35 protein-coding genes are annotated in these 41,769 nt (G+C 37.8%); 22 read left to right on the top strand and 13 right to left on the bottom strand.

The genetic code is table 11. From position 1 onward, the window contains the following. Nucleotides 1-780: 780 nt before the first annotated feature. Together lat and GJU39_RS18410 are read left to right on the top strand one after the other, a co-directional pair. Nucleotides 781-2,112: an L-lysine 6-transaminase gene (lat, locus tag GJU39_RS18415; RefSeq protein WP_154282470.1), complete on the top strand. Its 1,332-nt coding sequence runs from the start codon at nucleotides 781-783 to the stop codon at nucleotides 2,110-2,112. 2 nt (nucleotides 2,113-2,114) lie between these two features. Then, on the top strand, nucleotides 2,115-2,516 hold the full coding sequence (locus tag GJU39_RS18410) for a hypothetical protein (protein ID WP_154282469.1): 402 nt from the start codon (nucleotides 2,115-2,117) through the stop codon (nucleotides 2,514-2,516). A gap of 148 nt (nucleotides 2,517-2,664) precedes the next feature. On the opposite strand, the gene GJU39_RS18405 is transcribed toward GJU39_RS18410, so the two are convergent. The 4 genes from GJU39_RS18405 to GJU39_RS18390 form a co-directional block, all read right to left on the bottom strand. After that, entirely contained in the window at nucleotides 2,665-4,026 is a 1,362-nt protein-coding gene (locus tag GJU39_RS18405; protein WP_154282468.1) for an acyl-CoA dehydrogenase family protein, read from the bottom strand. Between the two features lie 602 nt (nucleotides 4,027-4,628). After that, entirely contained in the window at nucleotides 4,629-5,345 is a 717-nt protein-coding gene (gene bshB1 / locus GJU39_RS18400) for a bacillithiol biosynthesis deacetylase BshB1 (protein ID WP_154282467.1), read from the bottom strand. A 2-nt stretch (nucleotides 5,346-5,347) separates the two neighbouring features. Next, the gene (locus tag GJU39_RS18395) at nucleotides 5,348-5,863 is read right to left on the bottom strand and encodes a glutathione peroxidase (protein WP_154282466.1); all 516 of its coding nucleotides are present in this window, start codon (nucleotides 5,861-5,863) and stop codon (nucleotides 5,348-5,350) included. A gap of 4 nt (nucleotides 5,864-5,867) precedes the next feature. Next, nucleotides 5,868-6,482, bottom strand: a complete 615-nt coding sequence (locus tag GJU39_RS18390) for a DUF4294 domain-containing protein (RefSeq protein WP_154282465.1) — start codon at nucleotides 6,480-6,482, stop codon at nucleotides 5,868-5,870. A gap of 110 nt (nucleotides 6,483-6,592) precedes the next feature. Between GJU39_RS18390 and GJU39_RS18385 the strand changes: the two genes are divergently transcribed. The 4 genes from GJU39_RS18385 to GJU39_RS18370 all read left to right on the top strand — a co-directional run bounded on the left by GJU39_RS18385 (nucleotide 6,593) and on the right by GJU39_RS18370 (nucleotide 12,330). Next, entirely contained in the window at nucleotides 6,593-8,800 is a 2,208-nt protein-coding gene (locus GJU39_RS18385; protein ID WP_154282464.1) for a RelA/SpoT family protein, read from the top strand. Between the two features lie 215 nt (nucleotides 8,801-9,015). After that, a complete protein-coding gene (locus GJU39_RS18380; RefSeq protein WP_154282463.1) occupies nucleotides 9,016-9,510 on the top strand; it encodes a Fur family transcriptional regulator in 495 nt (164 codons plus the stop codon). Between the two features lie 37 nt (nucleotides 9,511-9,547). Then, nucleotides 9,548-10,828 (top strand): adenylosuccinate synthase, encoded by a 1,281-nt coding sequence (locus GJU39_RS18375; protein WP_154282462.1) that lies wholly within the window; start codon nucleotides 9,548-9,550, stop codon nucleotides 10,826-10,828. Between the two features lie 248 nt (nucleotides 10,829-11,076). Then, nucleotides 11,077-12,330: an anthranilate synthase component I family protein gene (locus GJU39_RS18370; RefSeq protein ID WP_154282461.1), complete on the top strand. Its 1,254-nt coding sequence runs from the start codon at nucleotides 11,077-11,079 to the stop codon at nucleotides 12,328-12,330. A gap of 394 nt (nucleotides 12,331-12,724) precedes the next feature. On the opposite strand, the gene GJU39_RS18365 is transcribed toward GJU39_RS18370, so the two are convergent. The 4 genes from GJU39_RS18365 to GJU39_RS18350 all read right to left on the bottom strand — a co-directional run bounded on the left by GJU39_RS18365 (nucleotide 12,725) and on the right by GJU39_RS18350 (nucleotide 15,635). Further along, nucleotides 12,725-13,531 carry a M48 family metallopeptidase gene (locus tag GJU39_RS18365; RefSeq protein ID WP_154282460.1) on the bottom strand — a complete coding sequence of 269 codons (807 nt, stop codon included), beginning with the start codon at nucleotides 13,529-13,531 and terminating at the stop codon, nucleotides 12,725-12,727. 87 nt (nucleotides 13,532-13,618) lie between these two features. After that, on the bottom strand, nucleotides 13,619-14,266 hold the full coding sequence (gene plsY / locus GJU39_RS18360; protein ID WP_154282459.1) for a glycerol-3-phosphate 1-O-acyltransferase PlsY: 648 nt from the start codon (nucleotides 14,264-14,266) through the stop codon (nucleotides 13,619-13,621). Nucleotides 14,267-14,316: 50 nt separating this feature from the next. Next, the gene (gene nadC, locus GJU39_RS18355) at nucleotides 14,317-15,159 is read right to left on the bottom strand and encodes a carboxylating nicotinate-nucleotide diphosphorylase (RefSeq protein ID WP_154282458.1); all 843 of its coding nucleotides are present in this window, start codon (nucleotides 15,157-15,159) and stop codon (nucleotides 14,317-14,319) included. Nucleotides 15,160-15,269: 110 nt separating this feature from the next. Next, a complete protein-coding gene (locus tag GJU39_RS18350) occupies nucleotides 15,270-15,635 on the bottom strand; it encodes a DUF4783 domain-containing protein (protein ID WP_245228009.1) in 366 nt (121 codons plus the stop codon). Between the two features lie 205 nt (nucleotides 15,636-15,840). On the opposite strand from GJU39_RS18350, the gene gpmI reads away from it, so the two are divergent. Further along, nucleotides 15,841-17,364 (top strand): 2,3-bisphosphoglycerate-independent phosphoglycerate mutase, encoded by a 1,524-nt coding sequence (gene gpmI / locus GJU39_RS18345; RefSeq protein ID WP_154282456.1) that lies wholly within the window; start codon nucleotides 15,841-15,843, stop codon nucleotides 17,362-17,364. After that, a complete protein-coding gene (locus tag GJU39_RS18340; RefSeq protein ID WP_154282455.1) occupies nucleotides 17,364-17,897 on the top strand; it encodes a hypothetical protein in 534 nt (177 codons plus the stop codon). The genes gpmI and GJU39_RS18340 overlap by 1 nt, the downstream gene beginning before the upstream one ends. Before the next feature lie 48 nt (nucleotides 17,898-17,945). Here the strand turns inward: GJU39_RS18340 and GJU39_RS18335 are convergent, their stop codons facing one another. Further along, nucleotides 17,946-18,560: a tetratricopeptide repeat protein gene (locus tag GJU39_RS18335; RefSeq protein WP_154282454.1), complete on the bottom strand. Its 615-nt coding sequence runs from the start codon at nucleotides 18,558-18,560 to the stop codon at nucleotides 17,946-17,948. A 308-nt stretch (nucleotides 18,561-18,868) separates the two neighbouring features. On the opposite strand from GJU39_RS18335, the gene lon reads away from it, so the two are divergent. Both lon and GJU39_RS18325 read left to right on the top strand, forming a co-directional pair. After that, nucleotides 18,869-21,340 (top strand): endopeptidase La, encoded by a 2,472-nt coding sequence (gene lon / locus GJU39_RS18330; protein WP_154282453.1) that lies wholly within the window; start codon nucleotides 18,869-18,871, stop codon nucleotides 21,338-21,340. 83 nt (nucleotides 21,341-21,423) lie between these two features. Further along, the gene (locus GJU39_RS18325) at nucleotides 21,424-22,371 is read left to right on the top strand and encodes a lipid A deacylase LpxR family protein (RefSeq protein WP_154282452.1); all 948 of its coding nucleotides are present in this window, start codon (nucleotides 21,424-21,426) and stop codon (nucleotides 22,369-22,371) included. An 11-nt stretch (nucleotides 22,372-22,382) separates the two neighbouring features. Here GJU39_RS18325 and arfB read toward each other — a convergent pair whose 3' ends face one another. Beyond that, nucleotides 22,383-22,793, bottom strand: coding sequence for an alternative ribosome rescue aminoacyl-tRNA hydrolase ArfB (gene arfB / locus GJU39_RS18320; protein WP_154282451.1), 411 nt, complete (start codon nucleotides 22,791-22,793; stop codon nucleotides 22,383-22,385). A 74-nt stretch (nucleotides 22,794-22,867) separates the two neighbouring features. Between arfB and cmk the strand changes: the two genes are divergently transcribed. The 8 genes from cmk (at nucleotide 22,868) to GJU39_RS18285 (ending at nucleotide 32,009) form a co-directional block, all read left to right on the top strand. After that, a complete protein-coding gene (gene cmk / locus GJU39_RS18315) occupies nucleotides 22,868-23,548 on the top strand; it encodes a (d)CMP kinase (RefSeq protein ID WP_154282450.1) in 681 nt (226 codons plus the stop codon). 60 nt (nucleotides 23,549-23,608) lie between these two features. Beyond that, nucleotides 23,609-24,160, top strand: a complete 552-nt coding sequence (locus GJU39_RS18310; protein ID WP_280790419.1) for a 3-keto-disaccharide hydrolase — start codon at nucleotides 23,609-23,611, stop codon at nucleotides 24,158-24,160. 14 nt (nucleotides 24,161-24,174) lie between these two features. Further along, the gene (locus tag GJU39_RS24125; RefSeq protein ID WP_342448228.1) at nucleotides 24,175-24,444 is read left to right on the top strand and encodes a LamG domain-containing protein; all 270 of its coding nucleotides are present in this window, start codon (nucleotides 24,175-24,177) and stop codon (nucleotides 24,442-24,444) included. 49 nt (nucleotides 24,445-24,493) lie between these two features. Beyond that, nucleotides 24,494-25,996: a TPM domain-containing protein gene (locus GJU39_RS18305; protein ID WP_154282449.1), complete on the top strand. Its 1,503-nt coding sequence runs from the start codon at nucleotides 24,494-24,496 to the stop codon at nucleotides 25,994-25,996. A gap of 124 nt (nucleotides 25,997-26,120) precedes the next feature. After that, a complete protein-coding gene (locus GJU39_RS18300; RefSeq protein ID WP_154282448.1) occupies nucleotides 26,121-27,104 on the top strand; it encodes an SH3 domain-containing protein in 984 nt (327 codons plus the stop codon). 329 nt (nucleotides 27,105-27,433) lie between these two features. Next, a complete protein-coding gene (gene rpsA / locus GJU39_RS18295; RefSeq protein WP_154282447.1) occupies nucleotides 27,434-29,368 on the top strand; it encodes a 30S ribosomal protein S1 in 1,935 nt (644 codons plus the stop codon). 685 nt (nucleotides 29,369-30,053) lie between these two features. Continuing rightward, nucleotides 30,054-31,727: a beta-N-acetylhexosaminidase gene (locus tag GJU39_RS18290; RefSeq protein ID WP_154282446.1), complete on the top strand. Its 1,674-nt coding sequence runs from the start codon at nucleotides 30,054-30,056 to the stop codon at nucleotides 31,725-31,727. A gap of 78 nt (nucleotides 31,728-31,805) precedes the next feature. Beyond that, complete coding sequence (locus GJU39_RS18285) at nucleotides 31,806-32,009, top strand: hypothetical protein (protein ID WP_154282445.1); 204 nt, start codon at nucleotides 31,806-31,808, stop codon at nucleotides 32,007-32,009. A 370-nt stretch (nucleotides 32,010-32,379) separates the two neighbouring features. Here GJU39_RS18285 and GJU39_RS18280 read toward each other — a convergent pair whose 3' ends face one another. The 3 genes from GJU39_RS18280 to GJU39_RS18270 form a co-directional block, all read right to left on the bottom strand. Then, complete coding sequence (locus GJU39_RS18280) at nucleotides 32,380-33,342, bottom strand: HTTM domain-containing protein (RefSeq protein ID WP_154282444.1); 963 nt, start codon at nucleotides 33,340-33,342, stop codon at nucleotides 32,380-32,382. Between the two features lie 10 nt (nucleotides 33,343-33,352). Then, on the bottom strand, nucleotides 33,353-33,835 hold the full coding sequence (locus GJU39_RS18275) for a hypothetical protein (protein WP_154282443.1): 483 nt from the start codon (nucleotides 33,833-33,835) through the stop codon (nucleotides 33,353-33,355). Nucleotides 33,836-33,918: 83 nt separating this feature from the next. Next, the gene (locus GJU39_RS18270) at nucleotides 33,919-34,350 is read right to left on the bottom strand and encodes a beta clamp domain-containing protein (protein ID WP_154282442.1); all 432 of its coding nucleotides are present in this window, start codon (nucleotides 34,348-34,350) and stop codon (nucleotides 33,919-33,921) included. Nucleotides 34,351-34,871: 521 nt separating this feature from the next. On the opposite strand from GJU39_RS18270, the gene pyrR reads away from it, so the two are divergent. The 4 genes from pyrR (at nucleotide 34,872) to GJU39_RS18250 (ending at nucleotide 41,550) form a co-directional block, all read left to right on the top strand. Further along, entirely contained in the window at nucleotides 34,872-35,417 is a 546-nt protein-coding gene (pyrR, locus tag GJU39_RS18265) for a bifunctional pyr operon transcriptional regulator/uracil phosphoribosyltransferase PyrR (RefSeq protein ID WP_154282441.1), read from the top strand. Nucleotides 35,418-35,425: 8 nt separating this feature from the next. Next, nucleotides 35,426-36,355: an aspartate carbamoyltransferase catalytic subunit gene (locus GJU39_RS18260; RefSeq protein ID WP_109932580.1), complete on the top strand. Its 930-nt coding sequence runs from the start codon at nucleotides 35,426-35,428 to the stop codon at nucleotides 36,353-36,355. Between the two features lie 469 nt (nucleotides 36,356-36,824). Beyond that, nucleotides 36,825-39,848: a tetratricopeptide repeat protein gene (locus GJU39_RS18255; RefSeq protein ID WP_154282440.1), complete on the top strand. Its 3,024-nt coding sequence runs from the start codon at nucleotides 36,825-36,827 to the stop codon at nucleotides 39,846-39,848. Between the two features lie 4 nt (nucleotides 39,849-39,852). Next, nucleotides 39,853-41,550: a TonB-dependent receptor gene (locus tag GJU39_RS18250; RefSeq protein ID WP_154282439.1), complete on the top strand. Its 1,698-nt coding sequence runs from the start codon at nucleotides 39,853-39,855 to the stop codon at nucleotides 41,548-41,550. Nucleotides 41,551-41,769: the final 219 nt, after the last annotated feature.

Genomic DNA, 41,769 nt, shown 5'->3' with positions numbered 1-41,769 from the left:
TGCTGGATCTTTTATGCTGAACAAAATTATATCCTGTCAGCAATTCTCAAAACCTATTTATACAAACTTACGATGACGAGGTGGCTATAGCGCTCGTATCAGCATATTGCTATCGAAGAATCGTCCTGCTGAACTTGATTCAGCATCTTACAGAATACTCTTCCCAATCCCAAGAAGTAAAACCATACTTTACTTGTTTATTAAAATAAATTGCTAATGAAAACTTAGTAATACTATTATCATTGATAATTGTACTAGTGATCTCATTTATAATCCTTGAACCTGTTGTATACTCACAAAACTGTTAAGTTCATTTTTATATTTAATTGTTGTGCTCATATCAATTATATTAAACGGAACGTCAGAGTCTAAATCTAATCTTGATCTTGATTGGATAATAGATAACTTAGTTACACTTATCATGATGAAATTCAATTTATGAATAACTTTTCTACAACATTAAGCGGATCTGTATTCTTTTAAGATACCATCAGATTTCCATTTAAGTCGCTATCATCCTAATTGAATACCCCTCAAGCATTTTTATTAGACTGGTTAGAATCTACCGTCATGATCTCCTACAATTTCACTCCGAAATGCCCTTTGGTTAGACTATTCCGATAAAAAGTTTTCCACATCTCCCTGGCCTGAAATTGATTTTTGTCTATAATCATACTTTAAACTGTTTAAACCTATTTTTTGGTGACGGGATATAAAAAGTGCTTAAATTTTGATTACAGGCACATTTTACTAAATTTGAATTATACCAAAACCCAATTTATGTATCAGTTAACAGTACCTGCCGATCAAGTAAAGGAATCTTTAAGTAAGCACATTTTGGCCGATGGTTTCGACCTTACCTACGACATGGAAAAGAGTCATGGTGCTTACATTTATGATAGTAAACACAACCGGACCCTGCTTGATTTTTTTACCTGCTTTGCCTCTGTACCTTTAGGATATAACCACCCTAAAATGGTAAATGACGAAAACTTTAAAAAGAATTTACTGCTTGCTGCAATGGCAAATCCATCAAATTCTGATGTATATACCCAACAATATGCCCAGTTTTTAGAAACCTTCTCTAAAGTTGGCATCCCTGATTACCTGCCTCATGCATTCTTTATTGCCGGTGGAGGCCTGGCCGTGGAAAATGCCATTAAAGTAGCCATGGACTGGAAAGTACAGAAAAACTTTGCCAAGGGATATACCGAAGAAAAAGGTTTCAAGGTATTGCATTTTGAAAAAGCCTTTCATGGCAGAACTGGTTACACCTTAAGCTTAACGAATACCCTCCCCGATAAAACAAAATGGTTCGCCAAATTCGACTGGCCAAGAGTATCAGTACCCGAAGTTAAATTTCCGCTTTCGGGTGCGCATTTAGCTCATGCCATTGAGACAGAAGAGCTCTCTATCGCTCAAATCAAAAAAACTTTTGCAGAAAATAAAGATGAGATCTGTGCCATTATTGTAGAGCCCATTCAATCTGAAGGTGGCGACAATCACTTGCGCGAAGAATTCCTCATTCAATTGAAAACCTTAGCCGATGAAAATGAAGCCTTCTTAATTTACGATGAAGTGCAAACCGGTGTTGGCCTTACAGGCAAATTCTGGTGTCACCAGAATTTTAGTGAAAAAGCCAGACCGGATATCCTTGCCTTTGGAAAGAAAATGCAGGTTTGCGGCATCCTGGTTGGCAATAAAGTAGACGAAGTAGAAAACAATGTGTTCAACATCCCAAGCAGGATCAATTCTACCTGGGGCGGTAATCTGGTGGATATGGTCCGTTCATCGCAAATTTTGCAGATTGTAGCAGATGATCAGCTTTGCGAAAATGCAGAAACCGTTGGTAATTATCTGAAAGGAAATTTAGCAAATCTTGCACAAAAATTTGATCAGATGAACAACGTTCGCGGACGTGGATTACTTTGCTCATTCGACTTTCCAAATAAAGACATGCGCAATACCTTTATTGCTAAAGGACTGGAACAGAACGTGATGTTTCTAGGCTGTGGCGATAGAACAATCCGTTTCCGCCCCGCGCTCTGCATTGAACAAAAACATATTGACGAAGGCTTGACGGTTATGGAAAAAATATTGCCTTTATTGTAGGCATGAGTAGAAAATCGCTGATTTATATCATCACCGCAATCGTTTTAATTCTGGTTTTCTTTATGGTTAAGGATACGCTTAATCAACCAGGGGTTGAAGATATGAAAGCCGGCTTCACAGAAGTGGCAAAATTTAGAAATGCGAATAATACGGGGCCCGTTCAGCGTATTTATGTGGTTACGGTTAAAGATTCCGTTTGGAAAGAGCTGGAAGATTATGGCAACCTGATGCCGCACACCAAATATGGAAGTACTAAGGTTTACTTCTTTATGGAAAATTCAAATGTGCCGAAAACCTTACACCCGGGCACAGTCAATTTCGATCCTGCATTTAATAAAACTTGCATTGCCTTGTATGAGAAAAGTGCCATGAGCCAGGTAGCATTTAATAAAAATCCTTTTTAGCAAATAAAGTAAATCAATGATCTGTGAAAACGGATCATTGATTTACACCCGCATTTCAAACCACAGACTTTCTATAAAACGCTACTTAAATCCAATGCGCTCTATTGAACAAATGACACCAATGAACCAATAATACTATTGAACCAAACTACACAAATGCCGAAAATCCTGTTATTGCCCGGCCAACAATCAACGTATTAATTTCCTTCGTACCTTCATAAGAATATATGGCTTCGGCATCGGCTACGAAACGGGCCACGTTATATTCAAGCAAAATCCCATTTCCACCCATTACCTCACGGGCTTTACTCACCACATCACGGGTACGCAAAGAGCAGAAAACCTTCGCCAAAGAAGCATGTTCGTCTTTTAATAATCCCTGATCTTGTAACTGAGAAAGCCTGAAACACAAGGTTTGCATCGCCGTAAGGTTAGAAAGCATTTCCACCAGGTGGTTCTGAATTAACTGAAAGGAAGCGATGGGTTTTCCAAACTGTTTCCTGGTTCGGGTGTATTCCAAAGCATTTTCATAAGCACCACGTGCACAACCAACCGCTTGCCAGGCCACTCCTGCCCTTGTCATTTGTAAAACCTTCGCCGTATCTTTAAATGAATTGGCATTTTGCAAACGATCTGCTTCTTCTACTTCGCAATTGGTCAGCGTGATGATTCCATTTTGAACAATACGCAAGGCCATTTTATCCTGCATTTTTTCTACGGCAAAACCCGGATTATCCTTTTTTACGATGAACCCTTTTACTTCGCCATCTCCTTCATCGCGTGCCCAGATAATTAAGATATCGGCGAAAGTGGCATTGCCGATCCATTTTTTCTGTCCGTTCAAGATCCATTTTTCTCCAACTTTTTTACAAGTTGTCGTCAGTCCGCCTGCCGCAGCAGATCCTACCTCAGGCTCTGTTAATCCAAAAGCGCCGATAATTTTAAATTGCTGCATCAAAGGAAGCCATTGTTGCTTTTGTGCTTCCGATCCGCACAGGTAAATAGAACCCATCGCCAGGCCACTTTGCACCCCAAAAAAAGTAGAAATGGAAGTATCTATTCTCGCCATTTCCATCGCTAAAATTCCTTCCATCAGGTTAGATTTCCCCGGACAGCCGTAACCTTGGTAGGTTAACCCACAGATATTTAATTCAGCCAGTTTTGGAATGATCTCGAATGGAAACTCGGCTTTGTTCCAATAGTGATTAACAATTGGCTTCACTTCTTTCTCTAAAAACGCACGTACCTTTAATTGTAACTGGCGATCTTCATCTTTTAAAGCTTCATCGCCCAGATGATAAAAATCTCCTTCAATTGGGGGCAATTCCCTTTTTTTGCCAGGTCCGCCCATCATTTTCATCATGCCCTGAATTTGTTTTTCATCCAGACTGGAAATCGTTTCCACCATTTTTGGCAGATCCACTTTTCGCGATAAGGCATCCAATTTATCGAAATCTATATGTTTGAAAAGCTTGTACGCATTTTTAAGTGAAGAGAATATATTCGCCATTATTATTCGTTTGGAGAGTAACAAACGAGTGGTGATTTTGTTGGAGGTGGTGGTTTAACCGCAAAGGGCGCTAAGTGTTACACAAAGAAAAGAAGAAGAAAAAGATCTGGATGCAAATATTTAACCGCGAAGAGCGCTAAGTGTAACGCAAAGAAAAGGAAGAAGATTTAGACCGATAGCGATATGCACAGCTTAACCGCAAAGGGCGCTAAGTGTAACACAAAGAAAAGGAAGAAGATTTAGACCGATAGCGATATGCACAGCTTAACCGCAAAGGGCGCTAAGTGTAACGCAAAGAAAAAAAAGAAAAAATGGCTATGGCGTAGAAAAGTTTTAACCGCAGAGCACGCTAAGGAATACGCAAAGAGACACAAACAATGGCCTATAATCTTTTATTTTTAGCTCTGCACCTGACTTTGCATTCTTTGCGAAACCTTCTTTTTCTTTGCGGTTAAACCACCTTGCCATTAACCTACTTTTCACCCAGCTTGGCGTCCTTTGCGAGCACTTCTTTTGCTTTGCGGTTAAACCTTACCATTAACTTACTTTTCACCCAGCTTGGCGTCCTTTGCGAGCACTTCTTTTTCTTTGCGGTTAAGCCCTCACTTCAAATTAAACAAATCATCCACACCCAACAATTTCCTCGAAGTAAAACCTTCACCGAAAGTAGCGCCGATGCTTTTTCCGAATTCCCTCGAACGACCAATTACCGTTTCGAAAAATTCTGGTGAGGAGATGTAAGTTTGCAAACCGTCTACATCAGGATTATAAAATTGCGTTTTAAAGGCTTTGATAGACTCAATTTTCTTATCCATATGATCAGAAATATCAACGATAATATCTGGTTTCAAATAACGATCCTGAATATATTGCAATAATAATCTTGGTCTGTGTGCAGCCTGATTTATTCCATCCATTTCAGTCTCTATTTTTGGCAAGCCAGACAGGAAAACCGAATCATACACTAAATCACCCGCCCGGCCATGGTCCGGGTGACGGTCTTCCAGCGCGTTACTCAAAATGATTTCCGGTTGATATTTCCGAATCGCTTTTATTACCTCCAGGCGATGAAACTCATCATTCTGAAAAAACCCATCCCTGAAACGAAGATTTTCACGGGCATGTAAACCTAAAATCCGGGCAGAATCTGCAGCTTCTTCATCTCTGGTTTCGGCGGTGCCGCGGGTACCCAATTCGCCCCGGGTTAAGTCTACAATGCCAACTTTCCTGCCTAATGCAATGTGCTTTAAAATTGTTCCTGAACAGCAAAGTTCTGCATCATCAGGATGTACAGCGATAACTAAAATATCTAATTTCATGATTATTTCTGGAAGTTTTCGTTCAGCAATTGCTGAACTTTCTTTTTAATCTTCGAACTCAAAGGTTTGGTAAAAGGCATATAGAAATCTACCAGTTCTCCCTTTCTGTTCAAAATGTATTTATGGAAGTTCCAACGCGGTTTAGAACTTAGTTTCGAATTTTGTTTCTTATCGCTCAGAAATTGATAAAGCGGATGGGCATGCTCGCCACGAACCAATATCTTATCGAAAATCGGGAATTTAACGCCATGATTAATTTCGCAGAACGAAGCAAGTTCATTTCCCACTAAAGGTTCTTGTTTACCAAAGTCGTTGGTAGGAAAGCCTAAAATTTCAAAATCGGGATGATTGATTTCATCTTTTAACTGCTGCAACTCCTTCAATTGTGGCGCAAAACCACATTCAGAGGCCGTATTAACAATTAAAACAACTTTATTTCGATATGCGGAGAGCAACTGGTCTTCACCATTGATTTTTTTAACCTTAAATGAATAGATGTTTGGAATGCTTTCCTGCATTATATTATTGATAAAATCCAGAAGTGCGAATGATAGATTCTATGTCGCGATCTTCATTAGGATTGTAAGTACTTTTTAAATTATGACCAACCACGCGGGCAACAATCTGATAAGAAAAAGCAGCGAAACCACCCTTGGTTTGCTTTACAATATCGTAAGTCGTTCTTCCAACCTCCCTGTCAATCAGCTTGGTTAAAATTTGTCCCTGGGTAATCGTTAATTCCTTTATTTCGCGGTTAAACATGTCTTTAATTTCCTTGTCACATTGCTTAACCAGTTTTTTCTGGTCTTTTTTATCAGGCGTACGGGCAATATCTTCTTCCAGCTGCTGGTATCTGCGCTTTGCATATAAGGCGTAAGGCATCACCTTCAATACATTGTAGCGCAGCCTGTTGTAAGCCATTTGCTCTGCCGGAGATTTCCATCTTCTATTTGCGAAAATACTTACATCCTGCAACTGCATCCAGGGAATCATCACACCGTTATCGTTAGTAGAAGCCACCCTAATCGTATCCGTTTTACCCATTTTAGGAAAAACTGGTGCTACAGGCTCCTGGGCTTTTAGCGTTACACCAAAAATCATGACAATAAACAGAATGATTAGCCCTTTAAAATTCATAAATTTATACTTTAACAAAGTTAGGTGTTATTTCATATATTAGTCGTTTACCAGAACTAATATAAGTTTTATTCATAAATAAGACGCAAATTTTTACGCAAAAAAAACAAATGAAAACAGAGTTAGTGATTGATTTAGAGGCGGAAAAGAAGGAGATTTTAAAAAGGTACAGGGCATTATTGCGGGCCAGCAAATCTACGCTACAGAAAGGGGATAAAAAAGAAATCAGAAAAGCTTTCGATATGGCGCTGGAAAGCCATAAAGACATGCGTCGTAAATCTGGCGAACCTTATATCTATCATCCTATCGCTGTTGCGCAAATTGCTGCCGAAGAAATTGGCCTTGGTACCACCTCTATTGTATGTGCTTTGCTGCACGATGTGGTGGAAGATACCGATATTACCCTGGAAGATATTGAGCGTGAATTTGGAAAGAAAACGGCTAAAATTATCGATGGACTGACCAAGATTTCAGGTGTTTTTGACACCAATAGTTCCTTGCAGGCAGAGAATTTCCGTAAAATGCTGCTTACCCTGGCGGATGATGTTAGGGTAATTTTAATCAAGCTTGCCGATCGTTTACATAACATGCGGACGATGGATTTTATGCCCCGCCACAAGCAGCTTAAAATCGCATCTGAAACAATATATTTATATGCACCGCTTGCCCACCGTTTAGGTTTATATGCCATAAAATCAGAATTGGAAGATCTTTCGATGAAATATCTTGATCCTGATACCTATAAATTTATCGCTAAAAAACTTAATGAGAAAAAGGCGGAACGTGCGTTATTTATCAAGAAATTCGTAGAACCAATTGATGAAATTGTACATGACCAAGGTTTGGTAGCTGATGTTTATGGCCGACCTAAGTCCATCCACTCCATCTGGAACAAGATGAAGAAGAAGAATATTCCTTTTGAGGAGGTTTATGATCTTTTTGCCATCAGAATTATATTAGACAGTGGCTACGAAAACGAAAAGGCGGATTGCTGGAAAGCCTACTCGATAGTTACCGATTTATACCGCCCAAATCCAGATCGTTTGCGCGACTGGGTGTCGTCACCGAAAGGAAATGGCTACGAAAGTTTACACACCACGGTAATGGGGCCTCGCGGACAATGGGTAGAGGTACAGATCCGTACACAGCGGATGAACGAGATTGCTGAAAAAGGTTTCGCCGCCCACTGGAAATACAAAGAATCCAGTAATGACAATGGCTTAGACCAATGGATTCAAAAGGTGAGGGAGATGTTGAGTAATCCTGAGGCAAATGCTTTAGACTTCCTTGACGATTTCAAAATGAACCTTTTCTCTGATGAAATTTTCATTTTTACGCCAAAAGGTGCCTTACTTCAACTTCCTTTGGGTGCAACAGCTTTAGATTTTGCTTTCGAAATCCATACCGGCGTGGGCGCAACCTGTATTGGTGCAAAGGTTAACCATAAACTGGTACCTATATCTTATAAGTTGCAAAATGGCGATCAGGTAGAAATCATTACCTCCAGTAAACAGACGCCTAAAGAAGATTGGCTAAATATTGTGGTGACGGCGAAAGCTAAATCCAAAATTAAATCATCACTCAAAGAGGAAAAACGGAAAATTGCTGATAACGGGAAGGAAATTCTGGAGCGGAAACTTAAATCACTTAAAATTACTTACAATACCGATAATCTGCAGAAATTAAGTTACTTCTTTAAACTGCCCTCTACGCAGGAGCTTTTTGTAAATGTTGCGCTTGGAAAAATCGAGCTTAGGGATATTAAAGAATACCTCAACAGTGAAAAAGAAGTGGAAAGCCGTGGTCCGGAGCGGCCGGAAAATTTATCGGTAGATGGGATTAAGAGTAAAATTAAGGGTGGCGAATCTGATATTTTACTCATCGGCGAAGACATGCAGCGCATCGATTATACGCTTGCAGCTTGTTGTAACCCTATTCCCGGCGATGATGTTTTCGGTTTTATTACCGTAAGCGATGGCATAAAAATCCACCGGACAAATTGCCCGAATGCAGCACAGCTGATGGCCAATTACGGTTATCGGGTAGTTAAAGCTAAATGGAATAAACAGCAGGAATTAACATTTTTAACGGGTTTACGAATTGTTGGGATTGACGATGTTGGTTTGATCAATAACATTACCCGTGTAATTTCTACAGATTTTAAAGTAAATATGCGTTCGATCACAGTTGATACCAATGAAGGAATATTTGATGGATCAATTATGATTTTTGTTAACGATACGGAACACCTGGAAAACTTAATTAAGAATTTACTCAAAGTTAGAGGGGTGACCGGGGTGACAAGGTTTGATGCCTAGAAAGTCAGAAGTCATTAGTCCGGAGTCAGAAGTTTAAGAGCAGACTAATAAGTTTATGGCATAATGTTCAATTTGCAAGTGACTAAGGACTTTCGACTAAGGACTTAAATCACCGGACTTCCGACTTCCCAGCTTCCGACTTATTATAACATTTAAACAATAGAACAACATAACAATCAAACAATTTACCTACCTTTGAACGGAGTTTAAATACTATGTCTGAACAAAAAACAAATGAGCTTGTTCGCAAGATTTTTGAAGCTTATTTAGAAAACAAAAATCTACGCAAAACACCAGAGCGTTTCGCCATATTGGAAGAAATCTATTCAAGAAACGATCACTTCGATGTTGAAACCCTTTATATCCACATGAAGAATCAAAAGTATCGGGTAAGTCGTGCTACGGTTTACAATACTTTAGAGTTACTGGTTTCATGCGATTTAGTTACCAAACACCAGTTTGGGAAAAACATGGCACAATTCGAAAAGTCTTATGGCTACCGCCAACATGATCACGTGATCTGTATAGAATGCGGTAAAGTAGTTGAGTTTTGCGATCCCCGGATTCACCAGATCCAAACCATGGTTGGCGATCTTTTGAAATTCGACGTGAAACATCATTCATTAAACCTTTATGGCTTTTGCTCAGATTGCAGCATGGCGAGAAAAGTAAATGAAACTGCCAAAGCGGCTAAACCTGCAGCAAATTAAATCAATCACAAAATAAAACCAGCTTAAATTTTTAATAATGACGCAAGTAGATGTACTTCTCGGCCTGCAATGGGGCGATGAAGGAAAGGGAAAAATCGTTGATGTACTCAGTCCAAAATATGATCTTATTGCCCGTTTTCAGGGTGGCCCGAATGCCGGACATACTTTAGAGTTCGATGGCAAAAAATTCGTTTTAAATACCATTCCATCCGGAATTTTCAACGAAAAAACCATGAACCTCATCGGTAATGGTGTCGTAATCGATCCTATCATTTTAAAAAGAGAGTTAGATAACCTGAAAAAAGCTGGTCATGACCCTGTTGCTGAAGGCAAATTGGTGATTGCCCGTAAAGCGCACTTAATTTTACCTACTCACCAGTTATTGGATGCTGCAAATGAGGCACGCATGGGTAAAAATAAAATTGGATCAACGCTGAAAGGCATTGGCCCGACTTATATGGATAAAACCGGCCGTAACGGTTTACGCGTTGGCGATACTACCCTCCCGGATTTTGCAGAGCGTTATGCTAAACTGGTAGAAAAACATACCGAAATCCTGTCTCATTACGAAGGTTTTGAATATGAACTGGCAGAAAAAGAAGCATCATTCTTCGAAGCCATTGAATTCTTAAAAAGCATTCCTCACGTAGATAGCGAGCATTTTGTTAACGGCTATTTAAAAGAAGGTAAAGCTGTTTTGGCTGAAGGTGCACAAGGCACTTTATTAGATGTTGATTTTGGCTCTTATCCTTTCGTAACGTCTAGCAATACTACAACCGCTGGTGCCTGTACGGGTTTAGGTATTGCGCCCAACAAAGTTGGCGCTGTTTATGGTATTTTCAAAGCGTACTGTACACGTGTTGGCGGAGGTCCTTTCCCTACAGAACTAGACAATGAAGTTGGTGAAAATTTACGCGCGTTAGGTCATGAATTTGGTGCAACTACAGGTCGTGCCCGTCGTTGCGGATGGATTGATCTTCCTGCATTAAAATATGCCATCATGTTAAACGGTGTAACCGAATTAATTATGATGAAAGCCGATGTATTGGATACTTTCGAAACTATTTACGCTTGTACGCACTATGAATACAATGGTGAAACCATCGATTACATGCCATACGATATCATTTCTATCGAACCAAAACCAGTATTAAAAGCAATTGATGGCTGGGCTACAGATGTAACTAAAATCACTGCTGTTGACGAGATTCCAGCGAAGTTGAACGACTATATTGCCTTCCTGGAAAAAGAATTAGAAGTACCTATTAAATTCCTTTCAGTAGGACCAGATAGAGCACAAACTTTAGCATTACGTTAATACATCAGAATAGATCTTGAAATAACTTCAGGTTGATGATAAAAACAAAAAGCAATCCAATCGGGTTGCTTTTTTTATTAGCAGAGTTATTGACAAAAGTTGACCAGTATTAAAATGATTTTTAATGAGATTGCTTTGTCGTTCTCCTCGAAATGGCAATTTGTGGAGATTAATGAATCTTAAATAAAATCCCTCAATATAAAATTATTTCACATAATTATCAGCGCTATTTTTACCTTTGCCGCAGCTTGGAAAACCAAAATAATATACCTGATTTCAAACAGAAAGCATTGCGCTGGGCTAACCAGTTCGAGGTTTGCTGCCTTCTGTATTCGAATCAATACAAAGATCAATATTCATCCTACGACTTCTTAATCGCTGCTGATGTTCAGGAGGAGCTGGCCTGCAAAAGCGGAACCGCATTTGATCAGTTAAAGGATTTTCAGAAATCACATAAAACCTGGCTTTTTGGATTGTTTAATTATGAACTCAAAAATGAGATTGAAGATTTAGACTCGAATCATCCTGATTACCTCAATTTCCCGGAGTTGTACTTTTTCGTTCCTAAGTATTTAATTGGCATTAAAAACGGTTTGATAGATGTGCTGATTGGAAATGATTCCATTATTAATGAAATTAACCAATTCATCGTTAGCAACGATCAGAAGCAAGCGGCATTAAAAATTCAAAAGCGTTTATCAAAAGATCAATACCTGGGTAAAATAGAAGCTTTAAAAAACCACATTCTACGCGGCGATATTTATGAAATTAATTTTTGTCAGGAGTTTTTTGCAGAGAACGCAATAATAGACCCTGTACAAACCTTCGAAGCATTAAACCGCTTATCTCCCACCCCATTTGCTGGTTATTTTAAAATTAAAAGTCAATATATTTTATCGGCTACGCCGGAGAGATTCTTGTGCAAGCGAAATAACAAACTTATTTCACAGCCTATAAAGGGAACGGCAAAGAGAAGCAATGTTCTTCAGGAAGACGAAAACATTAAAAATCAGCTTAAAAATGATCTGAAAGAACAATCTGAAAATGTGATGATTGTTGATTTAGTGCGTCACGACCTTACCAAATCGGCAGTAAAAGGATCTGTTAAAGTGGATGAATTATTTGGCGTTTACACTTTCCCCCAGGTGCACCAGATGATTTCTACCATTAGCTGTGAGTTAAACCCTGATGTTCATTTCATTGATGCGATTAGAAATGCATTTCCAATGGGCTCCATGACGGGCGCCCCCAAACTCAAAGCCATGGAATTAATTGAAGCATATGAAGAAACAAAAAGAGGCATGTATTCTGGTTCTTTCGGTTGCATTAGTCCTGATGGAGATTTCGACTTTAATGTTGTGATAAGAAGTATCCTTTATAACTCAGCCAATAAATACCTTTCCTTCCAGGTTGGCGGGGCAATTACCTATCAATGCAATGCTGAAAAAGAATATGATGAATGCTTGCTTAAAGCGAGTGCGATTCTGAAGGTGTTAGGTTAGTCGTTAGTCGCAACAGCCTGTTCTGGGCGGTGTTTTAAAAAAAATAATTATTTTTTCGCTAACACTGGCAATCAACCGATAGTACATACTAGCTGAAAAAACATTACTAACAAAAAGGCAAGAACTTAGCACCTTGTTAAACCTTGACTTCTCAACTCTCAACCTTACTTTCAACCTTCAGCCCTTTTAATATCGGTTAGTGCATCACCTACCAAAAAATCTCACTATCAGGAGATTAATTATAAAAGAAAACAAAGCCTAGAAACCTTGATAAATCTTCAACCTAAGCCTTAACCTTACCTGATGTACAAACTTCACAGCTAAACTATAACAAAAAAGGTGGAGAACTTAGCCCTTCGCTATCTTCTCCACCTTTTAACTGTTAACTTCAACCTTACTTTTTATAATACTGTTGTGCTTCAGGTAAATATTTTTGAATCTGCGCGATACGCGTTGCATCACTAGGGTGAGTACTTAAAAATTCTGCTGGTTTTTGAGCACCGGCAGATGAAGCCGACATTCTGTTCCAGAAACTTGTGGCATTTTGAGGGTTATATCCGGCCATTGCCATAAAAATTAAACCTAAACGATCTGCTTCTAACTCTTGATTACGACTGAACTTCAGCATGGCAACCGGTGTACCTACACCATAAAGCGTATTGAAGATAGATTGTGTTTTAGGGTTTCTGGATAACGCTACACCCGCGGCAGCGCCAACTCCCTGGGCAACCATTTCCTGTGACATGCGTTCTGCCGAGTGACCTGCAATCGCATGAGCAATTTCGTGTCCCATAACAGTGGCTAAACCAGCGTCATCCTGTGTTACCGGAAGAATACCAGTATAAACAACAATTTTACCGCCTGGCATACACCACGCATTTTTTTCATTATTTTGAACTACGTTAACTTCCCACTGGTAATCAGCGATTAAGTTGCCGTAGTTATTACTGTTCATATATGATTTTACTGCGGAAATTAGTTTATTACCGACAGTTTTCACTTTCAGCGCCTGTGCATTTGAAGCAGATAATACAGTAGTTTTATTTTCTGTTAAGAAAGTACTATAAGCTTGAAATGCCATAGGTAAAACCTGCTCATTACTTACTAAATCAAATCGACTACGTCCTGTTAATGGAACAGTAGAACAGGAATTAAATAATAAGATGCCAGCAAGACTTGCCGTTAAAAATAACTTTTTCATAATTTAGTTTTAGTTTAGTTACCCTTCAGGCGAACCGAATTTTATACAGTAAGCTGCTGAATAAGTTTAATGATTGTGTTTTTGTTGCTAATTAGTTTTCTTCCTAAACAAATACACTTTTGATTCCTTGCCCTTAAGCAATCTTTCGAGATTTTTTTGATGCGTAACTAAAATTAAAACACAGACAACCATGCCGTAGAGCACTTCTGATTTTATAGAAACCTGAAACAAAAAGACAACACTGAGCGGAAATGTAAAGCCAGCGCAGATTGAACTTAATGAAACATATTTTGTTAATAGTAATACAATCACGAAAACCAGAACGCAAAGCATAGATGCTTCGAAGTTAACTGCCAAAATCATTCCAAAAAGTGTAGCCACTCCTTTTCCTCCCCTGAAACCAGCAAAAACGGGAAATAAATGTCCCATTACAGCAGTTACACCCAGGGCGAGCTGATAATTAACAAAAACAACTGAATTTTGCGGCCCGGTAACAGACATACCAATAATGTAGGCCAAATTGGTAGCGGTGTAGCCTTTTGCAATGTCAATAACCATTACAGCGATGCCAGCCTTTTTCCCTAAAACCCTAAAGGTGTTGGTTGCACCAGCGTTGCCACTTCCGTATTCCCGAACATCAATACCGTAAAAGGCCTGACCGAGCCATACGGCGGTTGGTATGGATCCAAACAGATACGCAAATAATAAAGCAGTGAGCGAATAAACCGTAACCATAGCCTACAATGATACAAAAAATAAGCTTTCAATTTTATAGCACATCACTTTTAGAATGCTTTTAAACTGATGTCGAGGCTTTTTACAGAATGTGTAAGCGCCCCCATTGAAATAAAATCTACTCCGCAAGCAGCATATTCTACTACATTTTCTTCGGTAATCCCTCCAGATGCTTCGGTTGTAAATCTTCCATCAATTAATGCTACTGCAGCTTTTAAATCGGTAAAGTTAAAGTTGTCAAGCATAATGCGGTCAACACCACCTACAGCCAATACCTGGGATAATTCCTCTATATTTCTTACCTCGATTTCAATTTGGAGCGTTTTGTGATGATCAGACAGGTATTTTTGGGTAGAGGTAATCGCATTTGCAATTCCACCAGCATAATCAACATGGTTATCTTTAATTAAAATCATATCGTATAAACCAATGCGATGATTAACACCTCCGCCAATTCTTACCGCCCACTTTTCAAGATACCGCAAACCCGGGGTTGTTTTGCGTGTATCTAAAATTCTTGTCTTGGTATCTTTTAAAAGGGAAACAATGTGGTGAGTTCTAGTTGCAATGCCACTCATTCGCTGCATGCAATTGAGCACCAAACGTTCTGCAATCAGAATAGCATGTGTACTTCCGCTTACTGTTAAACCAATATCTCCCACTTTTACTGCTACACCGTCCTGTAACAATACGTTAACTTTTAAATCAGGATCAACTGTGGCAAAAATTTCCAGCGCCAATTCCATGCCTGCTAAAATGCCGTCTTCTTTGATAATGAGTTTGGCCCTACCCTGGGTGCCGGCAGGAATTGTTGATAATGAAGTGTGATCACCATCGCCAACATCTTCAGCCAGGGCATTTTTTATGAATTGATGTATTAGTTGAATATCCAAAATATAGGTTTTATGCTGCAAAAATAAGAATTATTTGTTATCAGGCAATTTACCGGCAGATATTACGATAGGTTGATGGGGCGTTTAAGAAACATTCAGAGAGAAACAACCTAATCTTTAGCCGGTTCGATTCTTAACTCAGTAATCTGAAAGGTATTATTCACTTTTTTCATCGTAATAGAAACCCTGAATGTTTCTTTTGATGTATTGAGGATGATCACACCAAACCTATAATTCGGACTATTGTTAATTTTATGAAAAACACTTGTTTTAACAGGGGGGTGTTTGACGAAAAAATCTCGCAGAATCTGCTCACCTTGTGCTTTAGAATAGACATCTTCTTCATCAATAATGATTAATTCTATCGTGGAGGCAAAATTTTTAGCGATATCCTTGGCGTTTCCAGCTTTAAAATAAGATGATAAATCATCGATAATATCTGCCTGGATAGCAACAGGACGATATAATGATGTCAAACTAATAACAAGTAAAAACAAGCTCCGGATCATTTCTGTATTTTATACAGAACACAGTAGCTAAAATTATGCCATTAGCTTATCAAAAAACGATTTCTTAATTTGTATAACCTTCAATAAAGTTATATTTGCCATATGAATAAAACACTAAAACATGTTTTGAAAGAAAATGTTTTGGTATTGATGAATAAATTTTTCAATTAATATGGTAAACAATAAAAAACTCGCACTTATAATTTTAGATGGCTGGGGTTACGGAAGTCAGGATAACTCTGATGCTGCCTACGCTGCAAAAACACCTTTTTTTGATTCCTTGTTGCAAAATTATCCTCATTCAAAATTAGAAGCATCTGGTGAAGCGGTAGGATTACCTGCCGGACAAATGGGAAACTCAGAAGTTGGGCACATGAATTTGGGTGCTGGTCGCGTTGTTTATCAGGAACTGGGCAGAATCAATAAGGCAATTGCTGATAGAGAATTGCACAGCAACCCGGTTTTACTTGCCGCATTTGATTACGCAAAAGCCAACAATAAAGCAGTTCATTTTATTGGTTTAGTTTCTAACGGCGGAGTGCATGCACATATTGAGCATTTAAAAGCACTTTGTGATGCAGCAAACGAGGCTCACGTAGAAAAAACGTTTGTTCATGCTTTTTTAGATGGTCGTGATACTGATCCGAAATCGGGATTAGGTTTTATTACCGATCTTCAAAACCATTTGCAACATGGAAATGCAAAATTAGCGACCATGATTGGCCGATATTATGCAATGGACCGGGATAACCGCTGGGAGCGTGTTAAACAAGCTTACGATGTAATGGTAAACGGCGTTGGTGAGAAAACACAGGATGCTTTAAGTGCCATTCAAAGTTCCTACCAAAATGGCATTACGGATGAATTTTTAAATCCTGTTGTACTTACCCAATTTAACAGCGAACCTGTTGCAACTATTCAGCCGGATGATGTGGTGATTTGCTTTAACTTCCGTACGGATAGAGGTCGTGAAATTACAACGGCACTCACCCAAAAAGATTTCCCGGAACAACTGATGCATAAACTGCCATTGTATTATGTAACCATGACCACTTATGATGAAAGCTTCGATAAAGTGAATGTAATGTTAACCAAAGATGATTTGACGAAAACAATTGGCGAGGTTTTATCAGAAAATAATAAAAACCAGATCCGGATCGCGGAAACGGAGAAATATCCACACGTTACTTTCTTCTTCTCTGGTGGTAGGGAAACCGAATTCCCTAACGAGAAACGCATTTTAGTGCCTTCTCCGAAAGTTGCTACGTATGATTTACAACCGGAAATGAGCGCAGCTGGAATCACCGCAGCCATTACCGCAGAAATGGAAACCGGCTGGGCAGATTTTATCTGCTTAAATTTTGCCAATCCAGATATGGTTGGCCATACGGGTGTTTTCGACGCAGTAATAAAGGCAGTAGAAACTGCTGATAAATGTGCCGAAACAGTCGTAACCAAAGGACTTGAAAATGGTTATTCGTTTATTTTACTGGCAGATCATGGCAACTCTGAGTTTATGGTAAACGGAGATGGATCGGCAAATACCGCACACACAACCAATTTGGTTCCCTGTATTTTAATCGACAAAGATTATAAGGCTATTGCTGATGGAAAACTTGGCGATATCGCTCCTACTGTTCTTCGCATTTTAGGTGTTGATATTCCAGCGGAAATGACAGGAAACGTGCTGATATAATGACGAAAAAACTTTGCATTCTGGTATTTGCTTTCACGTTTTTCTCTTGTAACCAGAGGGAAGCAGCAAAAGCGAATACCGAATTATTATATTTTGACTTAAAAGGATATTTCGGCAAAGAAATTATCCGGCTAAAAAATGCCAGGGTTAAGGTTGATAAAACCGTCAGTATAAATGGCATTAGCGAAACCAAATCGTTATTAATCACTGATTGGGAAAAGGAACTTGCTATTTTTATCAATGCTGATATCAACAAAAATTCGTGGAAAGGAAGTTTTAAAGTTACGCAGCAAAATGGCTTACAGGTATACACTTCTGACAGTAAAAAGATTCCGGTTAAAAAAGTTTCAGTAAATAATAAAGGCTTAAAGATTAGTAAGGTTGAAATCATCATTAATAACAAAAACATCTTATACCAATCGCTTGATACCCTCACCTACTACCCGGAAATATTATATAAGATCAGAAAACAACAAAAAATACGCTTACTCGCTCCAAAAGACTATACTGTGGTAGCCAAATTTAATCCATAAAAAAAGCGGTTAGAAATTAATCCCTGACCGCTTTTTTATGTTTGAAGATTACTTTAAACTCGTTATTTGCGCTTTATTATAAGTAACCCAATCAATAATATCTTTCCTTAACGGCTGCATGGTTAATACTTTTTGAAAATCTGCTATTGAATTGTTAAACAATGCTATACAGGCCACTTTCTCAGTGCTTTTCTTCACTTTATAAGATTTAAAAATGGCATAATCTTTATAGGCTAAACCTCGATTCTGAAACATTTGCGTATCCTCATCACCGGTAATTTCAATCGCTTTGGTAAAATCTCTAATGGCAGCGGTATAAAAGTTCTCCCGCATGGTATTTAAAGATTCTTTTGGATCATTTGCAATATTTAACCTGGCTTTGCCGCGGTAATAATAGGCAGATACTTCTGCAGGCTTTAAGGTAAGTAAACGGCTATAGGTTGAGATACATTTTTCGTACTCTCCATTTTGAAAATAAGAATAACCCAGCATTTTTAACACAGCAGCATTATCGGGCGTTTTGGTATCGGCTTTTTCTAGTTGGGTAACCGCAGTTTTATAATCTCCTTTCATCATTGCCTGCATGCTTTTCTCATTCTGGGCAAATGTTGTGGTTGACGAAAAAATGATTAATCCTAAAATTGCTTTTTTAAAATAGTTCATGTATGAATAATAATTTAGATAACTCCAGCACCTTTCCAGGGCGATTTTTTTTTGCAATATAATCCTATTATGATAAATTAATAGTTTTATATTTTCTTAACTGCAAACGGAAAGCCCTTAACAATAAGTAAACGTTTAAAATAAAGAAATATGATATTGTCATCAATAAATATATTTCTCTGCCTTTTTAACATAAGATTAATATAGTTTTTACTTTGGCACAAGAGTTGAAATTATTATATTACTAACATAATTAAACAATGTGAATACGATTAAACTGCCAGTTTGTCGTTAGAGGAAACGTGATAATGAGTAAACAAGATATATTTGATTTTCATTCTGCTATGCCAATTATAAATGAGGATACCGAATTTTTCCCTTTGATGTCTCAACAAGATGAGGAGGAAATGAACAATGAGGATACGCCGGAAACCCTGGCTATTTTACCATTGCGAAACACTGTTCTGTTCCCTGGTGTGGTAATTCCAATTACCGTTGGACGGGATAAATCAATAAAATTAATTAAAGAAGCTTACAAAGGAAACAAGATTATTGGGGTAGTATCTCAAAAAGATGTATCTATTGAAGACCCTACTTTTGAGCAACTTAACAGTGTTGGCACCGTTGCCAACATCATTAAATTGCTGCAAATGCCTGATGGTAACACCACAGTTATTATCCAGGGGAAACAACGTTTCAGCTTAATTGAAGAAGTTCAGAATGAGCCTTATATTAAGGCCGTAGTTAAAAAGTTTGAAGAGCAAAAACACAAGGGAGATAAAGAATTTAAAACCTTAATTGCTTCGATCCGTGAGATGTCTGCGCAAATTATTCAGCTTTCTCCAAACATTCCCAGTGAAGCAAGTATTGCCTTAAAAAACATTGAAAGTAATTCATTTCTGATCAATTTTATTTCATCGAATATGAATGCCGAAATGGCCGATAAGCAAAAGATTCTGGAAATGAATAAATTGCTGGATCGTGCGCAGAAGGTAATGGAATTGCTGATGATCGAATTGCAGATGCTGGAATTGAGAAATCAAATTCAATCTAAAGTTCGTACTGATCTCGATAAACAACAACGGGATTATTTCCTTAATCAGCAATTAAAAACGATTCAGGAAGAATTGGGTGGTAATTCTGCCGACCTTGAATTCGATGCTTTGCAAGAGAAAGCAAAGTTGAAAAAATGGTCGAAAGAAGTTAATGAGCACTTTGAGAAGGAACTTGATAAACTAGGCCGGATGAACCCTGCTGCACCAGATTATTCTGTTCAGCTAAATTACCTGGAGTTAATTTTAGATCTACCCTGGAGTGAGTTTACCAAAGATAATTTTGATTTAAAAAGAGCCCAGCGCATTTTAGATAAAGATCATTTTGGTTTAGAGAAGGTTAAACAACGGATTATTGAATATCTGGCGGTATTAAAGCTTAAACGCGATATGAAAGCGCCAATTCTTTGTCTGGTTGGCCCTCCGGGAGTTGGGAAAACCTCATTGGGGAAATCTATAGCCAAAGCGTTAGGCCGTAAATATGTACGGATGGCTTTAGGTGGTATTCGCGATGAGGCAGAAATTCGTGGTCACCGTAAAACGTACATCGGTGCTATGCCTGGCCGCATTATTTCATCCATAAAAAAAGCTGGTGCAGATAACCCTGTATTTGTTTTAGATGAAATTGATAAAGTTGGAACAGATCACCGCGGCGATCCTTCATCAGCATTGCTAGAAGTTTTAGATCCGGAACAAAACAATGCCTTTTATGATCACTATGTGGAGATGGATTATAATTTATCGAACATTTTATTCATCGCGACAGCTAACTCGTTGAGCACTATTCAACCTGCTTTGCTCGATCGGATGGAGATTATAGAGGTTAACGGGTATACTATAGAGGAGAAAATTGAGATTGCCAAAAAATACCTGCTTCCGAAACAGAAAGAAAATCATGGCTTGCAGAATAAAGATATTACCCTTAAACCAGCATTGATTGAAAAGGTAATTGAAGATTATACGCGTGAGTCTGGAGTTCGTGGTCTGGAGAAAAGAATCGGTTCGCTGGTTCGTGGTGTAGCAACGAAGATTGCAATGGAAGAAGAGTATAATGTTACTTTAACCAATGAGGATGTTGAACGCATTTTAGGTGCACCGGTTTACGATAAGGATTTATACGAAGGCAATGAAGTGGCCGGTGTAGTTACAGGTTTAGCCTGGACAAGCGTTGGCGGCGATATTTTGTTCATTGAATCTAGCTTAAGCCCTGGTAAAGGAAAGTTAACCTTAACCGGTAATTTAGGTGATGTAATGAAAGAATCTGCAGTGATTGCACTTGCTTATTTACGTGCACATGCGGCAGAGTTTGGTATAGAATATTCTTTATTTGATAATTGGGATGTGCATGTTCACGTTCCTGCCGGCGCAACACCAAAAGATGGCCCATCGGCTGGTGTAACTATGTTAACTGCGTTAACTTCTGCTTTTACCCAGCGTAAAGTAAAACAACATTTAGCCATGACCGGAGAAATTACCTTGCGTGGTAAAGTTCTGCCGGTTGGCGGAATTAAAGAGAAAATTCTTGCCGCGAAGAGAGCTAATATCAAAGAAATTATCCTTTGTAAAAGCAACCGCAAGGATATTTTAGAAATCAAAGAAAGTTATATTAAAGACCTTACTTTTCATTACGTAACAGAAATGAGTGAAGTAATTGAATTGGCTTTAACCAAAAACAAGGTAAAAAAGCCTTTAGATCTGAGTATTAAGATTGCTCCGATTGTCAACTAAATGGTAAATCTTTTGGATGGCCTATCGAATATCCAATAACAATAAATACTTTTATAGCCCGGGTTAATCATCCGGGCTTTTTTATGAAATCATTTTTTACTACTGCTATCCTTTGCTTAATCTGCCTAACAGGTTTTGGCCAATCTTTTAAAAACGAATTTGGTTTCAAAACTGAAAATGATGCTTATTTAGCGACCTTAAATGACAGATATTACACTAACGGCTTATTTCTTTATTTCCGAAGAGCAATTGATCCTTCTAAGTTTTCCGATCAGATAGAAAAGAGAACCTACGAAATTTCGGCCGGACAAAAAATGTATACGCCATATTGGGGGCAGGTTGCCAGAAGAGAAGATCAGGACAGGCCTTTCGCTGGCTACCTCTATGCCGGGGGTGCTTATTCCGTTTTTTATAAAAATGAAAGCGTCTTAAAAACCAGCATTGAAATTGGCATGGTTGGCCCAAATTCTTTAGCGCAGGATGCTCAGCGCTTTCTCCATAAAACCGTTGGATTTTACAGCCCTGCCGGATGGGAATATCAAATTAAAAATGAAGTAGCTGTTAATCTGGCCGCAAATTATAGCAAGTTGCTACTTCGCTCCAATGATCAGATTATCGATTTAAGCGGACAAGGCTATTTGAATTTAGGAACTACATTTTCGGGTTTAGGTACATCGGTATTATTCAGAGCCGGAAGGTTGAACCAATTGTTCAACAGTGCTTACCATAATGCAGTAATAGGCAACTCAAAAACAGCTAGCTTAAATAAGTCAGAGCTTTTCTTTTATGCCAAACCGCAATTAAACATTGTGGCCTATGATGCTACAATTCAGGGAAGTTTATTTAATAACAATAGCCCGGTTACTTTTGATGTAAAACCAATTGTTTTTGAACAGCAATTCGGGGCTAATTATAGTTCAAAGAGATTTACAGCGGATTTTAATATCATTTTTAAAACCAAGGAAGTTAAAAGCGTTGCCAAAGCACAGAATTATGGTGGCCTGAGTTTGTATTATCGGTTTGGAAGATAAACATCCGTTGGCTAATTAGAATCAGGAGTTGATCTGTTTTTCTTTCTTTCGGAAGTGTAAGCTTTATTTTTCAATCTCTTTTCTATCACTCCTTTTGGAATTTTAGTTGGCTTCCTCTTTTTTTGAACATGAAGAGAATTTTTGAGCAGCTCGATTAGTTTTGCGATAGTTTTTTCCTTATTTAGAAGCTGACTTCGGTCTTCCTGAGATACGATATGGAGTAAGCCTTCAGTATCTAACCTGTTTTCCAGGCGTAATTTCAGCAAAGTTTTCTCCTCATCACTCAGGTATTCGTTCGCCGTTAAATCAAAAATCAATTCAACTTTACTGGAAACCTTATTTACATTCTGCCCACCTTTGCCTCCACTTCTGGAAGTTTTAAAAGTAACTGATCGTAAAATTTCTTCTCTGGTGGGTAGCATGTTCCAAAATTATGAAAGATAATCCAACTAAAAAAGCTAGTAACTGAACAGTCTTTTTTTACCTTTGTAGCAGAATGAAAAAGAACTTGGTTATAGCTATTGATGGCTATTCATCGTGTGGAAAAAGCACCCTTGCAAAGGCACTGGCTAAAAAATTAGGTTTTATTTATGTAGATAGCGGAGCCATGTACCGTGCTGTTACCTTATACTTTTTAAGAAACAATATTGATGCAAACAACGATGCAGCGGTTATTGATGCTTTGCAACATATTGAACTGAATTTTCATTCGAGGGATTATGAGTCGCATATTACTTTAAACGGGGAGGAAGTATCTGATGAGATTCGTTTAATGCCCGTTTCACAAAATGTAAGTGAAGTATCTGCTCATAAAATTGTTCGCCATGAGATGGTAAAACAACAGCAACGGATGGGCAAATCGAAGAGCATTGTAATGGATGGCCGCGATATTGGCACCACCGTTTTTCCGCATTCACCACTAAAATTTTTCATGACCGCTGATCCTAAAATCAGGGCTGAAAGAAGATTCAAAGAGTTAGAAAGTAAAGGCAACAATTTAACTACCCTGGAAGAGGTTTTCGAGAATCTGGCACATCGCGATTATGCCGATACGACCCGAAAGGAAAGTCCGCTTGTGAGGGCTGATGATGCTATTATTTTAGATAATACGAATTTAACGCAGGAAGAGCAACTCAATTTCGCCATTGCAAAAGTTGAACCACTGATGGCCGGATAGCATTTAAAATTTATCTCTTTATTTTAATTTCATACATTTAGTGGCAACAATTAAGCTACTATGAAATTAAAACATGCCACCCTACCCTTTCTTATTTTCGCTTGTTTCTCCATTCATGCCAATGCTCAAAAAGGCTGGATTAATCTCTTCAACGGAAAGGATTTGAAAGATTGGAATGTGAAAATTGCCAAACACAATTACAAGGAAAATTATGCCAATACTTTTCGCGTGGAAGATGGCCTACTAAAAGTCAGTTACGATGGCTATCAGGAATTTGATCAACAATATGGACATATTTTTTATAAAAAGCCTTTCTCAGCGTATCTTTTAAGGGTAACCTATCGTTTCGTAGGTAATCAGGCAAAAGGTGGAGAAGGCTGGGCAACCAGAAATAGCGGCGCCATGTTACATTGTCAGGATCCGGCTACAATGTTGAAAGATCAGGATTTCCCTATTTCTATAGAGGCACAAATTCTTGGTGGCGATGGTGAGCATGTTCGCCATACCAGTAATGTATGTACGCCGGAACCCTTATTAATTATCAAGACAAACTTTTCACCACACATTGCCTGGATTCCAGATCAAAGACCTATGCAGGTGATCAATGGGTAACCGCCGATTTCCTAGTGCTGGGCGATTCGGTAATTAAACATATTATAGATAATGAAGTTGTTTTAGAATATACCAAACCACAGATTGGCGGCGGCAACGTTACTAACTTCGATCCCAAAGTTAAAGTAGATGGCACACCGTTAAAGTCTGGCTACATCTCCCTGCAAAGTGAAAGCCATCCGATAGAATTCAAAACTGTTAAGCTTTTTGATCTGGCGCCTTACACTAAAAACAAGCAAAAGCTTAATCAGCTAGTAGCTCGATTGTTAAAAAATAAAATGTAATTAACCGTTCTTATCTAAAAGTCGATAAAAATTTAAATCAGATTTGCTAATGATGCTCTACAATCAGTTCTCACTTAAAAAGTTAACGATCCTATTTCTTTTATTTATTTCCACTACCACATTCGCACAAAAAGCCTATACAATAGCAGAAATTCCTGACCCTAAAAAGACTGGTGGTGGCTGGGTGAGCGACCCTGATAAAATACTATCCTCTACCGATATTGATGAGATAAACAATACAATTTCCGATTTTGAAAATAAAACGAACATACAGGTTGCGGTTGTTATTGTAAATAATTTTGACCAGAATCAGGAGGATTTTGATTTTGCGTATGAATTGTTCAACACCTGGGGAATCGGATCTAAAACGAGCAACAATGGATTACTTCTTTTCATTGCTAAAGACCGGCGTAAATACCGTTTTATAACTGGCACCGGCGTAGAAGGCGTACTGCCAGATGTAAAATTGAAACACATTGCTGAACAAAATCTGCTGCCTGCATTTAGGGAAAATGACTTCGGCGCAGGCATTATTAATACCATAAATGCAATAGGAATAATTGTTTTAAACCCTGAAAACAAATCTGAACTTAATCAACTTTTTACGCAGCCTGAAAATAATAGTTCACTGGAGAAAGTCTGGTTTCCAACGATAGCAATCATTCTTGTCTTTTTTGGAGTATTCAAGATCACTAACCGCCAGGCTAAAAAGCTGACTAAAAACGAAGTAAAACCTCATAACAAAGAAGACTACGATCCAGGTTTGATAAAGGGTTGCGCAGTTGCTATCCTGATAGGTTTTCTCTCCATTTTCGTCTTAGTCTTTTTTAGAGGATTTGGACTGCTGGAAAAAATTAAACTGGCGCATATCCCGGTAATTCTGTTTGTCGCTTTAGCATTAATACTTTATTTTAGGTATCTGTTTTTCATTTCAGCGTTAAGGAATACCTACAATGACGATCAAAACTTCTCGGATGCGGTGAATACATTTAATAAAAAGAATTGGTGGCTAATTCTTTTCTCTCCGTTAATTTTAATTTCCTTAATCCGCCAAAAAGCGAACAACGCTAAAGAATCCGACCGCTTTAAGTCCATTTTAGACAGTAAAAAAAATAAAATGATCCGTGTAGATAGAGATGAAAATATAGAGGGAGCGCCTTATTTAACACCAGGGCAACGAAAGGAGGAAGTGATTAAAGCTTACGATTACGACATCTGGCTTAGTACAGACGGGAGAGAACATATTATTAAGGCGTGGCCTGCAGAAGAGTATACAGATTATACCGAATGTCCATCTTGCGGGTTCCGAGCCTATAAGACGGATAAACAGATAACTACCAAATCTGCAACATATAGTCATGAAGGGCAGGCAAAAATTATAAATGAATGTAGCTTTTGTAAAAAAACAGAGTTTATTAGATGGGTAACCTTGGCCATGTTGGTTAAATCTAGTTCAGGTTCATCTTCATCAGGCAGTAGCAGTTCGTCTTCCTCCAGCAGCAGTTGGGGCGGTGGCAGAAGTAGTGGTGGCGGTACCGGCGGGAGTTGGTAGAAATTACATTTCGATTCTTTTACACCACTAATTGAAAGTATTTTATAATTTTGACCCGCTTAGCACGATGTTTGCGCTTTGCGTAGTTGCAGAATTACCCTAAACTGATTGCAGAAATTCCATCATGATGAACAAAATTTTCTTTCTAATAATTGCGCTTTTTATTTTCTCTAACCGTTTGCCCGCTCAGGATTTGTACCGCGTAAAAGCAGACAAACTAAGGGTTAGGGAATCCAAAGATGCAAGCAGTAAAATAATTGCCAATATCATCCAGAATGAAAAAGTTACCATTTTAGATGCCAGTGATGCGAAATTTTTTAAAATTAAACTTAGAAATAAAGAAGGCTGGGCGAGTAAAGATTTTCTCGAAAAAATTCCATCCTCAACGCAAACACCAGCAGCATCATCTGCAAATACACCTCAACCCAATACATCAGCTGCTGTTTCTGAAGATGTAATCTATCGGGTGACAACTGATAACTTAAGGGTTAGGCAAAATGCCGAACCTAAAAGTAAAGTTATAGGATACCTTCCGGAGCACGAAAACGTTGTCGTTCTGGACTCCGCGAATGCCAGCTACTTCAAAATAAAGGTTACCAATGGCGAAGGCTGGGTAAGTAAAGAATTTTTAGTAAGGGTATCTCCTGTTAAAGCCGTGGTTAAGAAAAGCGCGGTATCCGTTGAGGTACCTAAAGTTGCAAAGGATTATTCGAATCTCATTTTATTTGCAATTGTTGCATTGGTTTTTGGAACAATCCTGTTCTTCATTTTCAAATATTCTAATCAAAATAAAATATTAATTGGTATTTCTGCAATATTGGTGCTGGTGGTTATTTATTTTTGCTTTGTTACCTTTATCCAGGCGAAAAAAGTTTCAGGAACATTCGTAAGCGATACCGATACCCAGTATAAAACCTTTGATTTCAAGGCTAACGATTCTGTTGTAGTTAAAGACACTTACACCGACTCTACCTTCACTGCAAAATATGTGATTGAAGGTGATATGATTAAACTTTACGATCAGCAGAATATGATTTTATTGTTAATCAGAGATGAGCAAACGCTCGTTGGCGAAGGCTTTACAAGGGGAACTTTTACGAAGAAATAGCGGTTAAATTTTTTTTATCGATTAAACAAAAGATTATCTGCGCGCAAATAAGGAAACCATCAAACCTCGCAGGTTTTTAAAACCTGCGAGGTTTATTTCATAGCACAACCGCTGACAGATTCCCTATTCAATTTTGTTTAAGTTTTTAAGAAAACTAAGTTAATCTTCTAAATATATACTGAAATAAATTCAGGGGAACGACCGAAGGCAAGCGCTTAAATCTTAATAACCTTAAAATCAGCAACATTTATTAAAAAAATCTTTTCTATTAATTAAAAAATTTTTACCTTTGCAATCCCTCAATAGGGAAAAAAGGAGATAATTAATTAATGGCTAAAAAACAAGTAGCAGAAAAAGAATTAGCAGCTAAAACAGCTGAACTTCAGGGAGAAGGCGGACGCCTGACTGAAAAAGAAACGATTGAATCAGAAGCTGATTCAGTTTCGATCGAATCGATCAAATCATCATTAGCTACACCAACGGAAGATTTCGATTGGGATGCAGATGAAAAAGTTTTTGGTAACTATAATGACGCAGACCGTAAAAAGTTTGAAGATATGTATGCCGGAACATTCAATCAGATCACCAAAGGTGAAATCATTAGCGGTATCGTTGTTTCGATTAACAACAAAGATGTAGTGTTAAACGTAGGATTTAAATCAGACGGTTTAGTTTCTACTTCAGAATTCCGTGATACACCAGATCTTAAAATTGGCGATTCAGTTGACGTTTTCGTTGAAGCACCAGAAGATGCTAACGGTCAGTTGATCCTTTCTCGCAAAAGAGCAAAAACCCAAAGATCATGGGAAGCAATTAACGAGGCTCTTGAAAATGATAGAATCATCAATGGTTTCGTTAAGAGCCGTACTAAAGGTGGTTTAATCGTTGATATCATGGGCGTTGAAGCTTTCTTACCAGGATCTCAAATTGATATCAAACCTATCCGCGATTACGATGTATACGTGGGTAAAACAATGGAATTTAAAGTTGTTAAAATTAACCATGAGTTTAAAAACGTAGTAGTTTCTCATAAAGTGTTAATTGAAGACGATTTAGAAAGCCAAAAAGTAGAAATCGTTTCTAAATTAGAAAAAGGTCAGGTATTAGAAGGTACTGTTAAAAATATTACTGATTTCGGTGTGTTCATCGATTTAGGTGGTGTTGATGGTTTACTTCACATTACTGATATTTCTTGGGGCCGCATAGAGCATCCAAAAGAAGTATTATCATTAGATGAAAAAATCAACGTTGTTGTTTTAGATTTCGATGATGAGAAAAAACGTATCGCTTTAGGCTTAAAACAATTAACTCCACACCCTTGGGAAAATTTAGATGCTAACTTAGCTGTTGGTTCTAAAGTAAAAGGAAAAATTGTAACTGTTGCAGATTACGGTGCTTTCTTAGAAATTATCCCAGGTGTTGAAGGTTTAATCCACGTTTCTGAAATGAGCTGGTCACAAAACTTAAGAAATCCTCAGGAATTCTTAAAAGTTGGTGATGAGATCGAAGCTGAAGTTTTAACTTTAGATAGAGACGACCGCAAAATGAGCTTAGGTATTAAACAATTATCTAACGATCCATGGCAAGAAGTTGCTGCTAAATTCCCTGTTGGAAGCAAGCACCAGGCAACTGTTAAAAACATGACTAACTTTGGTGTTTTCGTTGAAATCGAAGAAGGTATTGATGGTTTAATCCACATCTCTGATTTATCTTGGTCTAAAAAAGTAAACCACCCTAATGAATTCACTAAAGTTGGTGATGTGTTAGACGTAGTTGTTTTAGAATTAGATGTTGATAACCGCAAATTAAGCTTAGGTCACAAACAATTAGAAGAAAACCCTTGGGATACTTTCGAAACGATCTTCACTTTAGATTCGGTTCACCAGGGTACAGTTGTTAAAGTAACTGATAAAGGTGCTGTTATTGCTTTACCATATGGTGTAGAAGGTTTCGTACCTACTAAACACATGGTTAAAGAAGATGGTTCTTCAGTTAAAGCTGAAGAAACTAACGACTTCAAAATCATCGAGTTTAACAAAGAGGCTAAACGCATCGTTGTTTCTCACGCCCGTATTTGGGAAGAAGTTAAAGCTGAAGTTCTTGCAGAAGAACGTGCTACTAAGAAAAAAGAAGCTAAAGCATCTATCACAGCAGTGAAAAAAGTTAAAGATTCTGTAGAGAAATCTACTTTAGGAGACTTAGACGTATTGGCTCAATTGAAATCGCAATTAGAAGGCGAAGAAAGCAAAGCTAAAAAAGGCTAGTTCTTTTTAACTGATATATTAAACGCCTCGAAGTAATTCGGGGCGTTTTTTGTTTACCGTCGGCTGAAGCCAGACGGTAATGAATTTACATTCTGTGAATACTAACGCGGTTTTCAAGGGATCGTTACGAAGCCAATTCTTCTTTGGCTGAAGCAATCTTTCTGTACAGGCTAAATGAAAGAGCTAAAAAGCAAAGCGGAAAGCAGATTCTTCGTTTACCGTCGGCGCTGAAGCCAGACGGTAATGAAATTGCAATCTGCGAATACTAATGCGGGTTTAAGGGATCGTCATTGCGAAGCCAATTCTTCTTTGGCTGAAGCAATCTTTCTGTAAAGGCTAAATGAAAGAGCTAAAAAGCAAACCGGAGAGCAGGTTATTCGTTTGCCGTCGGCTGAAGCCAGACGGTAATGAAATTGCAATCTGCGAATACTAATGCGGGTTTAAGGGATCGTCCTTGCGAAGCCAATTCTTCTTTGGCTGAAGCAATCTTTCTGAAAAAGACTAAAATTAAAAGCCAAACAAACCGGAGAGCAGATTCTTCGTTTACCCTCGGCAGAAAGCCTTTCCGCAATAACAGGCTTTCTTGAAATTATCACTGTAGAACAACATAACTTTCTACAACAACCGAAAACGAACTTTAACAGCGAGCCATTTTTACTTACTTTTGCACTCACCCCCATTTGTTATGAAAATATTTACTTCCGTGGCGATTTTTCTATTAATTACGTTCGGAGCTTCTGCACAAGAAGTGAACCTTATTCCAATGCCTGTTAAACTAAATATTAAATCAAATATTACTCCTTTCACGCTTAATCAAAATACGGAAATTATTGCAACAGATTCTTTAAGCAACAGCAGCTCGTTCTTAAAGGATTACCTTTTCAAATATTATGGAATCGCCATACGTACCGATAGTACTTCAGGCAAAAAAGATAATAATGTAATTAAGCTTTTGCTCAACAATGTTAAAAGTGAAAATGCAGACCGATATGAGCTTTCATCAGATGATAAGCAAGTTACGATTAGCGCTTCTTCATCCAAAGGGATTTTTTACGGTATCCAAACCTTAATTCAGCTTCTACCCTACTCAAATAAAGCCTTCCCGATTCAAATTCCGGCGGTTTCTATTATTGATTATCCCCGTTTTGACTACCGGGGTATGCACCTTGATGTAAGTCGCCATTTTTTTGATGTGGCTTTTGTAAAACAGTATATCGATTATCTGGCCCTCCATAAAATGAATTATTTCCATTGGCATTTAACTGATGATCATGGCTGGAGAATTGAAATTAAAAGATATCCGAAACTAACAGAAATCGGTGCCTGGCGTAACGGAAGTATAGCAGGATTGTGGCCGGGTAAAGGAAACGAGAACATCAAATATCAGGTACTGCCTACTCATGTAAACATCACGCCAAAAGATGCCGTTATTCAAACCGATGGTATCCGACACGGCGGTTTTTATAGCCAGGATCAAATTAAAGAGGTGATTGATTATGCATCAAAGCGCTATATCACGATTATTCCGGAAATCGAAATGCCTGCACACAGCATGGCCCTGCTTGCTGCTTATCCAGAATTAGGTACAGAACCAGAAATGAAATATGAGGTTGCCCAAACCTGGGGAATGATGAATAAGTATAATAATGTGCTCCAAGCCTCTGATACAACATTCAAATTTTTAGAAAATGTGTTAACCGAGGTGATGGATTTATTCCCATCAAAATACATTCATATAGGTGGCGACGAAGCATCAAAAATTTGGTGGAAAAAATCAATAGTTTCTCAGCAAATAATGAAAGCCAATGGCTTAAAAACAGAAAGCGAATTGCAAAGTTATTTCATCAGAAGGATAGAAAAATTTGTAAACAGCAAAGGGAAAACCATTATCGGCTGGAATGAAATTCTACAAGGCGGTTTAGCGCCAAATGCGGTGGTAATGAGTTGGCAAGGCGAGAAAGGTGGAACTGAAGCTGCCAAACAAAACCACAAAGCAATTATGACACCCGAAAACAAAATGTACTTCAATCATGGTCAATTTGCTAAAGAAGATAGCTTAACAGCGAGCACGCCATCATTTCTGGCAGATGTTTACCATTACGAACCCATCCCTGCAGAATTAAACGCAGCGCTGGCTAAGTTAATTTGGGGTGCCCAGGGTTGCCTTTGGAGCGAGTACATTACTAACCCGGCAAAGGTGCAATACCAGCTTTTTCCGAGGTTAGATGCTTTGAGTGAAATTTTATGGAGTCCGAAAGAAAAGCGAAACTATCCGGATTTTCGAAAACGGTTAAGAACTCAGTTTAAAAGATACGATTTGATGGGAATTACTTATTCTAAAAGGTACTTAGAAAATTAATGTCTTTTTTAAACGAAGCGTCTTTTAACGTTGGTCTATTATAAAAATAAATGCAATCTTTGCATTAAAAATTAAACCATGCGTAAACTATTTGCCGTCCTTTCTACTATCCTAACCCTATTTGCCATTAAAGAAACGGTTTATGTATTTACTTCTACTGAAGCAGACATGATTAAGCAAAAAGCCATCACGATTGTAATCGCTTTAAGCATTACCATACCATTAATCATTTTAACGCTTTGGCTTTGGTCGCCGAGGAGCAAAAAAAGTGGGAATAGCTAAAATTAGCTTTTGCCACTCTAGAAATAAATACAAGACAAAATCATACTGATTCCATCTTGTATCTTAAATGAAAGCACTTATTTAGTAATTGTAATTAACACGCGAGAGCTGAAATAGGTATTATAACCATAAAGCGAAACATACCAGGTACCCGAACCCGGGTTGGAGAATGTACAGGTTTCATATAATCGATTTTCTCGTATCCCACTACAATCTGCAGTCCAGCTATACGCAGGCCTGATAGGTTGGTGGCTTCGGCCCCGCTACCACCCGTTGGAACAGTAAACGAAAAAGTTTTTAATTCATAGTTGTTCACTTCAACATCCTTATCAACCAATGTTGTTGTGGTTGTACCTCCAGTACCCGGTTACTAATCATAATTTTGAATATTTGGTGTTGCAAAAACGTTCTTTAAGATACGCTTATATTTATTCATTACCGACAGAATCCTGTTAATAAACTGATGTGAGAAAGCCGAAAGATAAGAATAACCGTAGGCGCTGAGGTTAAAAAGTATCATTATAGCTGCAAAATATCTTAAACCCATAAATATGGCAATATTTAAATGAAGTATAATCACTAAAATAAGGTGTATGCCCCTCATTTTTTTTATGTTAACAAATATTGGATAGGAGATTTCAATAAAAACAACAAACAAACCTAACAATTTTAGGACTAAAGGATAGGCTGCTATCCAGCTCATATCAAATTGCTGAAACTGGGGCTGTTCAATACTTCTCCATATCGCTTCGCCATTTAACCAGTGCGTTCCTTTTATCTTTCCTAATCCACCGAAAAAATAAACAATGCATAAATGAAACTGTAAAATCTTAACCGAAATAAACGGTATCAGGTCATTTTTCGTTTCGTTAATTACCTTTTTACTTATAGCAGCAAAATATCCCGTTGGCATTATCACGCAATAAAACAGGCATATTTTAGTAAACTGTTCTACTCCATAGTTAAAATGAAGTGCACTATTGATCAAAATCAGGTGAAATAACCATGACAATGCAGAAAACAATCTTACCCTATATCCTACTGTTAGCAACAGTAAAAACAGCACGTAGATATAAAAAACCAGGTAACTAAACAGTTCTGCGGATAAATAAGGGGATAGATACGGGTACAAGTTTTGAATATTCGGACGGATTAATACATTACTAATAAATGCATCGCCGATTTCTGAGTTGATCATTCCATTGGCACCATATAATTCTAATAGATTTGGATAAATTGCCATCGCCTGAAAAATGCAAAACAAAGCAATAATAACTCTAAAAAAAGAAAGTTGTTTAAGATAACTTTCGCTGGGTTTAAGTTTTAATTCCATGTTTTCAATATTAATTAAGCTCAAATTCTGTGCTGTAAAATAATTCCCAATAGGCCTTTGCTTTATTTTGGTATTGCCTGGTAGTAGGTAGTTGGTAAAGAAATAATTCTATTTTGATTTTAGAACAATCGGGATAATTTTTTAGCACACCGAACGCAAGGGAGCGGGCCATTAAATCTCTTGATTCTTCTATCCTATAAAAATAATTATACATGGTGTATAACCTTTGCCTGCACTCTTCATTCTTCATCTTTAATCTAAATTTTCGATCCACCATCTCCCTTTTATACAAGGTATATACCACATCAAAATCATCAGAAATATTTGGTGAGAAATAACCATATTTAGTATCAGTACCTGATAAGGTACAATAAGTGAGGTACAGTTTATTTAGTGTTTTTTGCGTCAAGGAATTTATGCCTAAAGCGTTTAAAAGCACTATTGATAAATGTAAAACCGCAAAGGCAATGAACAATATTATTTTCTTTTCCATCTTTTTAAAATGATGCATAGCCTGTTAAAGGCTATGCAAATGAAATTGATTAAGAAACTATGAAATCCAGAACATAATAAATTTTACAGTTTGTTATATTTTTTTGTGAGTGCATCCAATTTCTGTAGCGTTAAGCGGTCTAGCTGCTTACCATTGTTGATGATAATCGCTTTATCCAAAAAGGCACTCATTCCATTGTTAATGATAATCGCCTTATCTAAAAAGGCAGAACTACCGCCTTTACTTTTTAGAATATCTTTATTTACAAAGACATTTTTTTGATTAAGTGAGCTTAGTGACAGCCTTGATGTGCCACTTTTTGTTGTGGTAACTCTACCTTTGCTTTGTTCATTTAATTCTAGCGTATAAGAATCATTAGGCAAAGCGCTTACTATCTCTTTAAGTTTACTGGCATCTGATGCCGATAAACCTTTAAATAAATAACCTTTGGTTTGTGCTTTTAATGATACAGCACTGATTAAAAATAGTGCAAAAACTAATGTTAACTTTTTCATGATGTTTAATTTTAAGTGATTAATTGATTGATTTTATCTGAATACATAATTTTAAGCTTTAATCCTACAGCTGCTTATTCATGCTGCCGTACTTCAATACCTGAAGTGAATGGAAACCAAAATTAGGGGGATGGAGATCGATAATCATCAGTTAAAAAACTAGTTTTAACCCGTACTTCAACTGAATTTTATTTCAGTTATTCAACCATATCTTTTGGGTGTTCTACACAATAATTTTTCAGTGATTTAACAAAATTGTAATTTCAATTTTTAGAAAACCAAACTGTTAAAACTAGGCTAGAACGGTTCAACTAGTGAATTTTAACTCTTAATAGTTGTAGAAACTGCACACCCGGCTCATATTAAAATGAAACAGCAATTGCTTTTCAAAAAACATTACAATAAGAAAACCAGATTTTTAAATGTTGTGACAGAACTATTTAGCAGTGAAACAATAAAACAATATGCATTCAACTTTCTTACCTTAAAACATTTTTATATATTTGCCCAATCCTTCTTCAATGCAAAAGAAAACACTTCTTGACGGACAGAAAATTCAAATTACAATTAAGCGGCTTTGCCATCAATTAATTGAAAACCACGACGATTTCGCAAATACCGTTTTAATTGGCATCCAGCCGAGAGGAATCTTTTTGGCCGATCGAATTCAACAGGAACTTCAAATCATCCTAAAGAATAAAAAAATTCTGAAGGGGAATCTCGACATCACTTTTTTTAGAGATGATTTTCGCAGGAAAGATGGTTTGGTAACCGCAAGCAGTAATTCTATCGATTTTATTATCGAAGGGAAAAAAGTGATCTTAATTGATGATGTACTCTGGACCGGCAGAACCATTCGCGCAGCACTTGATGCTTTATTGGCTTATGGACGACCAGAAAAAGTGGAATTGCTGGTTTTAATCGACCGCAGGTTTAGCAGGCATTTACCAATTGAACCAGATTATATCGGCCACAAGGTGGATAGTTTAAACTCGCAGCAGGTAAAAGTAACCTGGGCAAGTGAAGGAGCAGAAGACAAAGTGATTTTATTATCTGAAAAACAATAATATAGAAAATGGCAGCAGACAAACTATCAACCCGACATCTTTTAGGCATTAAAGATATTAACCGGAATGATATCGAATTGATTTTCGAAACTGCAGATAATTTTAAAGAAGTGATTAACAGACCGATTAAAAAGGTTCCATCGCTTCGAGACATTACCATCGCCAATATTTTCTTTGAAAACTCTACCCGGACGAAGCTTTCATTTGAACTGGCTGAAAAAAGACTTTCGGCCGATGTGGTTAATTTTGCTGCATCTTCCTCTTCAGTAAGTAAAGGCGAAACCCTGATTGACACCGTAAATAACATCCTGTCGATGAAAGTTGATATGGTGGTAATGCGTCACCCCTATGCCGGCGCTGGTCAGTTTTTAAGTAAGCACGTAAAAGCACAAATTGTAAATGCAGGAGATGGTGCACACGAACACCCCACTCAGGCATTGCTTGATGCTTTTTCTATTCGTCAGAAATTAGGTGATGTTGCCGGAAAAAAAGTGGTCATCGTGGGAGACATTTTACACTCCAGAGTTGCCATTTCAAACATTCTTTGCTTGCAGCGTTTAGGCGCTGAAGTGATGGTTTGCGGTCCGACAACGTTAATTCCAAAACACATCCATCAACTGGGCGTAAAAGTAGAACATAACCTCATTAAAGCCCTGAACTGGTGCGATGTTGCCAATATGCTTCGCATTCAACTGGAACGGCAGGATATTAAATATTTCCCTTCACTTCGGGAATATGCCATGATGTACGGCTTGAATAAACAAATCTTAGATAACCTCGACAAAGAAATCATTGTCATGCATCCAGGCCCAATTAATCGGGGTGTTGAGATTACGAGTGATGTTGCCGATAGCAAACAATCTATCATTCTGGAACAGGTAGAAAACGGCGTAGCGGTGAGAATGGCTGTTCTTTATCTACTGGCAAGCCAGGGTTAAGGCCGGAGTTTTGAGTTGAGAGTCGTAAGTCTATAGTCTTAAGTCAGTAGTCGTTTGGTTGGGAGTCTAAAGTCTTGAGTCAGCAATTACTTTATAGGATTGCATAGCGATGAGCCTGTTAATCTACAAATAACCGATATTCGAAAAACTTATCAGACTGAATCTCATCAAAAACTTACTAAAAATGAGTGAGCGCTTGCCTGGAGAACAGCTTGCTTAACAACCAAATTAACTTATATCCAATGAACTAACCATTCATTTTTAACAATCGTATCCTAACCGATACCAAACCAGAAAACCCATCGTTTAATTGTGTTATTAACAGATGTTAATTACTTATGTTGATAAACGTTGTTACAATTTCTAATTTCGTAGCGACCATATTTGAAATCAATGCACGCCTTATGATTTTAGCAGTTGCTGTAAATATCATATTGTTTGTATTGCCAATGAAAAAAGATAAAGAATAATGAAGAAAAAATACTTACTAATTCCGCTACTTTTAGCAGGAAGTTTTAGCACGTATGCGCAGGTTAGCGCGGTGCAAAACCTCAATAGAAACTATCAGACCGGCTTAGAATTATTAGACAAAGAGAAGTACACCGCGGCGGCGCATCAGTTTAAACTTGTTGAACAATTGCGATACAAGTCTTCCACTCAAACGGAGAGCAATGCCGAATTATCCCTTTTAAAAGAAAATGCAAAATTCTATGCCGCCGTTTGTGCGCTGGAATTAACCAATAGCGATGCCGAAAGTTTATTTCAGGCTTTTATTCGCGATTATCCTTTAAATCCAAATACCAAACTTGCTTATTTTTATGTTGGAAAGACTTATTTCGGTCAGAAGAATTATAAAAAAGCATTAGAATGGTTCGAAAAAACTGATCCTTCTACCCTTTCTGCCAAGCAGAGAAATGAATACCAGTTTAAACAAGGTTACGCTTACTTCGAGCTTAAAGATTACGAAAAAGCAGAACCTTTATTTGAACAGGTTAAAAAAGAAGAGGGCGATTTTCAGGAAAGCGCCACTTATTACTTTGCCTATATCAACTACCTGAATAAGGAGTACAAAACGGCACTTGCTAACTTCGAAAAGCTAAAAGGCTCTCCTACTTATGAAGCGAGTTATCCATACTACATCACTTCAATGTATTATTTAGATGAGCGCTACGATGATGTGATCAGCTATGCGCTGGAATCTATTCAAAAAACAAAACAACAGTTTGAGCCTGAAATGCTGAGTTTAGTTGCAGCTTCTTATTTTGCAAAATCTGACTTTAAAAATTCGGAAAAATATTTCGCTGAGTTTTATGCTAAGGATAAAAGTGAAACCAAAAACAACCTGTTTATTTATCAATATGGCTACTCATTGCTCCAGAATAAAAAATATAAAGAATCTGTTGCGGTATTAGAGAAGTTAAATACTGATGATGTTTATCTTCAAAACGGGATGCACACGTTGGGTAAGGCATTTATCCAGCTGGGCAACAAACAAAAAGCACAAAGCGCATTCTTCAGGGCATCCCGCTTAGATTTCGATAAAGGAATTCAGGAAGAGGCCTGGTTAAGTTATGCGAAACTAAGCTATGAACTTGATTTCCATCAACAGGCTTTAGAAGCAACTCAGGGGTTTTTGAAAGCATTCCCAAAATCCCGTAAAATAAACGAAGCCAAAACATTATTGGGTGAGGTTTTATTAACCACTAAAAACTATCAGGCAGCGGTAGATATCCTGGAGCCAATTCCAGATAAAACTTTAGAAGCCAGAGAAGCTTATCAAAAGGTTACTTATTTCCGTGGTTTGGAATTCTATAATGAGCGGGCATTTCCAAATGCTTTATCCATGTTTTTACGTTCAGATAAATATCCGGAAGACAATGAAATTGAGGCGCTAAATACGTATTGGAAAGCAGAATCCATGTATGAGTTACGCAAGTTTGGTGAAGCAGTATCCACTTTTGAGAAGTTCCTTAAACTTCCAGATGCAGATAAAACAGGTGTTTACAACTTTGCAAATTATGCATTAGCATATGCTGCTTTCGAAGATGAAAAATACAGTAAAGCGGCTAACTATTTTGAGAAGTTTTTAGCTGGAAATGATAAAGACCAGAAAACAATTGATGATGCAACGATCCGTTTAGCCGATTCTTACTTCGTAAATAAGAGTTATGGCCAGGCGATGGCCAACTACAATAAAATTATCAGCAGGCATACTTCTTCTGAGGATTATGCAACATTCCAGAAAGGGATGATCCAGGGCTTGGAAACGCAATACGATGCAAAAATTGCTACTATGCAGGGTTTGCTATCGCAATTTCCAAACTCGAATTATGCTGATGATGCTGGTTTTGAAACGGCTTATACTTATTTCAACAAAGGCGATTTCGATAAATCAAAATCTGATCTGGTGGCTTTGGTGGCGAAATATCCACGAAGCAGTTATGTGCCGAAAGCGCTGGTTACAATCGGTTTGGTTCAATACAACCAGGATCAGGATGATGCCGCTTTAGAATCGTTTAAGAAAGTGGTTACAGAGTATCCTGCAGTTGATGAATCTAAACAAGCAATGGAGTCTATCAAGAATATTTATGTAGACCGTGGCGATGCAAATGGATTTATTACTTATGCAAACACTACTCCGCTTGGAAATTATTCTAACAGTGAGCAGGATAACATCATTTTCTCGGCAGCAAATAACCTTTATTTGAAGGGCGATGCCACTGGTGCTTTTCAGGCTGTTAACGCTTATTTTGATAAGTTCCCGAAATCCATTCATGAAAAAGAAGCCAAATTTATCAGGGCAGAATCTTTAGTCAAAATGAATCGTCCGGATGAAGCCATTGCCGATTATGAATTTATTTTAAATGACTGGACAAGCGATTACACCGAACGTTCACTGGTGAGCATTTCGCAGTTGTTCCTGAATCAGAAAAAATATAACGAAGCGATTGTTTATTTAAAACGTTTAGAAACCACAACAGATTACAAATCTCACTATGGCTTCGCCATCAACAACTTGTTAAAGGCTTACACGGCCCTGAACATGCCTGATGACATGATTAAATATGCGCAGTTAACAAAAGAATCTGAAAAAGCATCTGAAGAAGAAAAAAACAGTTCTGGTTTATTCTCTGGTAAGGCTTATTTATTGAAAGGTGATACCACTACTGCAGTTAAAGAATTTAAAAATGTAGTGGCTAAAACCAAAACAATCGCCGCAGCTGAAGCGAAATATAATCTTGCATTGGTAGAATATAATAAAGGTGATTACAAAACATCTTCAAAAACATGTTTCGACCTGGTTAACAATATGGCATCTTATGATTATTGGGTAGCGAAAGCGTTTATCCTTTTATCTGATAACTATGTTGCATTGAAAGATAACTTACAGGCAAAAAGTACGCTGTTAAGTATCATTGATAATTATGAAGGCAAGGATGATATCATCCCTACAGCCAAAGAAAAACTAGAAAAACTAAACCAGAAGAAGTAGTATTATGAAGTCGATTAAATATATATATAGTTCACTGTTTTTTATAGCTGCAGGTTTAATGAGTGCTCAGGCACAGGAAAAAAAGGCAGAGGAAAAGGCAGTTGTTAACGAAGAAATCGAGGTGGTTCGCCCCTATAAGCCGATACTTGCTGAAGCGGTGAAACTAAGAAGAAGTCCGAATCTGGATGATGTTAAAATTTATAAAGCCAAACTTAATTACAGTATTACGGACAGAAAGCTGGAACTTAACAGTGACATTCAAAAACTCCAGGCGCAGGCAGTGGCCGATGAAAAGGAGAGCATCCTGATTAATAATTATGTGAAAGGTGGGGTTGGCTCCCTGGGAACAATTTTAGGTGAAGCTTATTTTAACAATGGAAAGGATGAAGGTTTGCAATTTGGTGGATACTTCAGGCACTTTAGTCAGGAAGGGAAATTAAACAAGCAAAATAGCAGCGACCAGCAGTTAAGCATTTTCGGTCGTAGCATTTTAGATCAGCATACTGTAAGTGGCCGCATTAATGTACAACGCCATGGCACAAATTTTTACGGAATAGATTCGGAAAGGCCAACTTTTAACACAGATCCGCAGAAGCAGGCTTTAACTTTTGTTGAGCTTGAAGGTGAGTTGGTGAAAAACTTTACCGAAGATCCTGACGCTTTAAGTTATGCGCTGAAAGCCAATGGATATATTTGGTCTGATAAGTTTGAGGCTAAAGAAAACTACCTAACCTTAAACGGTTATTTGAATAAGCGAATCAGTTCTTTCAATTTAGGATTAGCAGCATCTACCGAATTTGGAAACACTAAAGATGCCTTGACCAGTGTTGGCAACAACTTACTCCGCTTAAATCCTTATATCCGTTTGCAGGTTAAAGGTGCAAAAGTAACTGCCGGTGTAAACTTTGTTCAGGAGTTTGGTGCTTTCAGCAGCACCAGGATTTTCCCTGCTGTAACTGCAGATTTCACGTTGATTCCTGATTACTTACAGGTTTTTGGTGAAGTAAAGGGCGATGTAAACCGTAATTCACTGAAAGGTTTTACCGATGAAAACCCATGGTTGAACAACAATATCTTAATTAAAAACACCGTTGAAAAATTAAGTTTCAGTGCAGGCATTAAAGGAACTGGCGGACCAGGTTTTGGTTACAAAGCAAGGGTTTACGTAAAACAATTTGATGATATGCCGCTGTTCATCAACAACTTTGATAACCTGAATAAATTCGATGTGATTTATGATTTCGGTAAAACGAAATTAACGGGTATTGAGGGCGAACTATCTGTACAGGTTAGTGATGCATTAAAATGGACAGGAAAGCTAAACGTTGATGACTGGAAACCAGCTCAGGAAACCTACTCATGGTTTAAGCCGGGATTAAAAGTGAGTTCGAACTTCCTTTACACTTACAACAAAAAATTAAGTTTTAATGCTGCTGTGGTAATTCAGGATGACGTAAAAGCAAAAGTAAACGTGCAAACTCCGGTTAATCCATTGCAGTATCTAGTGCCTAATACCGGAATCGAACGGATTGAAACGGTTAAAGGTTTTGTTGATTTGGGTATCGGTGCAGATTACAGAATTAACAATAAATTCTCTGTTTTTGCAAAAGCGAACAATCTCCTGAATAGCAAGTACAATAGATTCTTGTATTATCAGGTAAATGGTTTAAACGTTTTCGGCGGATTGACTTATTCGTTTTAGATAAGCGTTAAAATTCATCAAAAAGAGGCGGTATCATTGATAATTATGATACCGCCTCTTTTTTTGGTAGCCTTTGGCTTGTAAATGAAAAAGTTCTGCATATTACTTCTACCATTCGCATCAACGATGGGTTATCACGGCCGTCATCGTAAGTTTGTATAAATAGGTTTTGAGAATTGCTGACAGGATATAATTTTGTTCAGCATAAAAGATCCAGCA

Source organism: Pedobacter petrophilus (assembly GCF_009674725.1).
In the GTDB taxonomy this organism is placed as follows: domain Bacteria; phylum Bacteroidota; class Bacteroidia; order Sphingobacteriales; family Sphingobacteriaceae; genus Pedobacter; species Pedobacter petrophilus.
The sequence above is the reverse complement of the archived record's forward strand: the minus strand, read 5'-3'. Positions and strand labels throughout refer to the sequence as shown.

Coding starts and splice junctions, on each gene's coding strand:
- GJU39_RS18390 (WP_154282465.1), bottom strand. CDS start 6,482: ATGAATTTTAAAGGGCTAATCATTCTGTTTATTGTCATGATTTTTGGT.
- arfB (WP_154282451.1), bottom strand. CDS start 22,793: ATGCTACCCACCAGAGAAGAAATTTTACGATCAGTTACTTTTAAAACT.
- GJU39_RS18375 (WP_154282462.1), top strand. CDS start 9,548: ATGACGCAAGTAGATGTACTTCTCGGCCTGCAATGGGGCGATGAAGGA.
- GJU39_RS18380 (WP_154282463.1), top strand. CDS start 9,016: ATGTCTGAACAAAAAACAAATGAGCTTGTTCGCAAGATTTTTGAAGCT.
- GJU39_RS18275 (WP_154282443.1), bottom strand. CDS start 33,835: ATGGAAAAGAAAATAATATTGTTCATTGCCTTTGCGGTTTTACATTTA.
- GJU39_RS18405 (WP_154282468.1), bottom strand. CDS start 4,026: ATGGCGAATATATTCTCTTCACTTAAAAATGCGTACAAGCTTTTCAAA.
- lat (WP_154282470.1), top strand. CDS start 781: ATGTATCAGTTAACAGTACCTGCCGATCAAGTAAAGGAATCTTTAAGT.
- rpsA (WP_154282447.1), top strand. CDS start 27,434: ATGGCTAAAAAACAAGTAGCAGAAAAAGAATTAGCAGCTAAAACAGCT.
- GJU39_RS18340 (WP_154282455.1), top strand. CDS start 17,364: ATGACGAAAAAACTTTGCATTCTGGTATTTGCTTTCACGTTTTTCTCT.
- GJU39_RS18385 (WP_154282464.1), top strand. CDS start 6,593: ATGAAAACAGAGTTAGTGATTGATTTAGAGGCGGAAAAGAAGGAGATT.
- GJU39_RS18255 (WP_154282440.1), top strand. CDS start 36,825: ATGAAGAAAAAATACTTACTAATTCCGCTACTTTTAGCAGGAAGTTTT.
- GJU39_RS18260 (WP_109932580.1), top strand. CDS start 35,426: ATGGCAGCAGACAAACTATCAACCCGACATCTTTTAGGCATTAAAGAT.
- pyrR (WP_154282441.1), top strand. CDS start 34,872: ATGCAAAAGAAAACACTTCTTGACGGACAGAAAATTCAAATTACAATT.
- GJU39_RS18325 (WP_154282452.1), top strand. CDS start 21,424: ATGAAATCATTTTTTACTACTGCTATCCTTTGCTTAATCTGCCTAACA.
- GJU39_RS18410 (WP_154282469.1), top strand. CDS start 2,115: ATGAGTAGAAAATCGCTGATTTATATCATCACCGCAATCGTTTTAATT.
- GJU39_RS18280 (WP_154282444.1), bottom strand. CDS start 33,342: ATGGAATTAAAACTTAAACCCAGCGAAAGTTATCTTAAACAACTTTCT.
- GJU39_RS18290 (WP_154282446.1), top strand. CDS start 30,054: ATGAAAATATTTACTTCCGTGGCGATTTTTCTATTAATTACGTTCGGA.
- GJU39_RS18365 (WP_154282460.1), bottom strand. CDS start 13,531: ATGAAAAAGTTATTTTTAACGGCAAGTCTTGCTGGCATCTTATTATTT.
- gpmI (WP_154282456.1), top strand. CDS start 15,841: ATGGTAAACAATAAAAAACTCGCACTTATAATTTTAGATGGCTGGGGT.
- GJU39_RS18300 (WP_154282448.1), top strand. CDS start 26,121: ATGATGAACAAAATTTTCTTTCTAATAATTGCGCTTTTTATTTTCTCT.
- bshB1 (WP_154282467.1), bottom strand. CDS start 5,345: ATGAAATTAGATATTTTAGTTATCGCTGTACATCCTGATGATGCAGAA.
- lon (WP_154282453.1), top strand. CDS start 18,869: ATGAGTAAACAAGATATATTTGATTTTCATTCTGCTATGCCAATTATA.
- GJU39_RS18335 (WP_154282454.1), bottom strand. CDS start 18,560: ATGAACTATTTTAAAAAAGCAATTTTAGGATTAATCATTTTTTCGTCA.
- GJU39_RS18310 (WP_280790419.1), top strand. CDS start 23,609: ATGAAATTAAAACATGCCACCCTACCCTTTCTTATTTTCGCTTGTTTC.
- GJU39_RS18285 (WP_154282445.1), top strand. CDS start 31,806: ATGCGTAAACTATTTGCCGTCCTTTCTACTATCCTAACCCTATTTGCC.
- GJU39_RS18395 (WP_154282466.1), bottom strand. CDS start 5,863: ATGCAGGAAAGCATTCCAAACATCTATTCATTTAAGGTTAAAAAAATC.
- GJU39_RS18250 (WP_154282439.1), top strand. CDS start 39,853: ATGAAGTCGATTAAATATATATATAGTTCACTGTTTTTTATAGCTGCA.
- cmk (WP_154282450.1), top strand. CDS start 22,868: ATGAAAAAGAACTTGGTTATAGCTATTGATGGCTATTCATCGTGTGGA.
- plsY (WP_154282459.1), bottom strand. CDS start 14,266: ATGGTTACGGTTTATTCGCTCACTGCTTTATTATTTGCGTATCTGTTT.
- GJU39_RS18270 (WP_154282442.1), bottom strand. CDS start 34,350: ATGAAAAAGTTAACATTAGTTTTTGCACTATTTTTAATCAGTGCTGTA.
- GJU39_RS18305 (WP_154282449.1), top strand. CDS start 24,494: ATGATGCTCTACAATCAGTTCTCACTTAAAAAGTTAACGATCCTATTT.